The 57,671-nt window shown below is 65.1% G+C and carries 36 protein-coding genes (2 of these 36 cut by a window edge); 22 read left to right on the top strand and 14 right to left on the bottom strand.

Annotation, left to right across the window (positions count from 1 at the left end; translation table 11 throughout):
* The 3 genes from CH294_RS01085 to CH294_RS01075 all read left to right on the top strand — a co-directional run.
* A protein-coding gene (locus CH294_RS01085; RefSeq protein WP_094736746.1) for a non-ribosomal peptide synthetase crosses the window boundary here: on the top strand, positions 1–12,154 show its 3' portion. The gene continues 9,617 nt to the left of window position 1, outside the view; only the last 12,154 of its 21,771 coding nucleotides appear in the window; its start codon lies beyond the left edge, outside the window; it ends in the stop codon at positions 12,152–12,154.
* Positions 12,155–12,271: 117 nt separating this feature from the next.
* Positions 12,272–18,127 (top strand): non-ribosomal peptide synthetase, encoded by a 5,856-nt coding sequence (locus tag CH294_RS01080; protein WP_249304966.1) that lies wholly within the window; start codon positions 12,272–12,274, stop codon positions 18,125–18,127.
* A 197-nt stretch (positions 18,128–18,324) separates the two neighbouring features.
* A complete protein-coding gene (locus CH294_RS01075; RefSeq protein ID WP_094736745.1) occupies positions 18,325–32,043 on the top strand; it encodes a non-ribosomal peptide synthetase in 13,719 nt (4,572 codons plus the stop codon).
* A gap of 88 nt (positions 32,044–32,131) precedes the next feature.
* On the opposite strand, the gene CH294_RS01070 is transcribed toward CH294_RS01075, so the two are convergent.
* The 8 genes from CH294_RS01070 to CH294_RS01035 form a co-directional block, all read right to left on the bottom strand.
* Complete coding sequence (locus tag CH294_RS01070) at positions 32,132–33,049, bottom strand: alpha/beta fold hydrolase (RefSeq protein WP_094736744.1); 918 nt, start codon at positions 33,047–33,049, stop codon at positions 32,132–32,134.
* 170 nt (positions 33,050–33,219) lie between these two features.
* Complete coding sequence (locus CH294_RS01065) at positions 33,220–34,104, bottom strand: glycosyltransferase (protein WP_094736743.1); 885 nt, start codon at positions 34,102–34,104, stop codon at positions 33,220–33,222.
* Between the two features lie 72 nt (positions 34,105–34,176).
* The gene (locus CH294_RS01060) at positions 34,177–35,031 is read right to left on the bottom strand and encodes an ABC transporter permease (protein WP_052057948.1); all 855 of its coding nucleotides are present in this window, start codon (positions 35,029–35,031) and stop codon (positions 34,177–34,179) included.
* 10 nt (positions 35,032–35,041) lie between these two features.
* Positions 35,042–35,899 carry an ABC transporter permease gene (locus tag CH294_RS01055; RefSeq protein ID WP_094736742.1) on the bottom strand — a complete coding sequence of 286 codons (858 nt, stop codon included), beginning with the start codon at positions 35,897–35,899 and terminating at the stop codon, positions 35,042–35,044.
* Positions 35,896–36,867: a daunorubicin resistance protein DrrA family ABC transporter ATP-binding protein gene (locus tag CH294_RS01050; RefSeq protein WP_032376628.1), complete on the bottom strand. Its 972-nt coding sequence runs from the start codon at positions 36,865–36,867 to the stop codon at positions 35,896–35,898. Before CH294_RS01050 ends, CH294_RS01055 begins: the two co-directional genes overlap by 4 nt.
* 121 nt (positions 36,868–36,988) lie before the next feature.
* Positions 36,989–37,942, bottom strand: coding sequence for a diiron oxygenase (locus CH294_RS01045; RefSeq protein ID WP_032404659.1), 954 nt, complete (start codon positions 37,940–37,942; stop codon positions 36,989–36,991).
* Positions 37,943–37,974: 32 nt separating this feature from the next.
* Positions 37,975–38,880, bottom strand: coding sequence for a prephenate dehydrogenase dimerization domain-containing protein (locus tag CH294_RS01040; protein WP_032404660.1), 906 nt, complete (start codon positions 38,878–38,880; stop codon positions 37,975–37,977).
* A 12-nt stretch (positions 38,881–38,892) separates the two neighbouring features.
* On the bottom strand, positions 38,893–39,387 hold the full coding sequence (locus CH294_RS01035) for a hotdog fold domain-containing protein (protein ID WP_094736741.1): 495 nt from the start codon (positions 39,385–39,387) through the stop codon (positions 38,893–38,895).
* A 490-nt stretch (positions 39,388–39,877) separates the two neighbouring features.
* Between CH294_RS01035 and rpsJ the strand changes: the two genes are divergently transcribed.
* From rpsJ to CH294_RS00975, 12 genes are all read left to right on the top strand, one after another.
* Entirely contained in the window at positions 39,878–40,183 is a 306-nt protein-coding gene (gene rpsJ / locus CH294_RS01030) for a 30S ribosomal protein S10 (RefSeq protein WP_003938093.1), read from the top strand.
* A gap of 14 nt (positions 40,184–40,197) precedes the next feature.
* Positions 40,198–40,863: a 50S ribosomal protein L3 gene (gene rplC / locus CH294_RS01025; RefSeq protein ID WP_027496309.1), complete on the top strand. Its 666-nt coding sequence runs from the start codon at positions 40,198–40,200 to the stop codon at positions 40,861–40,863.
* Positions 40,860–41,537 (top strand): 50S ribosomal protein L4, encoded by a 678-nt coding sequence (gene rplD, locus CH294_RS01020; RefSeq protein WP_032404662.1) that lies wholly within the window; start codon positions 40,860–40,862, stop codon positions 41,535–41,537. Before rplC ends, rplD begins: the two co-directional genes overlap by 4 nt.
* Positions 41,534–41,839: a 50S ribosomal protein L23 gene (rplW, locus tag CH294_RS01015; protein ID WP_008718314.1), complete on the top strand. Its 306-nt coding sequence runs from the start codon at positions 41,534–41,536 to the stop codon at positions 41,837–41,839. Before rplD ends, rplW begins: the two co-directional genes overlap by 4 nt.
* A gap of 39 nt (positions 41,840–41,878) precedes the next feature.
* Positions 41,879–42,715: a 50S ribosomal protein L2 gene (gene rplB / locus CH294_RS01010; RefSeq protein WP_008718311.1), complete on the top strand. Its 837-nt coding sequence runs from the start codon at positions 41,879–41,881 to the stop codon at positions 42,713–42,715.
* A gap of 13 nt (positions 42,716–42,728) precedes the next feature.
* Positions 42,729–43,010, top strand: a complete 282-nt coding sequence (rpsS, locus tag CH294_RS01005; RefSeq protein WP_008718309.1) for a 30S ribosomal protein S19 — start codon at positions 42,729–42,731, stop codon at positions 43,008–43,010.
* Positions 43,007–43,429 carry a 50S ribosomal protein L22 gene (gene rplV / locus CH294_RS01000; protein WP_027496311.1) on the top strand — a complete coding sequence of 141 codons (423 nt, stop codon included), beginning with the start codon at positions 43,007–43,009 and terminating at the stop codon, positions 43,427–43,429. The genes rpsS and rplV overlap by 4 nt, the downstream gene beginning before the upstream one ends.
* Positions 43,429–44,238 (top strand): 30S ribosomal protein S3, encoded by an 810-nt coding sequence (rpsC, locus tag CH294_RS00995; RefSeq protein ID WP_027496312.1) that lies wholly within the window; start codon positions 43,429–43,431, stop codon positions 44,236–44,238. The genes rplV and rpsC overlap by 1 nt, the downstream gene beginning before the upstream one ends.
* Positions 44,239–44,241: 3 nt before the next feature.
* Complete coding sequence (rplP, locus tag CH294_RS00990) at positions 44,242–44,658, top strand: 50S ribosomal protein L16 (protein WP_027496313.1); 417 nt, start codon at positions 44,242–44,244, stop codon at positions 44,656–44,658.
* Positions 44,658–44,903: a 50S ribosomal protein L29 gene (gene rpmC / locus CH294_RS00985; protein ID WP_032376634.1), complete on the top strand. Its 246-nt coding sequence runs from the start codon at positions 44,658–44,660 to the stop codon at positions 44,901–44,903. The genes rplP and rpmC overlap by 1 nt, the downstream gene beginning before the upstream one ends.
* Complete coding sequence (gene rpsQ / locus CH294_RS00980) at positions 44,900–45,178, top strand: 30S ribosomal protein S17 (RefSeq protein WP_032376635.1); 279 nt, start codon at positions 44,900–44,902, stop codon at positions 45,176–45,178. The genes rpmC and rpsQ overlap by 4 nt, the downstream gene beginning before the upstream one ends.
* Positions 45,179–45,262: 84 nt before the next feature.
* Entirely contained in the window at positions 45,263–46,150 is an 888-nt protein-coding gene (locus tag CH294_RS00975; RefSeq protein WP_094736740.1) for a glycosyltransferase, read from the top strand.
* 7 nt (positions 46,151–46,157) lie between these two features.
* Here the strand turns inward: CH294_RS00975 and CH294_RS00970 are convergent, their stop codons facing one another.
* Genes CH294_RS00970 through CH294_RS00955 form a run of 4 tightly spaced genes read right to left on the bottom strand, consistent with a single transcriptional unit; the run spans position 46,158 to position 52,353 of the window.
* Positions 46,158–47,492: an AIM24 family protein gene (locus CH294_RS00970; RefSeq protein ID WP_094736739.1), complete on the bottom strand. Its 1,335-nt coding sequence runs from the start codon at positions 47,490–47,492 to the stop codon at positions 46,158–46,160.
* A gap of 24 nt (positions 47,493–47,516) precedes the next feature.
* Positions 47,517–50,639, bottom strand: coding sequence for an ATP-binding protein (locus CH294_RS00965; RefSeq protein WP_094736811.1), 3,123 nt, complete (start codon positions 50,637–50,639; stop codon positions 47,517–47,519).
* 17 nt (positions 50,640–50,656) lie between these two features.
* Positions 50,657–51,319, bottom strand: a complete 663-nt coding sequence (locus CH294_RS00960; protein WP_094736738.1) for a hypothetical protein — start codon at positions 51,317–51,319, stop codon at positions 50,657–50,659.
* Positions 51,316–52,353 carry a DUF559 domain-containing protein gene (locus CH294_RS00955; protein WP_094736737.1) on the bottom strand — a complete coding sequence of 346 codons (1,038 nt, stop codon included), beginning with the start codon at positions 52,351–52,353 and terminating at the stop codon, positions 51,316–51,318. Before CH294_RS00955 ends, CH294_RS00960 begins: the two co-directional genes overlap by 4 nt.
* Before the next feature lie 238 nt (positions 52,354–52,591).
* Here CH294_RS00955 and rplN point away from each other — a divergent pair, with 238 nt between their 5' ends.
* From rplN to CH294_RS00935, 4 genes are read left to right on the top strand one after another with little or no spacing between them, the layout of a single operon-like run.
* The gene (gene rplN, locus CH294_RS00950; protein WP_008718280.1) at positions 52,592–52,960 is read left to right on the top strand and encodes a 50S ribosomal protein L14; all 369 of its coding nucleotides are present in this window, start codon (positions 52,592–52,594) and stop codon (positions 52,958–52,960) included.
* A complete protein-coding gene (gene rplX, locus CH294_RS00945) occupies positions 52,961–53,278 on the top strand; it encodes a 50S ribosomal protein L24 (protein ID WP_008718278.1) in 318 nt (105 codons plus the stop codon).
* 1 nt (position 53,279) lies between these two features.
* Positions 53,280–53,852: a 50S ribosomal protein L5 gene (gene rplE, locus CH294_RS00940; RefSeq protein ID WP_094736736.1), complete on the top strand. Its 573-nt coding sequence runs from the start codon at positions 53,280–53,282 to the stop codon at positions 53,850–53,852.
* Positions 53,853–53,856: 4 nt separating this feature from the next.
* On the top strand, positions 53,857–54,042 hold the full coding sequence (locus tag CH294_RS00935; protein ID WP_008718273.1) for a type Z 30S ribosomal protein S14: 186 nt from the start codon (positions 53,857–53,859) through the stop codon (positions 54,040–54,042).
* Between the two features lie 91 nt (positions 54,043–54,133).
* Here CH294_RS00935 and CH294_RS00930 read toward each other — a convergent pair whose 3' ends face one another.
* Together CH294_RS00930 and CH294_RS00925 are read right to left on the bottom strand one after the other, a co-directional pair.
* A complete protein-coding gene (locus CH294_RS00930) occupies positions 54,134–54,832 on the bottom strand; it encodes a hypothetical protein (RefSeq protein WP_094736735.1) in 699 nt (232 codons plus the stop codon).
* 1 nt (position 54,833) lies between these two features.
* On the bottom strand, positions 54,834–56,201 hold the full coding sequence (locus CH294_RS00925) for a glutamine synthetase family protein (RefSeq protein ID WP_052057949.1): 1,368 nt from the start codon (positions 56,199–56,201) through the stop codon (positions 54,834–54,836).
* Between the two features lie 394 nt (positions 56,202–56,595).
* On the opposite strand from CH294_RS00925, the gene rpsH reads away from it, so the two are divergent.
* The 3 genes in view from rpsH to rplR are tightly spaced (at most 14 nt apart) and all read left to right on the top strand, a layout consistent with a single transcriptional unit that may run on beyond the window.
* On the top strand, positions 56,596–56,994 hold the full coding sequence (gene rpsH, locus CH294_RS00920) for a 30S ribosomal protein S8 (RefSeq protein ID WP_008718266.1): 399 nt from the start codon (positions 56,596–56,598) through the stop codon (positions 56,992–56,994).
* A 14-nt stretch (positions 56,995–57,008) separates the two neighbouring features.
* Positions 57,009–57,548 carry a 50S ribosomal protein L6 gene (gene rplF, locus CH294_RS00915; RefSeq protein ID WP_032376650.1) on the top strand — a complete coding sequence of 180 codons (540 nt, stop codon included), beginning with the start codon at positions 57,009–57,011 and terminating at the stop codon, positions 57,546–57,548.
* Position 57,549: 1 nt separating this feature from the next.
* Positions 57,550–57,671: the 5' end (the start) of a 50S ribosomal protein L18 gene (gene rplR / locus CH294_RS00910; RefSeq protein ID WP_032365631.1), read on the top strand. The gene runs 295 nt beyond the window's last position; the window shows 122 of its 417 coding nt (coding positions 1–122); it begins with the start codon at positions 57,550–57,552; its stop codon lies beyond the right edge, outside the window.

Here is a 57,671-nt window from a genome sequence, read left to right as displayed (position 1 = left end):
CGCCGAGTCGACCCTCGCCAAGACCGACCTCCAACTGACGGTGTCCGATCGCTACGCCGCCGACGGCACGCCTGCGGACATGGACGCCGAATTCACCTTCGCCACCGACCTGTTCGACAGATCGACGGTCGAGGCCTTCGCTCGTAGATTCGTCGCGGTGCTGGCCGCGGTGGCTGCAGACCCGAGTGCAGTCGTCGGAGATCTGGACCTGCTCGACGAGGCAGAGCGAACGACGATCCTGGACACGTGGAACGACACCGATCACGATGTCGATCTGTCGCAGACCCTGGTGTCGCTGTTCGACGCTCAGGTCGACGCCCGTCCCGACGCTCCGGCGCTCAGGTACGCCGGCCGGACGCTGACCTATCGCGAGTTCGACAGTCGGATCAACCGTCTGGCGCGGCGGTTGATCGCCGCTGGAGTGGCCCCGCAGGTGACGGTGGCGCTCGCGCTCGGGCGTTCGGTCGAATTGCTCGTCGCGATGTACGCGGTGAGCAAGGCAGGCGGAATCTATGTGCCGCTCGATCCGGATCAGCCGGCTGCCCGCATCGCCGACATCGTCGACGACGCATCGCCACTGTTGATCCTGAGCTCGACTCGTGACGGGTTCTCGGCTCCCGAGGGCAACGGTCGGTCCGTGCCCGTCGTGATGGTCGACGCGGATTCGGACGAGTACGCACACATCTCGGATGCACCGATCACGGACGACGAACGACGTGCGCCGCTGCGTGCCGCGAACACGGCATACGTGATCTTCACGTCGGGCTCGACCGGTCGACCCAAGGGTGTCGCCGTCAGCCATCGCGCCATTGTCAACCAGTTGCTCTGGGCGCGTGCGGAATACGGCATCGGCGTCGACGACGCGGTGCTGCTCAAGACCGCGGCGACCTTCGATCTGTCGGTATGGGAATTCTGGACGGCGTCGATCGCCGGCGGTTGCACCGTGGTCGCCGAGGCCGGTGGACACCGCGACCCGAGCTACCTGCTGGACCTGATGACCGAGGCGAACGTGACGACGCTGCACACGGTGCCGTCGATGCTCGACGCATTGATCGCGGCGTCAGGCGGCACGCTGCCGTCCGGCCTGCGTCGAATCCTGGCCATCGGCGAAACACTGCCGCCTACCACCGCTCAGCGTGCGCTCCGCGCTACGCGGGCACGCCTGGACAATCTGTACGGCCCCACCGAGGCAGCGGTGTCGGTCACCGCGCACCGGGTGCACGACTCCGGGACGGGGCCGGTTCCCATCGGTGCTCCGGAATGGAACACCCGTGTCTACGTGCTGGATTCACGTCTGTCGCCGGTCCCGGTCGGTGTCACGGGAGAGCTCTATCTCGCGGGCACGCAGTTGGCCGACGGTTATGTCGGGAGGCCGGATCTCACCGCGGAGCGGTTCGTGGCCAACCCGTTCTCGCCGGGCCGACGGCTCTATCGCACAGGCGATCTCGCAGCATGGCGTAGCGACGGTGAACTGGAGTACGTGGGTCGTTCGGACTTCCAGGTCAAGATCCGGGGCTTCCGCATCGAGCTCGGCGACATCGACGCCGCGCTGCGCTCGATCGAATCGGTACGCGATGCGGCCGTGGTCGCCTCGAACGACGAACGCCTCGGGGATCGACTGGTCGCCTACGTGGTGCCCGTCGACGGTGTAACGGTCGATTCCGAGTCCCTGCGCGCGTCGATGGCGTCGTCGGTGCCGTCCTACATGGTGCCGTCCGCCTTCGTGATCCTCGATGTCCTGCCACTCAACGCCAACGGCAAGCTGGACCGAAAGGCCCTGCCGGAACCGGTGTTCGAGGCCGCGGAGTTCCGGGCCCCCACCGATCTCGTCGAGGTGACGGTTGCCGGTGTGTTCGCGGACATCCTCGGTGTCGAGCGCGTGGGTCTGTTCGACGACTTCTTCGCACTCGGCGGAAACTCGCTGATCGCCACCCAGGTGGTCTCACGTCTGGGCTCCGCACTCGACACCGTGGTTCCGGTGCGAGCGATCTTCGAGTCGCCGACGGTGCTCGGACTTGCCCGCGCCATCGAATCCACCGTCGGTGCCGGTGCGCGCCGTGCTCTGGTGCAGCGCAGGCGGCCCGAGCAGGTTCCGCTGTCGCTGGCACAGCAGCGGATGTGGTTCCTGAGCCAGTTCGATCCCACCTCGGCGGTGAACAACATTCCGGTGGCGATCCGACTGTCCGGCGATCTCGACGTGCCCGCACTGGTGCGAGCGGTGACGGATGTGGTCTCGCGGCACGAGATTCTGCGCACCGTGTACCCCGAGGTCGACGGGCGAGGCAGTCAGGTCGTCCTCGGCCTGGCCGAGGGCGCACCGTCCGTCCACGTCATCGACACGGCAGCCGCCGATGTGCCAGAGACGTTGCGGCGGTTCGTGTCCGAGGGCTTCGACGTCACCAGCGCTGTTCCGGTGCGGGTGACGATCCTGCGTATCGACGAGCGCGAGCACGTCCTGGCTTTCGTGGCCCACCACATCGCCGCGGACGGGTTCTCCATGGGACCGTTGACCCGCGACATCATGGTCGCCTACACCGCCCGTGCGGCGGGCGAGGATCCGCAGTGGGCACCGCTGCCCGTCCAGTACGCAGATTTCACGCTGTGGCAGCACGAGTTGCTCGGCACCGAGGGTGATCCCGAATCGCCCATGGCTCAGCAGCTCGGCTATTGGCGTTCGGTACTGCGCGGCGCGCCTGCACAACTCGATCTGGCGACCGATCGACCGCGGCCGGCGGTGGCGACGAACAGAGGAGCGGCGTACAACTTCTCGCTCGACGCCGAACTGCACGAGAGCATCGCCCGGGCGTCTCGGGAGAACAACGCGACGGTGTTCATGACCGCGCACACCGCTCTCGCGGTGCTGTTGGCTGCGCTGGCGGGAACCGACGACGTGGTGATCGGGACGCCGGTGGCCGGACGCGGAGATTCCAACCTCGACGACCTCGTGGGTATGTTCGTCAACACCCTCGCACTGCGCACGTCCGTCGAGCCGGGCACGACATTGCGCGATCAGCTCGCCCTGGTGCGAGAGGTGGACCTCGGGGCGTTCTCGCACTCCGACATACCGTTCGAGCGACTCGTCGACGCGATCGCGCCGGAACGGTCGCAGGCCAGGCACCCGATCTTCCAGGTGATGCTCACGTTCCAGAACCTCACCGAACAGTCGTTCGCGCTTCCCGGTCTCGACATCGACGGTGTCGATCTGTCGAGTGCGATCGCGAAGTTCGATCTGCAGGTGACACTGTGGGAGAAGTTCGACTCCGCAGGCGCGCCCAATGGCGTCGACGTCCAATTCGACTACGCCACAGATCTGTTCGACGAATCGTCGATGGCAGCCTTCGCACGCAGGCTCGTCCGGGTTCTCGAGTCGATGACGGCCGAGATCGACCGGCCCGTCGGCGACGTCGATCTCCTCGAGCCTGCCGAGCGCACCGCCGTCCTCGAACAGTGGAACGCGACCGACCACGAGATCGACAATCGGCACACCCTGGTCTCCCTGTTCGCCGAGCGGGTAGCAGCAGCACCGAACAACGTGGCCCTGGGCTTCGGCGACGAGCAGATCGACTACGCGGAGTTCTCCGGACGGGTGAATTCGCTTGCCCGAGTACTCATCGGGGAGGGCGTAGGACCCGAGACCGTGGTCGCGATCGCGATGCGCCGTTCGCCGGACATGCTCGTCGGCATCTACGCAGTCCTCGCTGCAGGCGGTGCCTATGTGCCGGTCGACCCGGACCAGCCGTCCGATCGGATCGAGTACATCCTCGAGACGGCAGCACCGGTCGCGGTGCTGACCACCACTCGCGACGGCGGCGTCGCCGGTTCGTCCGTTCCGCAGATCCGGTTGGACACCGTGGACACCGATGCGTCCGCGACCCGACCGGTCGAGGATTCGGAGCGACTGGCACCGCTGAGGCCGTCGGACACCGCCTACGTCATCTTCACCTCGGGCTCGACGGGCAAGCCCAAGGGTGTGGCCGTCACGCACGCCGCCATCGTCAACCGTCTGCTGTGGATGCAGCACGAGTACGGTCTGACCGTCGACGATGTGGTGCTGCAGAAGACGCCTGTGACGTTCGACGTCTCGGTGTGGGAGTTGTTCTGGCCGTTGCAGATCGGTGCCCAGCTCTACATCGCCGAGCCGGACGGTCATCGGGACCCCGAATATCTGGTGGAGACGATCGAACGCCGTGGTGTCACCACCGCACACTTCGTTCCTTCCTTGCTCGCCGTGTTCGGTGCCACCGACGGCATCGAGCGATGCAGCGCTCTGCGGATGCTGTTCGCATCGGGTGAGGCCCTACCGGTTTCGGTAGCCGCAGGCATCCGCCGGGCACTGCCCGCCGTGGAACTGCACAACCTGTACGGGCCGACCGAGGCCGCCGTGGACGTGACGTTCCATCGGGTCACCGACGCAGACACCGTGTCGGTGCCGATCGGCGTGCCGGTCTGGAACACCCGGGTCACCGTGCTGGATGCTCGGCTGCACCCGGTGCCGATCGGCGTGCCGGGCGAGCTGTACCTGGCCGGAACCCAGCTGGCCCGTGGCTATCTGGGACGACCCGACCTGACGGCAGACCGATTCGTCGCAGATCCGTACGGGCGAGCGGGGAGCCGGATGTACCGCACCGGTGACCTCGTACGCTGGAACACCGGGGGAGAGCTGGAGTACCTGGGGCGCACCGACTTCCAGGTCAAGCTCCGCGGCCTTCGCATCGAGCTCGGTGAGATCGAGTCGGCGCTCATCGCCGACCCGACCGTCGATCAGGCCGTCGTGCTCGTGCGGCAGACGCCGTCGTCGGGCGAAATTCTGGTGGGCTACGTGGTACCCGCCTCCGGCGCGGTCGTCGATCCGGCGGCCCTGACGGCGGTCGCGGCGCGGACGGTGCCCGAATACATGGTTCCGGCGTCGGTGGTGGTTCTCGAGTCACTTCCGCTCGGACCGAACGGCAAGCTGGACCGACGGGGACTACCGGATCCCGAGTTCGGTAGCGATGCCGAGTTCCGCACTGCGAGCACCGATACCGAGCGCATCATCGCCGATGTGTTCGCCGACGTCCTGGGACTCGAGACGGTGGGCGTCGACGACTCCTTCTTCGCGCTCGGTGGCGACAGCATCGTGTCCATTCAGTTGGTCTCGCGCGCCAAGGCGAGAGGAATCCAGTTCGGCCCACGAGATGTGTTCGAACGCAAGACCGTTGCCGGGCTGGCCGAGGTGGCCGTCGTCGTCGGCGAGGGTGCGGACACGGTCGTCCTCGACGAACTCGACGGCGGTGGGGTCGGCTGGCTGCCGCTGCCACCGTTCGGTGCGGCACTGCTGCAGCGCGGCGGTGGGTACCGTCGCTTCCATCAGGCGCTCACACTCGAGCTCCCGGCAGGCATCGACCGCGACGGTGTCGTGGCCACGCTCACTGCTGTCGTCGACCACCACGACGTTCTTCGGTCCACCCTCGTGCACGACGATCGTGGCTGGGGCCTCGAGGTGGGCGAGTCCGGTTCGGTGGACGTCGACGAGCTGCTGACGACCGCGTCGTCGGACGGTGGAGCCGCCGCGGTGGATGCGGCGGTCGGATCGCTCGATCCGGAGAACGGGCGCATGCTCGCGTTCGTGTGGGTCGAGAGCGTGCCGAACACATTGACCGTCGTCGCACATCACCTCGTCGTCGACGGCGTGTCGTGGCGAATCCTGGTGCCGGACTTCGTGTCCGCGTGGGCGCAGATCGCCGGCGGTGCCGACCCGGTGCTGCCGGATGTGGGTACGTCGATGCGGCGCTGGACACACGCACTCGTGGAGGAAGCGGCGCGCCGGACGGACGAGTTGCCGCAGTGGCGCAGCATCGCTCGGACCCCGGACCCGGTCCTGGGGGAGCGGGCCTTCGAGCCGGCCGTCGACGTGGTGGACACCCTCGAGCGAGTCGAGATGTCCCTGTCGTCGGATGCGACGCGCACGTTGCTGACCACGGTTCCCGAGATCTACCACGGCGGAGTCGCGGACGGACTGCTCGCCGCACTCGCGCTGGCAGTCACTGCCCTGCGCAAGGAACAGGGGATCGATGCCCCCGCAACACTGCTTCAGCTCGAGGGCCACGGCCGCGAGGAGGCCGTGGTCCCCGGAGCAGATCTGGGCCGGACCGTGGGCTGGTTCACCAGCCTCTTCCCGGTTCGGCTCGACCTGACCGGAATCGACGTCGACGACGCCCTCGGCGGCGGCTCTGCCCTCGGCGACGCCGTGAAGGCCGTCAAGGAGCAGATGCTGGCGTTGCCCGACCGAGGAATGGGGTGGGGGCTGCTGCGCTACCTCGATCCCACGAGCGAGACGGAGCTGGCGGCGCTGTCCACCGGGCAGATCAGCTTCAACTATCTCGGTCGGGTCAGTACCGGTGAGGTACCGGAGGACATGAAGTCTCTCGGCTGGTTGCCTGCCGAGGACACCGCAGGTCTGGCTGCAGCCGGTGATCCGGACATGGCCGCGAACAAGACGATCGACATCAACGCCATCGTGGTCGACACCGACGACGGCAGCGCCCTGAGTGCTTCGCTGGCGTTCCCGCGGGGCGCGATCTCCGAGGCGACCGTGGCGCGTCTGGCACAACTGTGGTCGGAGCTGCTCGACTCGCTCGCGGCCCACGCACGTACCCCCGGTGCCGGTGGCCTCACTCCGTCGGACCTTCCGTTGGCGCGCGTGAGTCAGGCCGACATTCTCGGCTTCGAGCAGCGTTATCCGGCACTGACCGACGTGTGGCCGCTGGCACCGTTGCAGCAGGGCTTGCTGTTCCATGCCCTGTTCGCCGATACCTCGCTGGACGTCTACACGATGCAGGTCGTTCTCGACCTGGCAGGCGAGGTCGATGAGGAGCGTCTGCGCGATGCCGCGCAGGCCCTACTGGATCGGTACGAGAACCTACGCGCCGTGTTCGCGGTGACCGCGGACGGCGACAGTGTGCAGATAGTTCAGCAGGGCGTGCGGTTGCCTTGGCGCAGTGTCGATCTCAGCGGTGTCGAGGAGAACGCGCGCGCCGCCGCGGTCGCGGCTGCACTGGACGAGGATCAGCGGGAGCATTTCGACATCACAACCGCCCCGTTGTTGCGGTTCTTGCTGATTCGCCTCGGGCCCACGACGTACCGACTGGCGATGACCAACCATCACGTGCTGCTGGACGGCTGGTCGCTGCCGCTGGTGATGAAGGAGCTGCTCTACCTCTACGCCGTCCGCAGCGACACCTCGTCGATGCCGCGTCCGCGCTCGTATCGCTCGTTCCTGCAGTGGCTCGGTCAGCGCGACCCGGAGACCTCCCGGCAGGCGTGGGCCCGTTCGCTCGACGGCGTCGACGAACCGACACTGCTGACTCCACCGACCCTGGGCCGCGAGATCTCCACCCGATCGGCGGAGACCGAGGTGCGGATCCACGCAGAGGCCACCGCAGCGTTGATCGCGCTCGGTGGACGCCTCGGCGTCACCGTGAACACGTTGGTACAGGCCGCGTACGGAATGCTGCTGGCTCAGATGACGGGCCGCGACGACGTGGTCTTCGGGGCCACGGTGTCGGGTCGTCCCGCGGACCTGCCCGGAGTCGAATCGATGATCGGTTTGTTCATCAACACCATTCCGGTGCGAGTTCGCCTCGATGCTCACGACACAGTGGAGCAGTACCTCACGCGGCTCCAGGGTGAGCAGGCCGATCTGCTCGATCACCACCACGTGGGATTGGCGGACATCCAGCGGGATGCGGTGCTGGGCAACCTGTTCGACACGTTGACGGTGTTCGAGTCGTACCCGGTGAACGAGGCGGAGTTGGCGCAGCAGGCCGCATCGATCGACGGCATGACCGTCGAGGGTGTCGGCTCCAACGACAACACCCACTACCCGCTGACCCTGCTCGTGGTGGCGAACGAGGAAGTGACGCTGACGGCGAAGTACATCAGCGACCTCTTCGACACCCGTGCGGTCGAGTCGATCCTGGCGCGCATCGTCTCGCTGCTCGCTACGTTCGCGGCGGACCCCACGCGCCGGGTTCTCGACATCGACCTGCTCGACACCGCGGAGCGCACACGGATACTCGACGAGTGGAACGACACTGCCCGCGAGATCGACTCCGCGGCAACGCTCGTGTCGATGTTCGAGGAGCGGGTGACGCAGTCCCCGGACCGGATCGCGGTCTCCTTCGAGGGCGATCGAGTGACGTACTCGGAGTTCGCGGGTCGAGTGAACGCGCTTGCGCGACTGCTGATCCGCGAGGGCGTCGGCCCGGAAACGATGGTCGCGATCGCGATGCGCAGATCGATGGACATGCTCGTCGGTGTCTACGCGGTGCTGACCGCGGGTGGGGCATACGTCCCGATCGATCCCGACCAGCCGGCCGAACGCGTCGAGTACATCCTGGCGACGGCCGATCCCGTTGCGATTCTGACCACGGAGGCGGATTCGTCTGCAGTGGAATCGGTCTCGTCCGTCGCGCCGCGGATCGAGGTCGATTCCGTCGACCTCGCCGGATTCGCCACCGATGCGGTTCGCGCCGACGAGCGGCGCGCCGCGCTGCTCTCCGACGACGTCGCGTACGTGATCTTCACCTCGGGCTCGACGGGCAAGCCCAAGGGTGTCGCCGTGACGCACGCCGCCATCGTCAACCGGCTCGTGTGGATGCAGGACGAGTACGGTCTGACCGTCGACGATGTGGTGCTGCAGAAGACGCCGGTGACGTTCGACGTGTCGGTGTGGGAGCTGTTCTGGCCGTTGCAGATCGGTGCAGAACTGGCGATAGCGAAGCCGGACGGGCATCGCGACCCGGCCTACCTGGTCGAGATCGTCACCGAGCGGTCGGTCACCGTCGCACACTTCGTGCCGTCGATGCTGGCCGTGTTCGCGACAGCGGACGGAGTCTCGCGGTGTTCGAGCCTGCGCATGCTCTTCGCGTCGGGTGAGGCGCTGCCGGTGTCGGTCGCCTCGGCAATCGGTACGGCACTGCCGAACACGAACCTGCACAACCTGTACGGACCCACCGAGGCCGCGGTGGACGTGACCTACCACCGCGTCACCGCCGCCGATGTCGCCGGCGTACCGATCGGTGTGCCGGTGGCCAACACTCGGGTGACCGTGCTCGACGCACGGCTGCGGCCGGTCCCGGTCGGCGTCGCGGGTGAGCTCTACCTCGCGGGAGTCCAGTTGGCCCGCGGCTACCTCGGGCGAGTGGATCTGACCGCAGACCGGTTCGTTGCCGATCCGTACGGTGCACCGGGTACTCGGATGTACCGGACCGGCGACCTGGTCCGGTGGAACGTCGACGGCGAACTCGACTACATCGGCCGCACCGACTTCCAGGTGAAACTGCGCGGCCTGCGCATCGAGCTCGGTGAGATCGAGGCGGCGTTGACCGCTCACCCCGACATCGACCGGTCGACCGTACTGGTGACGTCGACGGTATCGGGCGAAATCCTGGTCGGCTACGTCGTTCCTCGTACCGGTGCGTCGGTGGACGTGAGCGAGCTGACCTCGTTCGCAGGCAGCCGACTCCCCGGCTACATGGTGCCGACCCAGATCATGGTGCTCGCCGAGTTCCCGCTGAACGCCAGTGGCAAGCTCGACCGAAAAGCATTGCCGGAGCCGGTGTTCGAGGCGCGTGAGTTCCGTGCACCGGTGACCGCGACCGAGATCGCCATCGCCGACGTGTTCGCCGACGTGCTCGGTGTCGATCGGGTGGGATCGGACGACGACTTCTTCGCCCTCGGTGGAAATTCGCTCGCGGCCACCCGTGCAGCGGCGCGCATCACCGCTGGTCTGGGCAAGCAAGTGGGTGTTCGCGAGCTGTTCGAGAACTCGACGGTCGCAGCGCTCGCAGCGCGCACGGATCTCCAGGGAGCAGTGCATCGCGTGCCGCTTCGACCCAGGACCGGCGGCGAGCGGGTACCGCTCTCGCTCGCTCAGCAGCGGATGTGGGTGCTGAATCGACTCGACCCTGGTTCGGGCGCGTACAACATGCCGCTCGCCCTGCGGCTCACCGGTGACTTGGACGTGGCCGCATTGCAGGCGGCCGCGACGTGGGCGATCGAGCGGCACGAGACCTTGCGAACCCGCTATCCAGAGGATGCCGACGGCACTGCGTTCCAGGAGGTGCTCGACGCCCGGGCCACCACTCTCGACCTCGATCCGATCGACGCCACGGGTGAAGCCGACATCGCCGACCGGGTGCGTCGACTGGTGTACGACGGCTTCGATGTCACCGCCGCGCCTCCGGTGCGTGGTGCACTGTTCCGACTCGCCGGAACGGACGACGGCGACATCCAGTACGTGTTCGTCATCGTGATGCACCACATCAGCGGCGACGGAGCGTCGATGGCGCCGCTGGCTCGCGACGTGATGACTGCGTATCTCGCCGCGACAGCCGGCACGGTTCCGTCGGTCGCACCGCTGTCCATCCAGTACGCCGATTACACGCTGTGGCAGCGTGAGGTGCTGGGTTCGACGAACGACCCGGGTTCCGCAGCGAATCGGCAGGTCGACTTCTGGCGCACCGAGCTGAGCGGTATCACCCCGGTCATCGCCCTGCCGTGGGATCGGCCGAGACCGGCGGAGCCCTCGCTGCAGGGTGGAAGTGTCCGCGCACATCTCGACGCGCAGACCCACGAGGCGTTCGTCGGCATCGCACGATCGAACAACGCGACTCTGTTCATGGTGTTGCACAGCGTCCTCGCGGTACTGCTCGCGAGAACCAGCGGTGCACGGGACTTCGCCGTCGGAACTCCGATTGCCGGCAGGGGAGACGAACAACTCGACGACATCGTCGGAATGTTCGTCAATACGCTGGCGCTTCGGACCAGCGTCGATCCGGACGCGACGTTCGAGGATCTCGTGCGCAGCATTCGGGAGAGCGACCTGCGGGCATTCGGCAACGCGGACGTACCGTTCGAGCACGTCGTCGACGTCATCGGGCAGGACCGAACCCCCGGAATCAGCCCGCTGTTCCAGACCGTGCTGTCCGTCGAACCATTGGGCGAGGCTCGCTTCGAACTGCCTGCCCTGACCGTCGAGCCCGTCGAAGGATTCGAGCCGACCGCCAAGTTCGATCTCCAGGTGACGGTGCAGACTCGGCCCGTCGTCGGTGCCGATGGCGAACCAGACCTGGCGGTCGAATTCGCCTACGCCGCAGACCTGTTCGACGAGACGACCGTTTCGGCGATGGTCGAGCGTTTCGTCCGGATCGCCGACGCCGTCGCGGCGGCCCCGGGTATCAAGGTCGGTGCGATCGACGATCTCGGTGACGACGAGCGGGCCGCGTTGACCGCATCCCCGACACCGGTCGCCGACGCCGTGGGTGCAGTGGCCGGTCGAACGTTGCCACAACTGCTCGCTGCGACCGTGGAAGCGGATCCCGAGGCACCGGCGTTGTCCTCCGCAGGTGAGGAAACCACGTACCTCGAGCTGGACCGACGTTCGTCACGCCTGGCGCGCGAACTGATCGACCGCAACGTCGGTCCCGACGTCACGGTTGCCGTCGTCGTCGACGACGCGGTCGAATCCGTCGTGGCCCGGTGGGCGGTGGTCAAGGCGGGCGGCGCTCTGGCCCTGGTGGACCACATCGACAGTGCCGTCGGGGTGGGCGCGAGCGTAGTGGTCATCGATACCGGTGAGGCGCAGGACTGGGATCGAGTGTCCACGGTCGTCGATCTCGGTGACGAGGCGACCTCGAGGTCGGTGACTGCCCGATCGGCTCGTCCGATCACGTACACCGACCGCGTCGCTGTGCTCTCCGCAGACAGCCCGGCTCTTGTGGTGGACGAGTCGACCGGCGCTACGGTGAGCCATGGTGCCCTTGCTGCCATGGCCGTTCGTGCGGTCGGGGAGTACGGGATCGACTACGAGTCGCGACTGGGCGTGCCCACGGCGATCACCTCTCCGTCAGCGTGGTTCGCCGGTGTGATGGCTGCTTCGGTCGGTGCTGTGCTGGTGGTCGATCGGGCCGAATCACCCGAGGATTCGGCCGATCTCGTCGTCGCCGAATGGATGACGCACGCGTTCGTGACTGCGGCGGAAGCCGCGGCGGTCGCCGAATTGGAGTCGGAGGATCTCGAGGACCTGGTGGCTCTGGTGATCGTGGCCGGTGATGAGGAGGCGGCCGAACGACCGGTCGGTGTGTCGGTACACGGCGCGCCGGAGTTCGGCTGAACCGATCGGGTCGATAGACTTCGGCCCTGAACAACAACCGTCCGTAGAGACGGTGAGCGTTCTCGGCACGCGTCACTGAGGCGGTTGTGTGGGAGCGCCGCCGATGAGGAGTGTTCAGTGAGTTCGGAGTGGTCGGGGACCGGTACGTCCGGTAAGGCAGCGCGACCGAAGGGACGTGTCAGGCGTCCGAAACCGGGCCGTAGCCGACCCGCACGGGTTCCTACCTTGCCGGCATTGCTCTCGGCAGCGGTAGAGAAGAATCCGACGGGTACCGCGCTCGTTTTCGGCGAAACGTCGGTTACGTACGAAGAACTCGACGGGCAGTCGTCGAAGTTGGCTCGGCTGTTGATCTCTCACGGCGTCGGACCGGACCACCTGGTGGCGATCGCACTCGATCGATCCATCGAATCGGTGGCCTCGGTATGGGCGGTCGCGAAGTCCGGCGGAGCCTTCCTGCCGATCGATCTGCGGTATCCACCCGGGCGGATCGAGCACATGGTGACCGACTCCGGTGTTCGATGGGGACTGACGACGTCCGACCGGGTGGCCGAGCTGCCCGACGGAGTGTCCTGGATCGCACTGGACGGGACCGACGAAATGCGGCAACTCGAGCAGTTGTCGGCAGAGCCGATCGCACCGCAGGACCGTCTGGCTCAGCCGGTTCCCGCCAATCTGGCCTACGTGATCTACACGTCCGGGTCGACCGGAAGGCCGAAAGGGGTCGCGGTCACGCACGCCGGACTCGCCCCGCTCGCCGCCACCGTCAACGACACGTTCGAGACCTCCGGTGACTCTCGCACAATGCATTTCGCCTCACCCAGTTTCGACGCCTCCGTGTTGGAACTGCTGATCTCCATCGTGAACGGGTCGATGATGGTGATCGTTCCGTCGGGTGTCTACGGCGGAACGGAATTGACCGAGATCATGGCGAATCATCGAGTCACTCACGCGATCATCACGCCTGCCGCGCTGACGACCATGGATTCCGGCGACCTTCCCGACCTTCGTGCCCTTGCCGTCGGAGGGGAAACCTTCACCGCGGAGCTGATGGGACGATGGGCCCGTGGTCGGCAGTTCCACAACGCCTACGGCCCCACCGAAACGACCGTCATCTGCAGCCTGTCCGCCCCGCTCGTCTCCGGCGGAGCCGTCGACATCGGCTCGCCCACACAGAGTATGGCCAGTCATGTGCTCGACGACCGCCTCCGGCCGGTTCCGGTGGGCGTGGTGGGGGAGTTGTACATGAGTGGGCCGGGACTGGCCCGCGGCTATCTCGAGCGTACGGGGCTCACGGCGCAACGGTTCATAGCCAATCCCTTTGCGGTAGAGGGCGATCCGTCGCACTCGCGGATGTACCGAACCGGCGACCTGGTTCGGTGGCGACAGGGCGACAGCGGACCTGTGGTGGAGTACGTCGGTCGCAACGACGCGCAGATTCAGCTGCGAGGCTTTCGCATCGAACTCGGGGAGATCGACGCGGTGCTCGCGGGCGTGGACGGGGTCGACTTCGCCGTGACCGTAGGACACCGACGCGATTCCGGTGCAACCGAACTGGTCGGCTACGTCCTGCCGAACACGGGAGTGGATCTCGGCGTCGATGAGGTTCTGGACGCAGCGAAGAGATACTTGCCTGCGCACATGGTCCCGACGACGCTGACGATACTCGAGTCGATTCCACTGACACCGGCAGGCAAGCTCGATCGAAGTGCCCTACCGGAACCGGTGTTCGCGGTGCGCGAGTTCCGAGCTCCGACGACTCCGACCGAGATCGTCGTGGCCGACGTCTTCGCCGACTTGCTCGGTGTGGACGAGGTGGGGTCCGACGACGAGTTCTTCTCGCTGGGTGGCAACTCGCTCCTTGCGACGCAGGCCGCTGCGCGCATCGGCGCAGCGCTCGGGCGCCGAGTGCGACCGCGGGCACTGTTCGACAATGCCACCGTCGAGTCGTTGGCCGCGTCGATCGATGCGGCCGAGGCCGACGCGCTGACCGTTCTGGACTCGTCCAGGCCTCGCCCGCAACATGTTCCGCTTTCTCCGGCGCAGCAGCGCATGTGGTTCCTCAACCGGTTCGACACCGCATCGGCGATGAACAACGTGCCGGTGGCTCTGGCTCTGACCGGCGCGCTCGACGTCGATGCAATGCGCGCGGCGATAGACGATGTGATCGCTCGGCACGAGTCGCTGCGCACCGTGTACCCCGAACTCGACGGAACGGGGTTCCAGCAGATTCTCGACGTGTCCGGTGTCGACGTCACCATGGAGGTCGTTCCGGCGTCACGCGAGTCGGCACCCGAGGCGGTGGGTGAGTTCCTGTCGAGGGGATTCGACGTGACGACGGAGATTCCGTTTCGGGTACGGCTGTTCGAGATCACGGACCCGGACGGATCCGAGCCGGAGTTCGTGTTGGCTTTCGTCGCTCATCACATCTCCGCCGACGGGTTGTCCATGGGGCCGCTGTCGCGAGATGTGATGACTGCCTACGTGGCTCGTGCGGCTGGAGACGCACCGAACTGGCCTCCGCTGGCTGTGCAGTACGCCGACTACACACTGTGGCAGCGCGAGATGCTCGGTTCCGAGGACGATCCGAATTCGTTGGTGTCCAAACAGATCGCCTTCTGGGAAGCTGCATTGGCAGGCACCCAGGAACAACTGCAGTTGCCGTGGAATCGACCACGTCCTCGGGTGGCGTCCGGGCGAGGTGGACTGACGCAGTTCGCCGTCGAGCCCGAGACGTACGCGCGCATCGTCGAACTCGCGCACAGGCATGACGCGACACCGTTCATGGTGGTACACGCGGCGTTGGCGGTTGTGCTTGCGAGGCTGTCCGGTTCTCCCGACGTCGCCGTCGGTGCGCCGGTCGGTGGTCGCGGCGATGCCGGTCTCGACGATCTGGTCGGCATGTTCGTCAATACGGTGATCCTGCGGACGCGGGTCGACGGCGATCGATCGATTGCGCAACTTCTCGACCAGGTGCGAATCTCCGACATGGATGCCTTCGAGAACGCAGAGGTGCCGTTCGAGCGTCTGGTCGAGGTGCTCGATCCGGTGCGATCGCAGAGCCGACATCCGCTGGTGCAGGTTGCACTATTCTTTCAGAATTTCTCCGAGGGAACGTTCGAGCTTCCCGGGTTGACGGTCTCGCGGTTCGGGGCCGCAGCGTTCTCGGCCAAGTTCGATCTGCAGGTCACGGTCACGGAATCGGCGGGTGGACTCGCCGGCGAACTGCTCTATGCGACCGACCTGTTCGACGAGGGCACCGTTGTCGCCTTCGGGGAACGGCTGGTTGCGTTGCTCGATGCTGTCACCGAGAATCCCGAGGCTCCGATCGGCGACCACGAGATACTGCCGGAGAACGAGCGATACCGAATCCTGCAGCAGTGGAACGACACCGATCACGCGGATGTACCCGATGACGAGCTATTGCTCGACGGATTCGATCGACAGGTCGCCGCGACTCCGGATGCCGTAGCCATTGTCTTCGGAGACGATGTGCTCACCTACGCCCAGTTCTCGGCTCGGGTGGATGCCGTAGCGCAGCGGTTGCATCAGGACGGCTCCGGTCCCGGCGCTCTCGTCGGGTTGGCCATGAAACGGTCCATCGAACTGGTCGTCGGGATGTACGCGGTGTTGCGCGCCGGTGCGGCCTACGTTCCCCTCGATCCCGATCAACCGATCGAGCGAAACGATCACATTCTGTCCACGGCAGATCCGATGGTCGTACTGTCCACCAGCAGAGACGAATTCGCGACGACCAGTGAAGTCCCGGTCCTGCTGATCGACGGGGTGGAGCGGATCGATGCTGTGCCCACGTTCGGACGTCCCCACTCCGCCGATCTCGCGTACGTCCTGTTCACCTCGGGTTCGACGGGCAGGCCCAAAGGTGTCGCGGTCGAGCATCGGGCCATCGTCAACCAGATGGTCTGGATGGCCGAGGAGTACGGACTCGACGAATCGGACGTGTATCTACAGAAAACGGCGACGACGTTCGACGTGTCACTGTGGGGCTTCTTTCTTCCCCTACGGACCGGCGGGCAGTTGATCATCGCGCCGCCGGGTGCGCAGCGCGAGGTCGATGTCGTCGGCGACTTGATCTCCCGACATCGAGTGACTGTGACCGATTTTGTACCGTCGATGTTGACCGTATTCGCGGAATCCGTTGCTGCGGAAGCGATATCTACACTACGGCACGTATTCGTCATCGGAGAGGCTCTACCCTCTCGGACGGTGGCGGCCTGCCGCGGCGTGTCGAACGCACGAGTGCACAATCTCTACGGTCCCACCGAGGCGGCCGTGTCGGTGACCTATCGTGATGTCTCCGATGACGCAGCCGACCTCGTTGCCGCGTCCGGCGACGGTTCGGTGTCGATCGGTGTTCCGGAATGGAACACCGCTGTGCGAGTTCTGGATTCGCGACTGCATCCGGTTCCTGCCGGGGTGCCCGGTGAGCTGTATCTGGCGGGTGTGCAATTAGCCCGCGGTTATGTCGCACGACCGGATCTGACGTCCGAACGGTTCGTGGCCGATCCGTTCGGCAGCGCCGGTGACCGCATGTACCGAACGGGCGACCTGGTGCGATGGTCGATGCTCGGCGACGGCCGAATCGAGTACATCGGACGTACCGACTTCCAGGTCAAGTTCCGCGGTCAGCGCATCGAGCTCGGGGAGATCGAAACCGCTCTGACATCGTTGCCCGGAGTCGGTCAGGCGGTGGTCGTGGTCTCCGGCTCGGTCGCCGGTGACCTTCTGGCTGCGTACCTCGTACCGGTAGCCGATGCGGTTCTCGACACCGAGGATATTCGCACCAGGCTCGGCTCGCTGGTTCCGTCGTACATGGTGCCGTCGGCTTTTGTTGTCCTGCAGTCACTTCCGCTGAATCCGGCGGGCAAGCTCGATCGCCGAGCGTTGCCGGATCCAGTGTTCGAGGCGCGCGAATTCCGTTCTCCTGCCACCGCGGTGGAGGAGGCAGTGGCGTCGGTGTTCGCGGATGTACTGGGCGTCGAGCGAGTCGGGTCGGACGACGATTTCTTTTCGCTGGGCGGAAACTCGCTGTCGGCAATGAAGCTCGTGTCCCGGTTGGGTCGCTCCCTCGAAGGCGTGACGGTGCCGGTGTCGTGGTTGTTCTCCGATTCCTCGGTCGCAGCATTGGCGTCGCGGATCGATGCGGCGCGTCGTTCCGATACTCCGATCGCCGAAGAGACCGGACTGGACACCGTCGTCGAACTGCGTGGGGGAAGCGGCACGCCACTGTTCTGTGTACATCCGATCGTGGGACTGTCCTGGGCGTTCGGCGGATTGGCGCCGTACGTCGACAGCACCCGGCCCCTCTACGGTCTGCAATCTCCGGTGCTGGCCGGCGACCCGATGCCCGCCTCGATCGACGAGTGGGCATCGATCTTCGTCGATCGCATCCGCGAGATTCAGCCCAGCGGGCCCTACCACCTGCTGGGGTGGTCGATGGGCGGCGTCATCGCTCATGCGGTCGCCGTGCAGTTGCGAGGGCTCGGGGAGACGGTGTCGACGCTGGCAATGATGGATTCGTTCGTGCTGTCCCGAACCACACATCTCGTAGAACGGACGGTGACTGCGGGGGAGGTGCTCGGCGGGTTGGGCATCGACTCCGAACACGACTCGGACGTGTCCGAACTAACCGTCGATTCCGCCATGGCGCTACTCCGCACCATGCCCGCTCCGTTCGATGCGTTGTCCAGAGAGCGGGTGCAGGGCATCGTCGACGGAATCGAACGGTCGGCCGCGATGCTGCAGGCCCATGAGCCGGAGCGGTTCGACGGTGAGCTGCTCTATTTCGCGTCCGTCGTCGACGACCCGACAGGTGTTGCCGGTGCATCGACGTGGACCGAGTTCATCGACGGGAAACCGACCGTGACGCAAGTTCATTCGACGCACTGGCAGATGGCGTCGGCGTCGGCTCTCGCCGAGATCGGACCTGTGCTCGACGAATGGATATCTCGCTGACGGAGAGCGGCACCGCATGAAGTCGTATCGCTGGGCAGCTCACATCTGAACGCAACGTCAGTTCGAGGGTAACGAATCCAGCAAAGTACCCGATATCTCGAGTGATGCGTACCGTCGGACGTCAATAGTCCGCCGGGCTGGATCGGGCGAGCGGCGGACGCCCGAGTGCCGTTCGAGTGTGAGGAGCACGACAGTTCATGGGTACCGAGACGTCGGGGACAGCAGGAACGACCGGCGGCGGTAACCCGGTGGAGAACGGTTCGCGAGAGCGGGGCCGGGAAACACGAACCAGGGAGCGGCCGGCACGACGTGAGCGTCCCGTGCGCCGTCGACGCCCCCGCACGCTTCTTCTGCCTCAGCTGCTGGCCTCGGCAGTCGAACTCGGACCCGACTCGGATGCCCTCGTGTTCGACAGCCGAATCTGGACCTACGCCGAGCTCGATGCTCGATCGGCTGCTCTGGCCCGCGTGCTGATCGCGCGTGGCGTCGGTCCCGAGGACTTCGTCGCACTGTCGATTCCGCGCTCCGACCTGTCCGTCATGGCGCTGTGGGCGGTGGCCAAGACCGGCGCGGCATTCGTGCCGATCGATCCGACCTACCCGGCCGACCGGGTGCGGCACATGGTGTCCGACTCCGGCGTGCTGCTGGGGTTGTCCGTCGGCGCGGTGCGCGACGATCTGCCCGCGGAGGTCGAGTGGCTGGTGATCGACGACAGTGACATGACTCGGCGTCTCGACGAACTGTCCAGCGAGCCCGTCACCGCGGAGGATCGGGTGCGGGCCCTGGAGCCGACGCATCCGGCATACATGATCTACACCTCCGGATCGACCGGTCTGCCGAAGGGCGTCGTCGTCACCCACGCCGGACTGAGCAACTTCTGCGAGGAGCAGATCGATCGCTACTCGCTCACCGAGCAGTCGCGAGTGCTGCACTTCGCATCACCGAGCTTCGACGCGTCCGTACTCGAACTCCTGATGAGCATCGGCCGGGGTTCGACCATGGTCGTCGCCTCTCCGAAGATTCTCGGTGGCGACGATCTGGCTGCGCTCATCCGCGCGCAGAACGTGACTCACGCCTTCATCACCCCAGCAGCATTGGCGTCGGTGAATCCGGCCGACACGGACACCCTGCACACCGTCGTCGTCGGCGGCGAGGCCTGCCCGCCCGAGCTGGCGAACCGATGGGCACCGGGCCGCCGTTTCTTCAACGGGTACGGGCCGACCGAGACGACGATCATGACCAACATCGGCGGGCCGATCGCCGAGAACGAGCGCGTGACGATCGGCGGGCCCATCCGCGGCGTCAGCGCGTATGTGCTCGACGCATCCCTGAACCCGGTTCCCGACGGGGTGGCAGGAGAGCTGTACCTGGCCGGGCCGGAACTTGCCCGCGGCTATCACCAGCGACGTGGACTGACCTCGGATCGCTTCCTCGCCTGTCCGTTCGGCGAGGACGGTGCGCGGATGTACCGCACCGGAGACGTCGTGCGCTGGCGGGTGGTCGAGGGCGAGCGAGTGGTCGAATACATCGGCCGCAACGACTTTCAGGTCAAAATTCGCGGCTTCCGCGTCGAACTCGGTGAGATCGATGCCGTTCTGTCAGCCGACGAGAGCGTCGAATTCGCCGTGACGGTCGGCCGCGAGACACCGTCGAAGTCCACCGCCCTCGTCTCGTACGTACTGCCCGAGGCGACGTCGGAGTTCGACGAGCGAGCACTTCTTTCGGTTGCGGCACAACATCTTCCGCGACACATGGTTCCGTCGATGATCATCGCACTCGACTCGATCCCGTTGACGCCGGTCGGAAAGCTGGATCGGGCCGCGTTGCCCGCTCCGGTCTTCGCCGCGGCAGAGTTCCGTTCCCCGTCGACGCCCTCCGAAATCACCGTCGCGCAGATCTTCGGCGAGCTGCTCGGCATGGACCGAGTCGGTGCCGACGACGACTTCTTCGAGCTCGGCGGAAACTCCCTGATCGCAACGCAATTGGCCGCACGTCTCGGAGCTGCGACCGGAACCCGAGTGCCGGCACGCACCGTCTTCGAGTTCTCGACGGTGCAATCCCTCGCCGCCCGCGTGGAGAATGCCTCGTCCGATGGCGACAACGCCGCGAGCCGACCGCAGCCGGTGCTGGCGACGAGGGAGCGGCCCGAGCGGATCCCACTGTCGCTGGCTCAGCGGCGGATGTGGTTCCTCAACCGCTTCGATACCGCGTCGGGAGCGAACAACATCCCGGCCGCCATCGAACTGCAAGGAATTCTCGACGTCCCGGCGCTGTCCTCCGCGATCGACGATGTCGTCGATCGTCACGAATCTCTGCGCACGTACTACCCCGAGGTCGACGGGATCGGGTACCAGATGGTGCGGGACGCGGTCGAGAGTGGAGTCACGCTCGAGATCGAAACGATCGGGGCCGATGCGGTCGCGCGTCGGGTTCAGGAGCTGGCTTTCGCGGGCTTCGATGTGACCCAGCAGGTCCCGGTGCGGTTGCGCCTGTTGCATCTGGGCACCGATCACTACGTCTTCGTGCTGGTGGCCCACCACATCACCGCCGATGGCTCGTCCGTCGCACCGATGGTGCGAGACATCATGACCGCCTACGCCGCTCGCAGCGCGGGGACTGCACCCGGCTGGGAACCACTGGCAGTGCAGTATGCCGATTACACGCTGTGGCAGCACGAGGTGCTCGGATCCGACGACGATCCCGACTCCGTTGCGCACCAGCAGATTTCGTTCTGGAAGGACAACCTCGAGGGGTTGCCGGATCAGCTCGACCTGCCGACCGACCGTAGCCGTCCACTCGATCCGTCCGGAGTCGGTCGGGTACTCGGATTCGACATCGACGCGGCGTCGACGGCGGCGATCGGGCGTCTGGCTCGCGAGCACGGGGCCACCCCGTTCATGGTGGTACACGCCGCTTTCGCGGTGCTCCTCGCCCGCTTGTCCGATTCCCCAGACGTCGTCGTCGGATCGCCGATCGCCGGTCGAGGTGAGCAGGCGCTCGACGACGTGATCGGAATGTTCGTCAACACCCTCGTTCTGCGCACCGCGGTCGACGCGTCCCGCACATTCTCGGACCTGCTTTCCCAGGTTCGCGAAGCCGATCTACAGGCATTCGCGCACGCCGACCTTCCGTTCGAGCGTTTGGTCGAGGTGCTCGACCCCGTTCGCTCCGGCGACCGCCACCCGCTGTTCCAGGTGGCTCTGTTCTTCCAGAACCAGCCCACAGGCACACTCGAGCTGCCGGAGCTGACGGTCTCCCCGCTGGACTTCGGTGAGGTGGTCGCGAAGTTCGACCTGCAACTGGTCCTGGAGGATCGCGCCGCAGGTACCGAGGAGCACGCGCTCGCGGGCACGTTCACCTATGCGGCGGATCTGTTCGACGAGGCGACGGTACGTGGAATCGCACACCGCTTCGTCCTGCTGCTCGCTCGACTCGTCGATGCGCCGACACTTCCGGTCGGCGATGTGGATCTGCTCGACGCCGCCGAGCGGGCACTGTCCACCGAACATGCTGCCGTCGATGCAGTCGCGGTGCCGGACCGATCGATCCTGGACGCCTACGTGCGACAGGTATCCGTAACACCCGATTCGCCGGCGGTGACGTTCGAGGACGTCACCCTGACCTACGCGGAGTTCGACCACCGAGTCAATGCGCTTGCGCGGCATCTGATCTCGCGCGGTGTCGGCCCCGAGGTGCTCGTCGCCGTGTCCATCAGGCGCTCGATCGACCTGCTCGTGGCGATCTACGCCGTAGTTCGAGCGGGCGGCGCCTACGTGCCGATCGATCCTGATCTCCCGAGCGAACGCCGAGCCCACATCCTCGGCACGGCGGCGCCGTTGTGTCTGCTCACCAGCGCCGCCGACATCGAACCCGACGAGACCAGCGGGCACGAGACGGTGCCGGAGTCCATCGCGATCGACACCCTCGACCCGGCGCTCGACGGTTCTCCTCTGCGCGCGAACGAGTTGCGCCCCCTGCACACAGCCAGTCCCGCCTATGTCATCTTCACCTCCGGCTCGACCGGAAACCCCAAGGGCGTCGCGGTGTCCCACCACGCGGTCGAGAACCAGCTGGCGTGGATGACGGCACAGTACGAAGTGGCGGACACCGACGTCTATTTCCAGAAGACCGCAACCACCTTCGACGTGTCGGTGTGGGGCTTCTTCTTGCCGCTGCGTACCGGGGGCCGCATCGTTCTCGCGACGCCGGACGGGCATCGCGATCCCGAGTACATCTCGGCCTCGATCGCCCGGCACGGGGTGACACTCACGGACTTCGTGCCGTCCATGCTCACCGTGTTCGCTGCGCACGCACGCACCGCCGAATGCGCCACACTGCGCGACATCTTCGTCATCGGTGAGGCGTTGCCGCCGGAGACCGTGACCGATTTCGGTCGCGTCAGCACTGCTCGCGTCCACAATCTCTACGGGCCTACCGAGGCCGCGGTGTCGGTGACTCAGCATCGCGCGGAGCCGGATTCGCGTGGTTCGATACCCATCGGTGTCGCCGAATGGAACGTCGGTGCACTGGTACTCGACCGACGCCTTCACCCTGTGCCGGCAGGTGTGCAGGGCGAGCTGTATCTGGTCGGCGACCAACTCGCTCGGGGCTACGTCGCCCGTCCGGATCTGACATCGGACCGGTTCGTCGCCGACGTGAGCGGTTCCGGCACTCGGATGTATCGAACCGGCGACCTGGTTCGCCGTCGACCCGACGGCGTGCTCGACTACATCGGGCGCAGCGATTTCCAGGTCAAGTTCCGCGGCCAGCGCATCGAACTCGGCGACATCGAATCTGCGCTGCTCACCTCTGCCGATGTCAGCCAGGCCGTCGTGCTGGTGGTGCCGACGGCCACCGGTGATCAGCTCGTGGCCTACGTGGTGCCGACGGTCGGTGCCGCACCCGATCGTGCATCTGTGACCGAGTTCGCCAAGAACTTGTTGCCCGCGTACATGATTCCGAGTGCCGTCGTTGTCCTCGGCGAACTGCCGTTGAACTCGAGCGGCAAGTTGGACCGTCGCGCACTACCGTCCCCGTCGATCGATACCCGGCAGTACCGGGCACCGTCGACACCGGTGGAGGAGATCGTCGCGGCTTCGTTCGGCGATGTTCTGGGTGTCGAGCGCGTCGGACTCGACGACGATTTCTTCGATCTGGGCGGGAACTCTCTCATCGCCACCCGCCTCGTCGCACGAGTGGGGGTTGCCGCCGGATGGCGCGTTCCGGTTCGAGCGCTGTTCGAGGCCTCCACTGTCGCCGCCTTCGCTGCGGCGGTCTCGGCGTTGTCGTCCGAGCGATCCGTTCCGAAGCTCGAGCCGGTCGAGCGTCCGGCGGAGATCCCGCTGTCGTACGCACAGCAGCGGATGTGGTTCCTCAACCAGTTCGACACCACCTCGGCCGCCGACAATCTGCCGTTGGCGATTTCGCTGACCGGTGATCTGGATGTGGCTGCGCTACAGGGTGCGGTATCCGACATCGTGCATCGACACGAGTCGCTGCGGACGCTGTATCCCGAAACCGACGGTCGGGCACGGCAATCGGTGGTGACCGACGGCATCGAGGTGCCCGACCTCACGCCCATTGCAGTCCGGCCGGACGAACTCGTCGCGGTTCTGACCGACGCCATGAGCATGCCGTTCGATGTGACGATCCAGGTACCGCTGAGAGCGTGGCTCTACCGGCTGGGTGAGCGCGAGCACGTACTGGCCGTGGTGGTGCACCACATCAGCGGTGACGCATTCTCGATGGGGCCGCTCGCGCGGGATCTTGCGGTGGCGTATTCGGCTCGCACGGCGGGATCCGCCCCGGGCTGGTCGGATCTGGCTGTGCAGTATGCGGACTACACCCTGTGGCAGCGTCGCGTACTGGGCGAGGAGACCGACCCGGAGTCGGTGCTCTCGAAGCAGTTGGACTTCTGGACTCGGACGCTGGCAGGAATTCCCGATCGAGTGGATCTACCCACGGACCGACCTCGTCCACCGGTGATCAGCAACAGGGGAGCGGCGGCTCGTTTCGAGATCGACGCCTCGCTGCACGCCTCCCTCGGCCGGGTCGCACGCGAGAGTGGTTCGACGCTGTTCATGGTGGTCCACGCAGCGCTCGCCGTGCTGTTGGCACGATTGGCGGCCACCGACGACGTCGTGATCGGTACGCCGATCGCAGGCCGTGGGGACGCCGCCCTGGACGACCTCGTCGGGATGTTCGTCAACACGCTCGTGCTGCGGACCGACGTGCAGCCGAGCAGCCGGTTCGCGACCGTTCTGAACACCGTGCGGCACGCGGACCTCGAGGCCTTCGCGCATGCCGATGTGCCGTTCGAGCGTCTGGTGGAACAGCTGAACCCCGAACGTTCGCAGTCTCGGCACCCCCTGTTCCAGATTGCGCTCTCGTTCCAGAACCCGGCTACGAGTTCTCTGACGCTGCCCGATCTGACGATCGCCGGTGTCGACATCGAGGACACGAGCGCAAAGTTCGACATGCAGTTCACGCTGTCCGAACAAGCCCGGCCCGACGGCACCGCCGACGGCATGGCAGGCGTGATCACCTACGCCACAGACTTGTTCGATGCCGACACCGTCGACGAGATCTCGGCGCGGCTCGTACGGGTGCTGGCCGCCGTTGCGGCCGATCCCGAGACGGTGGTGGGCGATATCGAGTTGTCGGCACCCAGCGAGGTGCAGGATCTGCTGCACGGGCCGGTGGGAACCGTCGCCCCACGAACCCTTGCGGATCTGATGGCCGATGCCGTCGCGGCGAACCCGGACGGAACTGCACTGGCGCAGGGCAGCAACCAGGTGACCTATCGCGAGCTCGACGAGACGTCCGCCGCCATCGCGGAGATTCTGCGGGGTCGCGGTGTCGGACCCGGCACCGCAGTGGCTGTCGCCACCCGCCGCGGCATCTCGTCGGTGACCGCAGTGTGGGCTGTGACTACATCCGGCGCGGCCTTCGTGCCCGTCGATCCCGACTACCCGGACGATCGAGTTCGCTTCATGCTCAGCGACTCCGGCGTACGGATCGGGCTCACGACATCGGATGTCGTCGACTCACTGCCGACCGAGGTGGACTGGATCGTCGTCGACGCACTCGCGCAGTCGAACACCTCAGTGGTGCAGCCTGATTCGGTCGACCGTGCGCAGACCGACGACGCCGCGTACGTCATCTACACCTCCGGCTCCACCGGAAAGCCCAAGGGCGTGGTGGTCACGCATCGCGGCCTGGCCAACTTCGCGGCCGAGCAGAGAGAGCGATACAGGCTGACCGAGCAATCCCGCGCGCTTCACTTCGCGTCGCCCAGTTTCGACGCGTCGGTTCTCGAACTGCTTCTCGCGGTTGCCTCCGCGTCCACCCTGGTGATCGCGCCACCGCGCACATACGGCGGCGGCGAGCTGGAGGCGCTGATCACGCGGGAGTCGGTAACGCACACGTTCCTGACTCCGACGGTTCTGGCCTCGATCGATCCCGACGCGGTGACCGGTCTCGAGGTCGTGATCGCCGGCGGCGAGCAGTGCTCGCCGGAGCTGGTGCAGCGCTGGTCCACTCACGTTCGGTTCTTCAACGGCTACGGCCCGACCGAGACCACCATCATGACCAACATCAGCGACGCTCTGAGCCCCGGCGACCTGATGTCCATCGGCGGGCCCATCCGGGGAATGGCATCGTACGTCCTGGATTCACGCCTGCGCCCGGTACCGCTCGGCGTCACCGGCGAGCTCTACCTCGCCGGTGTGCAGCTCTCCCGGGGATATCTCCGGCGGCACGGGCTGACGGCCGAGCGTTTCGTCGCGAATCCGTTCGGCGACGCCGGAGACCGGATGTACCGAACGGGTGACGTCGTACGCTGGCGAAAGAGCAACGGCAGTAACGTGATCGAGTACGTGGGCCGCTCGGACTTCCAGGTCAAGATCCGCGGATTCCGCATCGAGCTCGGTGAGATCGACTCCGTCGTCGCCACCTACCCGGGCGTCGACTTCGTGGCCACCCTCGGGCGGACGCTTGCCTCCGGCGGCACCGCCCTCGTGTCCTACGTGCGCTTGCAGCCGGGAGCTCACATCGACGCCGCCGACGTTCGTGAGCACGTCGGTGAATCTCTTCCTGCACACATGGTGCCCTCGGCCGTCGTCGTGGTGGACGAAGTGCCGCTGACCCCGGTGGGCAAACTCGACCGAAACGCGTTGCCGGAACCGGTGTTCGAGACCACTGCAGGTCGCGAACCGACCACCGACACCGAGCGCGCCCTGAGCGAGGTGTTCGCGGAGGTACTCGGTGTCGACACCGTGGGCGTGGACGACTCGTTCTTCGCCCTCGGCGGTGACAGCATCGTGTCCATCCAGCTGGTCTCGCGCGCTCGCGCTCGCGGCCTGAACTTCGGACCGCGGGACGTGTTCGAGCTCAGAACCGTTGCCGCACTGGCCGAGATCGTGGAATCCGGTGCCGCCGAGGTACTCGAGGAACTTACCGGCGGCGGAGTGGGGACGATTCCGCTGACCCCGGCCGTCGGCTTCATGGTCGAGCGCGCCGGTGGCTTCGATCGGTTCACCCAGAACCTCGCTCTCGAGCTTCCTGCCGGCATCACCGAGAGCCAGATAGTCGCCACCCTCACCGCCGTGATCGATCGCCACGACATGTTGCGCGCGGTACTGCAACGCGACGTCGACGGTGCGTGGGTGTTGCGCACGCGCGAGCACGGCAGTGTCGATGTCGCAGCGGCCGTCACGCGCACGGCCGTCGATCCGGCCCTCGATGACGATGGTCGTCTGACCCTCGCTGCGTCGGCACTCGAGGGTGCGCTGAGTCGGCTGGACCCGGCGGCCGGACGAGTCGTCGAGTTCGCGTGGCTCGATCCGACGTCACCCTCCGGAGAACGAACCGACGACACGGGCAGGCTCATCGTCGCTGCCCACCACCTCGTCGTCGACGGCGTGTCCTGGCGCATCATCGTTCCCGATCTGATTTCTGCCTGGCTGCAGGTGTCCGCGGGGTCGGTACCGACACTCGATGCGGTCGGCACGTCGTTCCGGCGGTGGGCGCACGCATTGGTCGACAATGCGGGTTCCGACAATCGTCGAGCCGAATTGCCCTACTGGACTTCGGTTCTGGACCGGATCGAGGTGCCCGTCGGTACGCGCCCCTTCGACCCCGCGGTGGACTTGGCATCGACTGTGCGCAAGGTGCACATCGAGGTGGACGAGGCCACGACCGAGGCCGTGACGACGGCGATCCCCACTGCCTTCAACGCCGGTGTCGACGATGTTCTCCTCGCCGCACTCTCGCTCGCCGTGGCCCGCTGGCGTGACGAGCGGGGCACGGGGTCCTCGTCGGTTCTGATCAGACTCGAGGGTCACGGTCGCGAGGAGTCGCTGGCCCCAGGGGCCGATCTGTCCCGTACGGTCGGCTGGTTCACCGGCATCTACCCCGTTCGACTCGAACTCGAGACCATCGACGTGGGCGACGCCTACTCGGGTGGCATCGCTGCCGGTGCCGTCGTGAAGTCGGTCAAGGAGCAGTTGCGATCGATTCCGGACAAGGGGCTGGGCTACGGATTGCTGCGGTACATGGGCGACCCGGCGTTCGCACCACCCTCGGCAGCGCACGCGCAGATCAGCTTCAACTACCTGGGCCGAGTGTCGGCGGCCGACATACCCGAGGGCATGGAGAAGGTCGGGTGGATTCCGGCCGGCGACCTCGGTGACCTCACCGGGACGCCCGACGTGGACGCCCCCGCCATGGCTCCGATCGACATCAACGCCGTTGTGGTCGGTGGACGCCTCACCGCAGACTTCGGCTTCCCGACGACCCTGTTGTCGGAGTCCGACGTTCACGCCTTGGCCGAGCACTGGCGAGATGCGCTGACGTCCATCGTCGAGCACGGCCGACACGACGGTGCCGGAGGTCTGACCCCGTCGGATCTGCCGCTCGTGCAGCTGACTCAGCGCGACATCGAGCGGGTAGAGGCGCAGCTGCCGTCGGTCCGCGACATCTGGCCGCTGTCGCCGCTGCAGAACGGACTGCTGTTCCACGCGTCGATCTCCGAGGCCACGACCGACGTGTACACCACGCAGATCCAGCTGCACCTCGGCGGCGACGTCGACGCGGAGCGGCTGCACCTAGCGGCGGATCGGATTCTCGAACGGTATTCCAACCTGCGCACCGCATACCTGCGCGACGAGACCGGCAATGCCGTACAGGTCGTCGTCGAGTCGGTTCGCGTGCCGTGGCGAACAATCGATCTCACTGTTGCCGAACATGATTCGACGTCTGCGGACGAGTTGCTGAGTGCTGAACAAGCGCTCGGATTCGATATGACCGCGCCGCCGCTGATCAGGTTCTTGTTGATCCGCACGGCCGCCGATCGGTGGACGCTCGGCGTGACCAGCCACCACATTCTGCTCGACGGCTGGTCGATGCCCATCTTGATGAAGGATCTGCTGGTCCTGTACGCGACCCGCGGCGAGACATCCGTTCTGCCGAGGGTCCGTCCTTACCGCAATTTCCTCGCGTGGCTGTCCACGCGTGACCTCGACGACTCGCTGGACGCGTGGCGACGGGCGTTCGCGGGACTGGACGACCCGACGCTGATCTCGCAGCACGGCTCCGCGGATTCCGGCTCTCCTGCTGTAGCCGAGAAGAGATTCGTCCTCAGCGGTGCGGACGCCGCTCGGTTGTCGGACCGCGCGTCGGAACTGGGCGTCACGATGAACACTCTGGTTCAGGTGGCGTGGGGAGTTCTGCTCTCGCGCTTGCTGACTCGCGCCGATGTCGTGTTCGGAACCACGGTGTCCGGTCGTCCGGCTGAGCTCGACGGCATCGAATCGATGGTCGGGCTGTTCATCAACACCGTTCCGGTCCGCTTCACCCAGGACGCGAACTCGAGCATCGAGGATCTGGTGCACCGCACGCAGAGGGAGCAGGCGGAACTTCTCGATCATCATTACGTGGGTCTGACCGATATCCAGCAGGCGGTCGGCTCGGGAGCAGTGTTCGACACCCTGGTGGTGTTCGAGTCGTACCCGATCGACAAGTCCGGTTTGTCCGCGGCGAGCTCGATCGACGGGATGAGCGTCGTCGGTGTCGACACCAAGGACGCAACTCACTACCCGTTGACCCTGGTGGTCGTAGCCGACGCCGAGATCACCTTCACGCTGAAGTATCGAGCCGATCTGGTCGACGCCGACGCCGCGGAATCGATGACGACGAGATTTGCCCGGGTACTGGACTCCGTCGCCGACGGATCGAACGGAGCCGACAAGGCCGGTTCCATCGACATTCTCGACGGTGCCGAGCGGACGGAGGTGCTGCAGACCTGGAACGGTGTGACGGAAACCGTTTCAGCCGAGCTCGATTCCGAGGCGGGGGACGAGTCGCTGATCTCCCTGTTCGAGAAGCAGGTACTGGCCGCACCCGACGCTGTCGCCGTGGTCTTCGGTGACGAACGCGTGACCTACCGCGAGCTCGACGTACGAGCCGAGAAGCTGGTCGGCACGCTCGTCGACGCCGGTGCGGGACGGGAAACCTTGGTTGCCATAGCGCTTCCCCGCGGTATCGAGCTGATCGTCGGCTTGCTGGCCGTACTGAAGTCCGGTGCCGGCTACCTCCCCGTCGACACGTCGCTGCCGCTCGACCGGGCGCGCTTCATGATCGAGGATGCACGTCCGACGTGTGTACTGACGGACCGCGACGGCGGGGCGTCGTACGCCGAATTCGGTGTGCCGGTCATCGCGTGGGAGGGTGCGGGTGCGACCGAGCAGGCTTCGGTGACCCGACCCGATACGGCGCGCAGTGGTGCCGATCTCGCGTACGTCATCTACACCTCCGGGTCCACCGGCACGCCGAAAGGCGTTGCGATACCCAACGAGAACGTCGTACGGCTGTTCCGCAACACCGATCGGACATTCGACTTCGGACCGAGTGACGTGTGGACGATGTTCCACTCGTTCGCGTTCGACTTCTCCGTGTGGGAGATCTGGGGACCGTTGTTGCACGGCGGCACTCTGGTGGTGGTGGATCATGCCACGTCCCGGTCGCCTCGGGAGTTCGTCGAGCTCGTGGCGCGCGAGGGCGTGACGATGCTCAGCCAGACGCCATCGGCGTTCTATCAGTTCGTCGATGCCGAGCGGGCCGCGTCGTCGTCTCCGACGTCGTTGCGGCACATCGTGTTCGGCGGCGAGGCCCTTGACCCGAGCAAGCTCACCGGATGGTTCGACGCGCACGGAGTCGATGCGCCGCTTCTGAGCAACATGTACGGGATCACCGAGACCACGGTGCACGTGACACATCATGAGGTCCGTGGTGTCGACGAGAACGTCCGACACCCGATCGGGACCGCGATCGACGGCCTCGGAACCTACGTCCTCGATCAGGGTCTGCGTCCAGTGCCGGTCGGAGTGGTGGGCGAGGTCTATGTCTTCGGAGTGCAGCTCGCGCGTGGGTACCTCGGACGTGCAGGACTGACGGTAGGACGATTCGTCGCGAATCCGTTCCAGGGCGTCGGCGCGCGTATGTACCGCACCGGCGATCTGGCGCAGTGGACGCCGCAGGGCACCCTCGACTATGTCGGTCGGGCGGACTCGCAGGTGCAATTGCGTGGCTTCAGGATCGAGCTCGGCGAGGTCGAAGCAGCGCTTCGGTCCGCACCCGGTGTGGCGCAGGCTGTCGCCATCGTCCGCGAGGACGAGCACCTCGGATCCCGACTCGTCGGATACGTGGTGCCCGACGACGGGTCCGTGGATCTCGATCATGTGCGCGGGCACGCCGCGCAGAGCCTGGCGTCGTACATGGTTCCCGACGCCCTGATGGTCCTCGAGTCGTTGCCGTTGACGGTCAACGGCAAGCTCGATCGTCGCGCACTACCGGACCCGCAGGTGCGCCGGATCGAGTTTCGCGCGCCGACCACAGATCTCGAAGCGGATGTGGCTGCCTCGGTGGCCGACGTGCTCGGGCTCGACGACGTCGGGCTCGACGACAGATTCTTCGAGCTGGGCGGTAATTCGTTGCTCGCTGCGAAGCTCGCGGCTCGGATCCGATCGCGGTGCGGGTCGGCGGTGCAGGTGCAGTGGGTCTTGACCGAGCCCACCGTCGAGCTGCTCGCGCGTCGGATCCACGAGGCGGCGGGTTCGGCAGCGGGCGGTGCTGCCGCAGATCCGCTGGCGGCGATACTTCCCATCCGAGCCGGTGGCGACCGTCCGGCGTTGTTCTGTATTCATCCGATGATCGGGCTGGCGTGGAACTATGCCGCGTTGGCCGAGACCACTGCACCGGGACGCCCCATCTACGGCGTGCAGCTTCCGCAGTTGCGCGACGCATCGGACTCGATGCGCACCATGGTGGAGCAGGCCGAGTTGTACGCACGGGAGATCGTTCGCGTGCAGCCGACCGGACCCATCCATCTTCTGGGGTGGTCCTTCGGTGGCGTCCTTGCTCACGCGGTAGCTGTTGCACTGCGAGCTGCCGGTCACGAAGTCGGCGTCGTAGCGATGCTCGACAGTCTCCCCACCGTCGACGAGGCGGTGTTCGCCGAAGAGTTCGCGGACAATCTGCGCGCGCTCGGGATCGGTGGGGCGGGGGAGCTCACCGACTTGCGCAGCGAGGCCACTCGCCGGCAGGTCGTCGATCTCGTGCTGGCCGAACTGGACATGTTCGACGAGCTACAGGTGTCGACGCTGTACGAGGACGCTCTCGCGAGTGCGACGAAGATCAACGGCTACTCGCCGGTGGCACTCGAGGGAGATCTGCTGTTCTTCTCAGCAGTCCGAGATCACCCGTCCGCAGGCGACGCGGCGCTGCTCTGGTCGCCGTATGTGGGCGGCACCATCGAGAACGTCGATGTCGAGGCCACGCACGCGAACATGACTTCAGCAGAGTCGCTGGTGGTGGTCGGACGGGCACTCGACACAGCGATGGACGCCGCCGAGCGGTGAATGTCGGTCGAGCCGGAGGCCGTGATGGGCGGCCCCGGAGTCGACTTGCGCCGTAGGACCGTGGGGTCCGAGCGACCGGACCGTCAGGTCAGCAGGGTGCGGTGTGAGTCGAGGCGTATTCGGGATCGAGTGCGGAGAGCACCATGTAATTCGGTGCCGGATCCGTGACGAGCCCGACGTGAGTAGTGGTTGCGGCAGGGCAAACGTCCTGGACCCATACGTTGTGCACCGACTCCGTGTCACCGGTACGAAGAAAGGTCTGCTCCGGGGGCGTCGAGATCGTGTCGTCCCGAGTGGCGATCACCGTGTAGTCGACGCCGGGAAGGGCGTCACCGCCGGCATTGAGATTGACCAGTACCGGCGAACCCACCAATTGCTGGGCTCCGGCCATGTTCCAGGTCAACGGTGTGATCGCGTCACCGGGAAGTCCCAATGAGGCGACCAGCTTCGCCAATTCCTGCAGTCCGCCGAAGGTCGTGCCGTGGTTGGTGGCACCCAGGGTGACGAGGCTGTGGACCTTGTTTCGTGAGGGGTCGGCGGGATCGGTACCACCGTCGAACTTCATGTACTGCCGAGCTACGATTCCGCCCTGCGAGTGTCCGACGATGTCGACCTGTGAGGCACCGGTCCCGGTGAGAACTCGATCGATGAAACCGCCGATCTCACGCGCCGATTCGGGAATGTCGCCCGAGCCCCACACGACCTTGCCGGGCTCGAACAGCAGGCCGACTGCACCGTAATTGGGTGCGAACACGCAGTAGTCCTGTTCGATGAGCTGCGGAGCCAGAACGGTCCACGTCGTGGCATCCATCTTGGTGCCGTGGATCAACACGACAGGTCGTGGATGTTCGGGGCTGGGAACGCAGCCGAAGTCGTTGGTCCCCTCCACGGTAGGAAACTGCGTGGGGGCAGGATCGGCGGAGGCGATGGCTTGTCCGGAGAGGGTCACGGCGAAGATTGCCGCGAGCGCACAGAGAATTCGCGCGGCTCGTGTTGTAATCGCCATGGCCTCTTTCGGGTTCAGCTCACCGCGTCGGGCGACGTCGGCGATAGCATGTGGGTGACACAACCGTAACATTCATAGTGCGAGTAACCTTTTGGGCAATTGCAGAACTACTGGTCCGCGAGTTGTGCTCGATCCCCATTGTGACGATGCTCACAAATAAGGCCGATTTGCTACCAGCTGAACGCTCGGTGTTCGATACCGGCGCGCAGTTCCCCGACGCGGATGTACAGGGCACGCAACCAGTGCCCTCGCGACAGTTTCGTCAGCGATGTGGGGAACAGTGGATTGCGCAGGATCAACACACCCCACCTGAGTAGTACGGTCCGAATGCTCAGTGGAGGGCAACCGAGTGGGCGGTACACACCGATGAGCTTCGTGGTGCCGTAACCGGCCCGGTACGACTGGCGCAGAAGCGGTCGGAGTCGGTCGCGAAGCCGGTAGGAGACCTTCGGCTCCGCATCGAAGCAAAAACTGTGACCCGCCAGCTGTGCGCGCCAACTGAACTCCACGTCCTGGCTGGCTGCGAACTGGTTGTCCATGCCGCCGAGAGCACGATAGACCTCCGCGCGGCACGCCATGCTGGCACCGATCGCGAAGGGGCGAAACGAAGTTCGACCTTGTTGTTCCGGAGCAGGGCCGGTCGTCCACGACAACGCCCGTTCGTCGTTGAGCGTCGACGTCTCGACTGCGGTACCGACCACATCGTAATTCGTCGCCAGCCGGGCGAGGCTGTTCAACCAGTCGGGATGCACCACGTCGTCGGCGTCGCAAAAGGCGAGCAGCTCACCGGTCGCCGCTTCGGCTCCACGATTGCGAGCATGCGCGGCCCCCGTCGCCTGGGATGCGTCGACGTACAGGATCGACACGCCCTCACGGACTTCGCATGTTTCGAGGTACTTCCGGAGCTCGGCGCAGTCGGAATTGTCTGCAATGACGACCTGGAACTCATTCGAAAAATCCTGCGTTGCGAGAGCCCTCAGCTGTGCCTCGAGATGCCGATCGAACGAGCCGACAGGAATGATCACCGATACGGTGGGCACGCTCGAAGAGGTCACGGCGGTTCACGGTACGCAAGGACGTGGCCCGAGCGGAAGGGGCCGGTCCGAATGCGGTCGTGCGTCTGTTCGTCAGCCGTCCGAAGATGCCTTCTTGTAACCGCGGATTGCCGGTATCAGAAACACGACTGCCATTCCGAGCGACCACGCCAGAGTTTGCAACACCGGGGTCAGGACGGGACCACCCATAGCCAAATTCCGCATTGCGTTGACTGCAACGGACATAGGTTGCGCCGCAACCACCGGTTGGAGCCAGAGCGGATAGGCGAGCACGGGGACGAATCCCGCGTTGAAGAACATCAACAGGGTGCAGAAGATCGATACCAGTTCGACCAGTGGTGCGTCTCCGGCGACCGTGGCCAGGAATGTCACCATCACCGCGAACCCGATACCGAACACAACCGGAATCAGGATCAACAAGATGCCGGCCTGAATTCCCTGGGTGAATCTGAACCCCATCGCGACACCGGCACAGACGATGACGCAGGTGGTGACGAGCACTCGAACTGCTTCGGCGATCATTCTGCCCAGCAGGCCGGCGGCGCGGTGAGTGGGTGTCGTCCAGAACCTGGACAACAAGCCTGATTTCCGCTCGCCCTTGAGACCGACAGCGCTGACGATGGACCCGAACATGGCTCCGACCAGAGCGATCATCGGCACCTGACCGTAGATCGCCGGCGCTCCGGTGGCCGCGGAAATCGAGTTGCCGAGTACGACACGGAACATGACCAACATCAACGCGGGGTACAGCAACGCTTGAATCATCGTCGACGGATCGCGCATCCATCGCATCAACAGTCGCTTGGCCTGGATCAGACTGTGGGTCCAGAGTGCACGAACAGACCTTTCGCCCAGGACCATGTTGGGTTCGGGGAAGGTCAGGCTGGACACGCGGGTTGTGTTCACCGACGCTTCGGACATTGTCATCTCGGCCTCGTCACTCTGGCCTGGAGCTCGCCCAGATGGCGAGCGGTACGAAGAACACGATCAAGCCGGCCACCCATGCGAGCGACGGCCACAACACGGGGAAGCTGACTCCGCCTTCGGCCATATCGCGCATTGCGAAGGAGAACTGCGAGATCGGCTGGTTGCGTACGAACGGTCGGATGAGTTCTGGGAAGCCACTTTCCGGAACGAACCCGCACGAGGCCATACCGAGAATGAGCTGGGGGAGGGTCAATACCTGGCTGGTGGCTTCCGGACTCTTCGACAGCGTGCCGATCGCATCGGCACCGATCGACAACGTGGTGCTGATCAACATGGCGAGTGCACAGAACAACAGGGCCTGACCGAATCCTGCAGTGAAGCGAAAACCGATGACGTAACCGAAACCGAGGGCCGATACCAACGACACCAACGAACGGACCACACCGCTCGAGATCCGTGCCACCAGTGGGACACCACGTACGACGGGCATCGTCTTCAAACGAGAATTGAGTCCGCTCATCGCCTCCGTCGAGGCTCTCTGGGCGGCGGAAATTGCGGTGAAGGCCATAGCCTGCAGCACGATGATCGGCATCAGGAACTGCGCGTAGTTGATGCCCTGTAGGCCCATCACGAACTTCAACGGCAGGTAGAAGCCGATGGTGAAGATCAGCGGAGCGATGACCGCGATCAGCAACTCGCCCTTGGTGAGCATCGTCCACAGAGCACGTCCGGTCAGCGCCTGCCACTGGACGAATCCGGACGGCCGCGTTCGTGACCGCCGCTTCGGCTGCTGTGTGGTGGAGCCGGCACCGGTCCGCTCGACAAACCTCGAGTGTGTTTTGGGTAAGCCCCGCGTCGTGGCCGTCATGAGCTCGAGCTCGTCTGCGAGTGCCCGGTGAGCGTGAGGAACACGTCGTCCAGCGAGGGTCGTCGCAGTGCGATGTCGGCCAACACGATTCCCTCCGCGTCGACGCGGCGCAGGATCTCGGACAGTGTCGCTGCGCCGTCGGGTGCAGGCACCGAGAGCCGGTCGGATGTAGCGGTGATCTCGGCGTGTACCGCAGCAGGAACCATGTCGCCCAATGCCTGCGCGGCCGCTCGGAGCTGACCGGGATCGAGCGGCACCACTTCGCAGTAGCTGCCACCGGTCATGGCCTTGAGCTGATCGGACGTGCCCTCCGCGATCACGGTGCCCTTGTCGATGACGATGATGTTGTCGCTGAGGACGTCCGCTTCTTCGAGGTACTGCGTCGTCAACAGCACGGTGATGCCCTGTGCTTTGAGTGCTTCGACCAGTGACCACACGCCCTGGCGGCTGCGCGGGTCGAGTCCGGTGGTCGGCTCGTCCAGGAACACGACCTCCGGCCGCACGACCAATCCGCACGCGATGTCGATGCGGCGACGCATGCCGCCGGAGTACCCACGGACGGGCCGCTTGCCGGTATCCGAGAGGTCGAATTCGTCGAGCAGAGCCTTGGCGCGCGCCTTGGCGGCCTTCTTGTCCAGACCCATCAGGCGGCCGAACAACTCGATGTTCTCGCGGCCCGACAGGGTGTCGTCGAGAGCCGCATACTGTCCGGTCATCATGATCGAGCGTCGTACTGCAGGGGCGTCCGCGGCAACGTCGTGTCCCGCGACGAAAGCTCTGCCTCTGTCCGGTGCGATCAGGGTCGACAGCACCTTGACGGTGGTCGTCTTTCCGGCACCGTTGGGACCGAGAATGCCCAGGACGGTCCCGCGCTCGGCGGAGAAGCTGATGCCGCGCAGCGCATGCACATCACCGAAGGACTTGTGTACGTCCTCCACGTGTACGGCTGCGTGTTGAGCTGACGACATCGAATCTCCGAGCTGTCGGGGTGAATGGTGGGGCAGGACCCCGTGGAGTCGAGGGCCACTACTTGATACCGGAATTCCCCGAGAATGTTACCTGCGGGTCGACGCCGGGTGACCTCCGCAGTCAGCCCCAATCGATATCGATACTGTCCTCGACGTCGAGCTTCCGGCACAGAGACCGAAGCCCGCTGTAGTCCTGAACCAGAGCGCGGCGACTCTTGTCCTGCTCGACGTCCGCCAGCATCTCGTCGGCACCGCGGATGCCCTCGAGCTCGAGAATGCGTCGCCAGGTGGAGAAATCGCTGCTCGAGAACGCATCCATGCCGTCGACGAGACCGTCGAGGAACTTCTGTCGGTCGTTGGCTCCGAGTCGATCGAAGACGATCGCGGCCATGTCGTCGGCGATCGACGCATGGCAGTACTCGTCGCGATTGTGCAGTTTCACGGTCGCCCGATTAATGGGCTGGATGACGTCGTCGTCCTCGATCAGGTCCAAGTAGGACGTGATGGAGATCTCCGCAACCGTCATGAATGCCAGTGAGCTGATCGCAGCGGACCACGAGTCGTCGCTGGTTGCCTGCGCAGTACGTTGCCGACGCACCGTCGAGCTGAAGGGCAGGGAACGCTCCGACAGCGCCCACCCACGCCCTCGCCGCGTGGCTGCGCTCGCGTTCAGGTGCATCAGCGTGTGGTACTGCTCGTCCACCATCGCCTGGGTCACCGCGACCGCGAGGGTGTCGCCCATTCCGGTCTCGAACACGTCCTGCGCCAGAAGCGCGAAACCTGGGTGGACGACGTGCTGCTCGACATCCATCACGTTCTTGTTGAACGCGATCCAACCCCAGGCTCGGAGGCGATCCTTCTGCTCGGGGGTGGCACCGGTGAAGGTGTCGTGCTCGCCGAAGGGTATGAGGGCGTCGGGAAAATCCTGTTTGGACGTGTCGAACAGGTCGTCGAGCTCGGGTTCGGGCTTCTTCACTGTCGCGCGCTGCGCCCAGTTCTTGGCCAACCGCGAGACGACCGCACTCTCCACGACATCGTCGGAGTCGAACTCCGGCAACGACGGCTGTTCCAGCATTGCGTGCCTCGCCTCCGCGCTGTTACCAGCGGTCATCGGTTCCTACTACTGCCTCGAACGATACCGAACATCTCCGCACACACTGCTCGATAGTGATCGCCGCTTCCGCCCAGCGCGGACTCTGCCTCGGTCAACAGTCGCGCGAACTGGGTCTCGGAACCGGAATCGACCGCCTCGTTCAGTGTTTGCGTGGCGCGGCGCAGTGCCGCTCTGGCCTCGGCGGCATGCGGATTGCCTGCTTGTACGTCCCAATAGACCTCGGGTTCGCCGCCCGTGATGCGAGCGAGCACCGCCAGCATCGTTGCGTGTGGGGGAGGTGCAACGGCAGCGATGTCCCCGAACGGCAGGTCGAGTTCGGCCAGGGCCAACCCGAACGCCAGCACACTGGCGTGCGTCAGAGCCTGCGTCGCGGCGGCGAGGCGATCGTGGCGTGCGGCGTCGAGAAGAACGACTCGGCCACCCCACCGTGCGACCCTGTCGAGAAAGGCGTCCGCGGATGGGCCTTCGCGGTGCACGACGGCGGCCACCGGGCGGCCGGCCATTCCCAGCGACGGGGCGAACATCGGATTGATTCCGACGGTGGGACCGAGGCGGTCGGTGGCATCCACGTGGCGCGCGAATCCGGATTTCACCGACAAGGTCTCCACCACCAGTGCTTCGGGCTGCACGGCCGAGAGGTCTGCTGCCAACGCCACGGATTCGGGCACCGCCAGAATCACCGTCGCAGCACGTGTCAGTACCGAAGTGAGCCGGTCGTCGGGCGCGATGATGTTTCCGACCGTGACCGGCGAGGCTGCGTCGGAGCTCTCGTGCACGTCGACGACCGTCACGGGTACGCCATCGCCGCGCATCAGGTCGACGATCAGGCGGCCGACGGCCCCTGACCCGCCGACCACGACCACCGAGTCATCGGACTTTGACTGCCGAACCGTGTTCATCGTTCGAGTATGTCAACGGGCCGTGGCGGACACCCAGATCGTGATGTCTGCGTGCACCACCTCGACGCCGGCGGTGTCTCTGATCGAGACCGGCACGACGACTTCGAGTCCGTCGGTCACGGCGGAGAAGTCGGGAATCGGATCGAGTTGTGCGACCGCACGGAGTGAGGTGGTTGCCTTCGTCAGGTATCGGACGTTCATCGATTTGGGGATCCAACGGTGCGAGGTCGGCACCGTCGCCTCGGCGAGCATGCCCATCGCAACCTCGGCGAGGTTGCATGCGGCGATGGCGTGGAAGGTGCCCAGGTGGTTCCGAATTCCGAACCATTTCGGAGCCGTCACCTCGCAGCGACCCGGTTCGAGGGCCACCACCCGCGGCAGCACGGAAGCGAAGTAGGGGACCCGGAGACACATGCCGACGGAGAACACGGCGGACCCGATAGTGTTGTTGGGAAGCTTCGACCAGGCGCGATAGGTTGCGCCCGTGGTGCTCTGGACTGAGGTCATGGCGCTACCTTACTGCTCGGTAAGGTAGCGCGACGACGATCGACGGACCCCGAGTTGATCTGTCGCCCGGACTGCGGCATACTGGTCGGGTTGCCTGGACACGGGACGCGCTTGCGTGCGGCCTGAACCAGGTGAGTCGGCTGCAGAGCCGGCTGAGCAAGACATGAGACCAGCGCTCCACGTGAGCGCGTCCGGAACACCAGCTCGATCGGTGCGGGTTTCGTTCGGTACGGATGGTTGAAGCGAAAGTTTCAGCGCAGACGAATGAGCGGAATCACGACACGCCCGACCGCGTGGACCGGAGAACCATGACAGATGAAGAGCGGCAACGGATGCAGGCCACGCCTGGGTCGTCAACGTTTTTCACTGTCGTGTGTGCACGAAGGCAGTTCGGGTCGGTGGGTTCCACCGGCTCGGGGACTGTGCAGACGAGGTGGAGCAGGCCGAACGGCCGGTTCTACGACCAAGCGGCAAGAAAAGGACACTAAGCGTGGCGGGACAAAAGATCCGCATCAGGCTCAAGGCCTACGACCATGAGGCGATCGACGCGTCAGCGCGCAAGATCGTCGAAACGGTCACCCGTACGGGTGCCCGCGTCGTCGGACCGGTGCCGTTGCCGACAGAAAAGAACGTGTACTGCGTCATCCGTTCGCCGCACAAGTACAAGGACTCGCGCGAACACTTCGAGATGCGTACTCACAAGCGGCTCATTGACATCCTCGACCCGACACCGAAGACGGTGGACGCGCTCATGCGCATCGACCTCCCGGCCAGTGTCGACGTCAACATCCAGTGAGCGCGGAGACAACGATGACTGATAACAAGAACCGGCCTGCGACAGGAATTCTGGGCACCAAGCTCGGAATGACCCAGGTCTTCGACGAGAACAACCGCGTCGTTCCGGTGACCGTGATCAAGGCAGGCCCCAATGTGGTCACCCAGATCCGCACCCAGGAACGTGACGGCTACAGCGCCGTCCAGGTCGCATTCGGTGCGATCGATCCGCGCAAGGTGAACAAGCCCACCACCGGCCAGTTCGAGAAGGCAGGTGTCACGCCGCGTCGCCACATCGTGGAGATCCGCGTTGCCGACGCCTCGCAGTTCGAGGTCGGCCAGGAGCTCACCGCTGCAGTGTTCGAGGACGGCGCATACGTCGACGTCACCGGCACCAGCAAGGGCAAGGGCTTCGCCGGAACCATGAAGCGTCACGGCTTCAAGGGTCAGGGCGCGAGCCACGGTGCACAGGCTGTGCACCGTCGCCCCGGATCCATCGGTGGCTGCGCAACTCCGGGCCGCGTGTTCAAGGGAATGCGCATGTCCGGACGTATGGGTGGCGATCGCGTAACCACGCAGAACCTCTCGGTCCACAAGGTGGACAGCGAAAACGGTCTGCTGCTGATCAAGGGAGCTATCCCGGGCCGTCGCGGCAACGTCGTGATCGTCAAGTCTGCATTGAAGGGTGGTGCACGGGCATGACCAGCCTCGACAAGAAGACCGAAACCAACTTGACGCTGGACGTCAAAGAGGTCGGTGGCAAGACCAACGGAACCGTCGATCTGCCGTCGGCGATCTTCGACGCACCCGCGAACATCGCGCTCCTCCACCAGGTCGTCATTGCGCAGCTCGCAGCGGCACGCCAAGGAACGCACTCCACGAAGACTCGTGGCGAGGTTCGCGGCGGTGGCAAGAAGCCGTACCGCCAGAAGGGAACCGGCCGCGCCCGTCAGGGTTCGACCCGCGCTCCTCAGTTCGTCGGCGGTGGCACGGTCCACGGACCGCAGCCGCGCGACTACAGCCAGCGGACTCCCAAGAAGATGAAGGCAGCCGCATTGCGCGGTGCCCTCTCCGATCGGGCTCGCAGCGAGCGGATCCACGTGATCACCGAACTGGTTGCCGGACAGATTCCATCCACCAAGGGTGCGAAGACGTTCCTCGCCGAGCTCTCGGACCGCAAGAAGGTCCTGCTCGTCGTCGGACGCGAAGACACCGCAGCGTGGAAGAGCGTCCAGAACCTGGACGGCGTGCACCCCATCGCACCCGACCAGCTCAACACGTACGACGTGCTCAACGCCGATGACGTCATTTTCAGCGTGGAAGCGCTGAACACCTTCATCGCTGGGCCTGCAAAGAACGAGGAGGCAAGCAAGTGACCACGATCGCCGATCCCCGCGACATCTTGCTGGCACCGGTCATCTCCGAGAAGTCCTACGGACTGATCGAAGACGGCACGTACACGTTCCTGGTGCACCCGGACTCGAACAAGACGCAGATCAAGATTGCCGTCGAGAAGATCTTCGACGTCACCGTGACCAGCGTCAACACGATGAACCGTCAGGGCAAGCGTAAGCGGACCCGGTTCGGTTACGGCAAGCGCAAGGACACCAAGCGCGCGCTCGTAACGCTCTCCGCCGACAGCAAGCCCATCGAGATCTTCGGAGGTCCGGTCGCGTAAGCGACTGGGACTCTTCGGATATAGAGGACGAGAAGACTCATGGCAATCCGTAAATACAAGCCGACAACCCCGGGCCGTCGTGGCTCCAGCGTTTCCGATTTCGCTGAGATCACGCGTTCGACCCCCGAGAAGTCGCTGATCCGCCCGCTGCACGGTCGCGGTGGACGTAACGCACACGGTCGCATCACCACCCGGCACAAGGGTGGCGGTCACAAGCGTGCGTACCGTCTCATCGATTTCCGTCGCAACGACAAGGACGGCGTGCCGGCCAAGGTCGCTCACATCGAGTACGACCCCAACCGCACCGCGAACATCGCACTGCTGCACTTCGCAGACGGCGAGAAGCGCTACATCGTCGCACCCAAGGGCATCGCCCAGGGATCGCCGATCGAGCAGGGTGCCAATGCCGACATCAAGCCCGGCAACAACCTGCCCCTGCGCAACATCCCGACGGGTACGACCATCCACGCGGTCGAACTCCGTCCGGGTGGTGGCGCAAAGATGGCCCGCTCCGCTGGAGCGAGCATTCAGCTGCTCGGCAAGGAAGGCCCCTACGCCACGCTGCGTATGCCGTCCGGTGAGATCCGTCGCGTCGACGTGCGCTGCCGCGCAACCGTCGGCGAGGTCGGCAACGCCGAGCAGTCGAACATCAACTGGGGCAAGGCCGGCCGCATGCGCTGGAAGGGCAAGCGCCCGACCGTTCGTGGTGTCGTGATGAACCCGGTCGACCACCCGCACGGTGGCGGCGAGGGCAAGACCTCCGGTGGACGCCACCCGGTCAGCCCGTGGGGACAGCCGGAAGGCCGTACCCGCAAGAACAAGGCGAGCGACAAGCTGATTGTCCGTCGTCGTCGTACCGGCAAGAACAAGCGCTAGGAGGGAGTTCAGAATGCCACGCAGCCTGAAGAAAGGCCCGTTCGTAGACGATCACCTCCTCGCGAAGGTTGACGTCCAGAACGACAAGGGAACCAAGCAGGTCATCAAGACCTGGTCCCGTCGATCGACAATCCTGCCCGACTTCATCGGTCACACTTTCGCCGTCCACGACGGTCGCAAGCACGTACCGGTGTTCGTGTCCGACTCCATGGTCGGCCACAAGCTCGGGGAGTTCGCACCGACCCGCACGTTCAAGGGTCACATCAAGGACGACCGGAAGGCGAAGAGGCGATGACCAACTTCACCCCCACCGCCAATCCGACTGCCAAGGCCGTAGCGAAGCACGTTCGCGTCACGCCGATGAAGGCACGTCGCGTCGTGGATCTGGTTCGTGGGCGCTCCGTCGAGGACGCGCTCAACATCCTCAAGTTCGCGCCGCAGGCAGCGAGCGAGCCGGTCGCCAAGGTGATCGCGTCCGCAGCCGCCAACGCCGAGAACAACCTGGATCTCGATCCCAGCACGCTGATCGTCGCCACTGCATTCGTCGACGAGGGCACCACCCTCAAGCGATTCCAGCCGCGCGCTCAGGGCCGGGCATTCCGGATCCGCAAGCGCACCAGCCACATCACGGTGATCGTCGAAAGCCTGCCCAAGACCGGCGGAACGTCTCGCAACCGTCGTAAGGGCCAGGCGTCCAAGGAAGGGGCTCAGTAGTGGGTCAGAAAATCAACCCGCACGGCTTCCGCTTGGGTATCACCACTGACTGGAAGTCGCGCTGGTACGCAGACAAGCAGTACTCGGAGTACGTCAAGGAAGACGTCGAGATCCGCAAGCTTCTTGCCACCGGCATGGAGCGCGCGGGTATCGCCAAGGTCGAGATCGAGCGCACCCGCGACCGTGTTCGCGTGGACATCCACACGGCACGTCCCGGCATCGTCATCGGTCGTCGTGGTGCCGAGGCCGACCGCATCCGCGGAGCTCTCGAGAAGCTGACCGGCAAGCAGGTCCAGCTCAACATCCTCGAGGTCAAGAACGCCGAGTCCGAGGCTCAGCTCGTGGCCCAGGGTGTTGCCGAGCAGCTCAGCAACCGCGTCGCATTCCGTCGCGCAATGCGTAAGGCCATCCAGTCGGCCATGCGTCAGCCGAACGTCAAGGGCATTCGTGTTCAGTGCTCCGGCCGTCTCGGTGGCGCAGAAATGTCTCGCTCGGAGTTCTACCGCGAGGGACGCGTTCCCCTGCACACGCTCCGTGCCGACATCGACTACGGGCTGTACGAGGCCAAGACCACCTTCGGCCGCATCGGCGTGAAGGTCTGGATCTACAAGGGCGACATCGTCGGCGGACGGCGTGAACTCGCTGCCGCTGCGGCTCCGGCCGCCGGTGCAGACCGTCCCCGTCGTGAGCGTCCCACTCGTCCGCGTCGCAGCGGTGCCTCGGGCACCACGGCGACCAGCACCGAGGCCGGCCGCGCGGCATCCGCAACCGAGGCTCCGGCCTCGACCGAGCCCACTCAGGAGGGCTGACGCATGTTGATCCCCCGCCGGGTCAAGCACCGCAAGCAGCACCACCCGAAGCGTTCGGGTGCCGCCAAGGGCGGAACTCAGGTGACATTCGGTGACTACGGCATCCAGGCTCTCGAGCCCGCCTACATCACCAACCGTCAGATCGAGTCCGCTCGTATCGCGATCACTCGCCACATCAAGCGTGGCGGCAAGGTCTGGATCAACATCTTCCCGGACCGTCCGCTCACCAAGAAGCCTGCCGAGACCCGCATGGGTTCCGGTAAGGGTTCGCCCGAGTGGTGGATCGCGAACGTCAAGCCGGGCCGGGTGCTCTTCGAGCTGTCGTACCCCGACGAGACCATCGCGCGTGAGGCACTGACTCGCGCCATCCACAAGCTGCCCATCAAGGCACGCATCATCACCAGGGAGGAGCAGTTCTGATGGCTACCGGAACCCCAGCCGCAGAGCTCCGCGAGCTCACCGGTGAAGAGCTGGTCACCAAGCTGCGTGAGTCGAAGGAAGAGCTGTTCAACCTTCGTTTCCAGATGGCTACCGGCCAGTTGGACAACAACCGTCGACTGCGCGTGGTGCGCCACGAGATCGCGCGTATCTACACGGTGCTCCGCGAACGTGAGCTCGGCTTGGCCTCTGGTCCTTCCGAGGACACAGCAGGTGACGCAGCATGAGCGAGGAAAACACTGTGACTGAAGAGCGCAACAACCGTAAGGTCCGGATCGGCTACGTCGTATCCGACAAGATGGAAAAGACGATCGTGGTCGAGCTCGAGGACAGGGTCAAGCACCCCCTCTACAGCAAGATCATCCGTCGTACCACCAAGGTCAAGGCACATGACGAGAAGGGCGACGCCGGCGTAGGCGATCGCGTTCAGCTCATGGAGACCCGTCCGTTGTCCGCAACGAAGCACTGGCGACTGGTCGAGGTTCTCGAAAAGGCCAAGTAAGCACCGAGTGCTGGAAGAGCCCATTCCCGGGTCAACCGGGGATGGGCTCTTCTGTGTTCTCACCCGAGGTAGGAAGAGCGTTCGATGGACGAGAACCGACGCAAGGGCGTGACTGTCGTCATCCCCGTCCGCAATGCGGTCGCGACCCTGAGAGCCCAACTGGACGCCTTGGCGGTACAGGATCACGGCATCGACTTCGAGGTGATCATCAGCGACAACGGGTCGACCGATGGGCTGCGGGAGTTTCTCGACATGCGCCCTGACGACTACGGAATATGCGTTCGGTACGTCGATGCTTCCGGTTCTGCAGGCACATCGCACGCACGTAACGTGGGGGCATCGGCAGCTCGAACCGAGTTGCTGGCGTTCTGCGACGGCGATGACGTCGTCCGGCCCCAGTGGTTGAGCGAACTGGTGGCTGCCGCATCGACGGCGGATCTGGTGAGTGGCTCGGTGGACACATCGAGGGTGAATTCTCCTACGGTGTGCCGTCGCCGCCCGATGACCCCCTCGAGCGCGGGATTCGACACCGACTTTCTCCCGTACGTCCCAGGCTGCAACTTCGCGGTATGGGCCGATGTCTTTCATGCAGTGCACGGTTTCGACGAGACCTTGACCGAGGCAGGCGAGGACCTCGACTTCTCCTGGCGTGTACAACTGGCCGGGTTCCGCATGGCTCATGCAGGAGCCGCGACCGTCGACTACCGCCTCAGACCGACGATGCGCGAGTTCTGGTCACAGGTGCGGCGATACGCGGTCGGCGACGTTCAGCTGTATGTGGCGTATCGCGACTACGGGTTCGCCGGTCTGTCGGTCAGGGTCTTCTCGCAGCATGTGCTGCGACTGCTGGTGACCAATCCACTGGTGCCGCAGAGCTTGTCGCGGGTGCCCCGAGAACGCTGGATCGCAGCTGCGGCTGTGGTCGTCGGTCACGTCCAGGGATCGATCCGGTACCGCACGCTGTTCCTGTGATCGAGGGTCACCTGCCCAGCAGGCCACCGAGCGCCCCACCGACGCCGGCTTGTTCCCCGCTGCCGGCACCACCGATCAATCCGCCCGGCGGCTGTTCCGACGGCTGTACGACGACGAATCCCTGACCCGCGAACTCGAGGGTGAATCGCTCACCGGTCGAACGGCCGATCAGGGTCCCGAGTCCGAACGAATCGTTCTTCTTCACCCGTGTCTGCAAGGACGACGACCACGCGACCGCAGCTTGCGGATCTGCGAACGTCGGCTGATCGACGTTCAGCACCACCGGCACGCCGTCGGTCGTGATGGCGATCCGCCCGCGTCCGGTGAACACACAATTGAAGAAGCCCGCGTTTCCACCTGCCGCCGCGCCCTGGACTCGCTTGACGTCGTAACTCAGCGAGGACTCGAAGGCCAGCACGTTGGCACCGTTGATGGTCAGTCCATCCGTGCCGTCCAGGTCGATCAGATGGACATCCTGCGCAGCGTTGGCGAGGAAGAGGTCACCCTGACCCGATACCTTCATCAGCGGCACACCCTCCCCGGAGAGCGCCTGCTTCAGTGCCCGACCCAAACCGCCCGAGCCCTGCGCCTCGAATTTCAGGTTGCCCTGATAGGCGACCATCGAGCCCGCCCGGGCCATCAGCTCGCCGCTCAGACCCACCCGGCACATCTTGCTGCCCTGCTTCTGAATGCCGGATCCGGGAACCTCGGCGTGTACGGGCGCGAACAGTTCGCTTCTCATGGCCAGAACTCCTTGTTGGACAGGTGAATTCACGGGTGATTCGGTGTTCTGCGACGGGGTTGTCGTCGATGCCTCGGGCGGCGGCTGCTCGTCGTCTTCGATACTGATCCCGAAAGCGGTGGCCAGCCCGGCCAACCCGTCCGCGTACCCCTGGCCGACCGCGCGGATCTTCCACTGCTCGGCGCGCCGGTAGAACTCCAGGCACACCAGAGCGCTTTCGTCCCCGAGAGCATCGGCTGCGAACCCGACCAGCGCAGTACCCGACGCGTCGGAGACCGTCACCGACGTAGGGCCAGCGGCGGCGAACGTTGCCGGACCGCTTCCGTCCAGCGAGGCTGCGATGGCGACCGTCTCGATGTCGGGAGGAATCGCGGACGGATCCACCCGGACCAGATGGCCGGAAGACGTCCGCCGGTACTCCACACCCGCGCCCGCCGGCTGGTTGTAGAACACCAGATCTGCGTCCGAACGCACACGTCCGTCCCGCCCCAACAGCAATGCGGATACATCGACGGAGGTCGAGCTGGCCAACGTCACTGTCAGGGGGCCGGACGGAGCGGGGCAGTTCTCCCCGCGAGCGAGGCTTTTCACCGGATCCAGTGTGCCAGTGTCGGACGCCTGCTGTCAGGAACGTGCGAGTTCGATGACTTCTTCCTCGGTCGGTGGACTCTTGGGGTGGTACGACAGGCACAGGGGAGTGGCCGTGCGTCGGAACTCGGCACCTTCCACGGCTGCATAGAACTGACCGGCGGGCAGACGCCCGACGTCGGGAACCGAACCGCCCTTGACTCGCGCCATCTCCTTGGCCGCATCGACCTGCGACGGGCTGTTCAACAGACCGTAGAACTGAGTCGACGCATTGCCGGCAATACGGTTGTGCAGACCCTTCGGAGCTTGGGTGGCGAACACCAGACCGAGCCCGTACTTACGTGCCTGCGACGCCAGAGCCAGGGTGCTGTGTGTCGCCGCGGTCGTCCTGTCCGACGGCGCGAAGTTCTGCGCCTCGTCCATGACGAACAGACCGCCCAGCGGCCGGTCGCCCGCAGGATTCTTCTTTATCCAGGCGAACAACCCCATCTGCAGCTGGTTGACGAAACTCTGCTTCTGCTCGTCGGTGGTCAGACCGGCCAGGTTGATCACCGACACCCTGGCCTTCTTGCCCTCGACCGGCGTCAGCAGAACAGCCGGATCGACCGGCGTACCTGCTCCGGCGAACATCGGATCGTTCGCGGCGGCGGCTTTGAGATTCTCGGCCAGACCGGCAGCGATGCGGACAGCGTCGCGCATCTCGCTGGCGTCCTCGGGGAATTCCTCGAGCAAGTCGATGAAGTCTGTGAGATTGCCACCGTGCGGCCGTCGACCGAACAGATCGAGTGCCGACTTCAGCACGGCTCGACCGTGTTTGGCCTTCTGCGAGGTACCGAGAACGCCGGCGGCCGGTTCGAGCGAGGCCAGTGCGGACTCGACGGAGGCATCGAACTCGTCGGCGTCACCGAGGACGCTGACGAAATCGGGAAGTGGCTGGAAGCTGAGTGGGCGACCCGCAGACTTACGCGGCGTCCAGACCACGACGTCGGTGTCGCGCAGGTACGCCGATGCTTTGGCTTCGTCCCCTGGTGGCCAGGTGCGTTCGTCCTCCGGCCATGCGGTGCCGAGCCGAGCCAGGTCGTTGTTGACGTCAAGTACGATTGCCGAAACACCCTGCAGCGCACACTCTTCCACGAGGCGGCGGATCAGCACCGTCTTGCCCGAGCCGGAGCCGGCAAAGATCGCGGTGTGCTTGCGCAGCGCTTCGAGGGGAACGGCGACATCGGCGCCGGTGCTCAATTCGGCACCCACCACGATGGACGGCCGACGCGATGCGGCCGGTGCGGCCGCGGTGATCGGGGTCTCGGGTTCGATGAGCGCCGTGTCGTCGTCGACGACGCTCACGGCAGGCAACACGGCCCCGAACAGTTCGACGTCGTGTGCCGGCTTGCGTGCGAGCAGCCAGGAGGTGAGCGCGGGGGAGTTCTCGCTCAGCAGGATCGACAATGCTGCCAATGCCCGACGGTCCTCGTCGCTCAAGGGCACCACGACGCCTCCGGCGCGACGCAGAGCTGCGATGGTCTGCTCGGTCTTCGCTCCGTTGGGCCACGGGTCGTTCCTGATCAGAATCAGCCGCCGTTTGGGCATGTCGACGCGGAGACCCGCTGTGGTCACTGCGCGCTCCACTCGGGCCAGCGCGGCCCGAGCATTGCCGGACGTCACCGCACGGAAGCACCAGTGCTCCTCGTCGTCGGTGTCGGTGTCGACGGTATGGCGGAGCCGGGCGTGCAGGGCAGGCTTGCCGCTCGGGGGCGGATCCTGGGCCAGGCTGTCGTCGGACGACTGGTGTTCGTGAATCCAGGCCGTCAGACCCGCGGACAACAGTGCGGGAACGATCGAGTCCTCGCTGTCGGGTCGCAGCGGAACGGAGACGTCCACCTGTTCGCGAAGTTGCCGGTAGCGATCGTCGAGTGTGTCGAGTTCGTTGACCCGCGCGGTGGGAAGTTCCGGCGCATCTGCCGGGCCGGACCGGTCGGTGAAGCTCGTCAGCTCCGACGCGATGCCGGTGTCGAGGCAGTGCCGGATGTGGCGATCGACGGCAATGAGCAGCTGGCGCGGAGTGAAGTCCGGGGCTTGCTCGAACGCGTCGGGGGCCACCGGCCACGTCGGGTGCGGCGGAATGAAGCCGGCTTCGAGGAAGCACGCTGCCAGGCGGCGTCCGAGCAGCAGCCGACCGATGTCCGACGACGGAATCGGCTTGAGCGACTGAGTGACTCGGAAGCGGTCTCGCATAGGAGCAACTCCGCGGGCAGCGATCAGTTCCCACGCACTCGACAGAGCCGACAGCACCGAGGCGGTGCGGGGGAGTGTCTCGCGTAGAGACATCAGCCCGTGCGCCAGCTGTTCGACGACCTTGTCCTCCTGCGCGTCGGCGAACTCCTGATCGGATCCGGTGCGCGACTGGGCGACGAGAGTGTCGATCTGGTCGATCGCGAGAATCGTCGGGCCGGTGATCGCGAGCAGTCGCGAAATGTTCTCGGCGATGCCCTGATGGCCGAGCTCGGCGCGGCGAATTCCCCACCCCGAGAACTCCTCGGGATCGACGTCGTCGATGGACTGCAGGTATGCGTCGCCCAGGTCCTGGACCGCAGAGTCCGGGGCAATGGACAGCACCAGTGCGCGCAGTGTGTGCTGCGACGTCCGGCGATGGCGGGGGTGCACCTTGTACACCGCGGTGACGAAGGCATCGAGCGTCTCGGCGTCGATCATGTTCTCGCCCATGATCTTTGCGCGCTCATCCTCGGACGCGTCGCCGATCTCGCACAGGCGTCGAAGCAGCAAACCGAGCTGACTGTCGGATCCGCGACCGGACGGGCGCATCAGATCGTCGAGCATTCCCATCAGCGTCGAGCGCCAGAATCCGGCGGCGTCGAGGAGCCGGATCAGGAAGAAGTAACCCCCCTTGAGCTGTACTTCCTCGCGCACCTGGCCCAGTAGGTGCGTCTTGCCCGAGCCGGCAGGCCCACGCACGACGACGCCGAGAGGGCTGGCGTCATCGGACACATCGGCATCGTCGTACGCATTCATCACTTCGAGGAACACCCGCTCGTGCATCCCCGGCACATGCACGTTCGACTGCGAACGCCACACGTCGTCGGGTGTCGGTGCCCAGCTCAGCCGCACCGATTCGAGGGCTCGGATCTGCTCGCTGTCCGTCATCGTCGACTCAACGCCCATCATGCTTCGATCGAGAGAAGGTGGTTCTGCTGATTACCGACGACGACGGCGGCAGCACGTTCCTCGTCCGTCAGTGTCTTCTGATTCTCTTCGGGGATCAACGAAACGTCCGAAGCTCGTCGCAGGCGTGCGAGAGCGTCGTCGAGGTCGCTTCTCGGTATGTCGTGCAACTCGTTTCGCAGTCGCGAGAGTCGAACCGTGCTGCCGGGTTCACGTGCGAGCCGCGCGTAAGCCGTGCGAATCGAGGCTTCGATCTCGACCGTCTCGTCGGACTTCTCGGACTTCTCGGACCTGTCGGCGGGTGCGGGTTCGTCCTCGCGGGGCGAGAACACATCCGCCGGACGGCTGTCGGTGCGATCGAGCCATCGCCGCAACCCGGCCAACACGGTGAACATCGCCTTACCGGCTCCGGTCGATCGAGCCGGGGGTTCACCGCCGATGAGTTCACCGCAGGTACGCCACCCCTTGTCGGTCAGTTCGAGAGTCATCGGGCGTACCGAGGAGTTCACCTCGATCAGACCTGCGTTCTTCAGCTTGTCGCGAGAAGGCTTGGCCAATTCGGGGCCCATCGTTCTGAGTTCGGAATTCTTGACCGGACTCGCTTCGGCCATCAGGACCAGTAGCACTGCTGCCTCGGTCCCGTTCAGGTCTTCGGTACTCATCGAGGATCCCCCTTCGATCGTCTTCTCGATACTGCCTCGCGGATGGTAGCGACAGCGCGGTGCGGGTCGTCCATCACCTGAGCGTTGGTGAACCGCAACACCATGTAACCGTGTGTCTGCAGATGGTTGTCGCGCACGCGGTCCTCGGCGAAACGCTCGGGTGCACGGTGTTCGTTCCCGTCGATTTCCACGACGACTCTCTCGGTGCGCCACAGTACGTCGACTGTGAACGGTCGGCTGAGCTCGCCGAGCCGGATCGAGCGATTGTGTTCCCGTCCGGTGGCCCACTCGTGCACGTCCAGCGCTCGATACAAGCGCTTCTCCGGATCACTGGCCGGGTGCGGATGTCCGGCGATCGGTGGATAGCTCAGTGGGCGAAACCGATCGAGGACGGTGCTGACGCCGGTGGGCACTGCGGGCGCACGAACCGACACCGACGGGAACCGATCCATGCCCGACGCCCCGTCTCCGATGACCCACACCGCCATCCCGGCGTGCGTGCACAGCCATTCCGCCGCAGTTGCGGCGACACCGGCATCGATGCCCGTGGGTACGACCAGCACGAGCGCGGCGGAACGGCGACGTTGAGCAACTGCGAGTATCCGCGCCGAACCCGCAGCCCGGGTTTCCACGGTGAACGCCGCTCGACGCGGTGACCGCCCGGCGACGGCCGCGTCGGCGAGAGCTCCGACGTAGGGGCCGAAGTGCACGGTATCGGCGGCCAGCCGCACAGCTGTCGTGCGCGCCGCGCGCCGATCCAACGTGGACGTGCCTGCCTGGTGGTCGAATTCCGGAAGCCAGAGCTCAACCGAGTTCGCCGCCGCATTCTCCAGCTCGTCGACCACGGCATCCACGAGGTCGACAGTCCGTTTCGCAGACGTAGGCTCGAGTGCGAAGAAAACGATTGCAGGCGCAGCGGTGGGCAGCGGGTTCACCGAATCGGCGAGCTCGCGTTCGGTGGCACCGTGCACTCGAACGACTCGATGCATGGGTAAGCCCGACCACCAGCCCACGGTAATGTCGTTCGACGTCATCGCCCTGCCACGACGATCCGAAGATGTTCCATCCCCGAAACCGTACCGAGAGTCCTGGGTCCGTTGGCAACGGCTGGAGAGCGGGCGATCACGATTTGGATCCACGGGGGCCGTTCCCCTACACTTGACCGGTTGCCTGTGGCAGCGGTGTGCCTTCGTGCGCCCGTACCCGGCAGCCGACCGCGCGTGTCGGGACGGAAATCCGGCACGTACGTACATCCAGGTCAAGGAGAAGTGAGTGATTCAGCAGGAGTCGCGAGTACGCGTCGCTGATAACACGGGCGCAAAGGAAATCCTTTGCATCCGCGTTCTCGGTGGCTCGTCACGTCGCTACGCCGGAATCGGCGACATCATCGTAGCTACGGTGAAAGACGCCATCCCCGGTGGAAACATCAAGAAGGGTGAGGTCGTCAAGGCCGTCATCGTCCGCACCGTCAAGGAGCGCCGTCGTCCGGATGGCTCGTACATCCGCTTCGACGAGAACGCTGCTGTGCTGATCAAGCCGGACAACGATCCCCGTGGAACCCGTATCTTCGGCCCGGTCGGCCGCGAGCTGCGTGAGAAGAAGTTCATGAAGATCGTCTCGCTCGCCCCGGAGGTGCTGTAAATGAAGGTGCACAAGGGCGACACCGTTCTCGTGATCGCAGGCAAGGACAAGGGCGCCAAGGGCAAGGTCATTCAGGCCTACCCCGCTGACTCCAAGGTTCTGGTCGAGGGCGTGAACCGCATCAAGAAGCACACCGCGGTCTCCGCCAACCAGCGCGGCGCATCCTCGGGTGGCATCGTCACTCAGGAAGCCCCGATCCACGTATCGAACGTTGCAGTGGTCGACTCGGACGGAAACCCCACTCGCGTGGGCTACCGGACCGATGAGGAATCCGGCAAGCGCGTTCGAGTTTCCCGGAAGAACGGGAAGGACATCTGAGATGACTACCACCGAAAACATCGCGGGCGAACAGCCCCGCCTCAAGGCGCGCTACCGCGCCGAGATCAAAGACGCCCTGAACACCGAATTTGCATACGAGAACGTCATGCGGATCCCCGGCATCGTCAAGGTCGTCGTCAACATGGGTGTCGGCGACGCCGCCCGTGACGCCAAGCTGATCAACGGTGCAGTTGCCGACCTCGCTGCCATCACCGGCCAGAAGCCGGAGATCCGCAAGGCTCGCAAGTCCATCGCACAGTTCAAGCTGCGCGAAGGAATGCCCATCGGCGCACGCGTCACCCTCCGTGGCGACCGCATGTGGGAGTTCCTCGACCGTCTGGTCTCCATTGCCCTTCCCCGAATCAGGGACTTCCGCGGCCTCTCGGGCACGCAGTTCGACGGCAACGGAAACTACACGTTCGGCCTCAACGAGCAGTCGATGTTCCACGAGATCGACGTGGACAAGATCGACCGTCCGCGCGGCATGGACATCACCGTAGTAACCACCGCAACCAACAACGAAGAAGGCCGCGCGCTGCTCAAGCACCTCGGCTTCCCGTTCAAGGAGAACTGAGTCCATGGCGAAGAAGGCATTGGTCAACAAGGCCAACAAGAAGCCGAAGTTCGCGGTGCGTGCATACACTCGCTGCAACCGCTGCGGCCGTCCCCATTCCGTGTTCCGCAAGTTCGGCCTCTGCCGTATCTGCGTGCGCGAAATGGCACACGCCGGAGAGCTTCCCGGAGTTCGCAAGAGCTCCTGGTGATCTGAAGCCTCCGGGCTTCACCACACCACGCTGATGGGCGTGGGTTCCGAAAGGAACCCACGCCCATTTTGTGTTGCTCGAATCCTGATTTTCACACAGTCCACACGTCGTGTCGTAGCTCCAGTGAGCGGACCAGGCCGACCGCCGCATGATGATCATGGCTGTCGATGATCAGCAGCAGGCCACGCTCGGACATCGCCGACGCGAAGGCGTCGATGGAGACGGTTCTACACCCGGGCGGCATATCCGGGTCTCCGAGTTCACGATAGGTGTCGGCGATCGCTACTGCCTCCTCATCCGGGTCGAATCCCCAGACGGTCACGAAATGTCCTACATTCCAATCGAATTCGGTCAGTTCCGCGGTGTGAACATTCGCCACCAGGCCGAATCGGAAGTGCGCGTCGGCAAGGCGGACAAGTAGCAGGCGTAGCCGCTCGGCACCGGGCCCCATGATCGGAACGACGGCAACGCGGTGGTCGGTTGCCGTCTCGATGCCCTCTGCGAGACCTGCCGCTGTGGTCCCGGCTGCGTCGATCGATGCGGCCCTCGGCAGTGCGTCCCACCCGTCGGTGATTCGAGGGGTTCCGGGAGGACCGGTCGACTCGACCTCGACCGGCCAGATCGCGGACCCTGATGCGACCGCAAGTGCCGCCACGCCCGGTGCATCGTCGCCCATGACGGCCGTCAGCGCAACCGATGCCGAGAACGGTCCGCAGAGTTGATCCGGTTGCGGCAGAACGCGATCGAGCTCCGAGGCAATAGTGCTTGCCCTGGGGAACCGGCGCAGCATCTCAGTAGATCCAGCGCAACGATTCGAGCAGTTCGTCCTCGGTATGGCTCTCCGCCCACGCGGCGTCGGCGTCCCGGCAGGCAACGAATGCGCCCAGAAGTTCCTCGCCCAACACGTCTCGGACCAGTGCTGACGACAGTAGGTCTTCGCGCTGCTGCGCGTGGGTGGTCGCGAGTGCGGAGATCCCCGCGGTCTCGCGGCGCGCGTCGTCCCAACCTCCCACGTCCTCCTGGATCGGTGACGGCAACTGCGCCGAATCCGCCACTCCCGACAGGCCGGCCGCGATCGTGACGGCCAGTGCCATATACGGATTGGCGGACGCGTCGCATGCCTTCAACTCGACGTTGGTGTGTTCCGGGCCGAGAAGTGGCGTGGCCGGTACGAGTCGCACTGCAGCCTCACGGTTTTCGACGCCCCAGAACCCGAAGGCGCCTGCCCAGTAGCCCGGTCGACGACGCAGCAGCGACCCCGAACTCGGTGCCGTGATGGCAGTGAGTCCCGAAAGTTCTCGAACGAGGCCCGCGATGTACGCCCGCCCGGTGTCGGACAGTCCGTACTCTCCGTCCCCGGTCAATGCGTTGTGACCGTCACGAACCAGTGACGTGTGCAGGTGCCACCCGTTACCTGCACTGCTCGATGAGGGCAGGGGAGCGAAGCTTGCCCGCAGGCCGTGAGCTTTCGCCGCTGAGTGGATGGTCTGCCGCGCGAGAACTTGCGCATCGGCTGCAGCAAGTGGATCGAGTGGACTCAATGCGATCTCCAGCTGGGAGCCGCCGTACTCGGCATGAATCTGACCGATGTCGAGGCCATTCGCAGTCAGCGCCTCGAGCAGCAGGACTACGAATTCGTCGACGTCGCGGAGTGCGTTCGCCGAGTAGGCAGGTCCGCGTTGAGCGGACAGCCCGTCCGATTCGCGAGTCAGGGCGAACTCGATCTCGAATCCGGCCCGCACCTCGAAACCCGCATCGGACGCCCTCTGAACCTGCCGCTCGAGAACAGCACGCTGATCGTAGGGCCACGGTGTGCCGTCCGCCGAGACCTGTCGTCCGTGTGCCCACGCCAGCCCCGGCTGTCCGGACAGGGCGACCACGCTCGACGCGCTCTCGATCACCGGAATCAACCGCACATCGCCGGACGGCGTCGACAGTCCCTCGTGGGCGAATGTGATCCCGTCGTGGGAATCGAATACCGCGAACACCGCGGTGACTCCCACTCCACGCCGTGCGACTGCAGTCAATTCTGCGGTGGGCACGGTGCGCGATCGGACGATGCCGTTGTTGTCGACCCAGCCGATAGTCACCCCGGCGATGTTGCGGTCACGCAGAGTGTGGGTGAGGTGGTCGATGTCGACTGCCTTCGAGTCCGTCATGATCCGACGTTAGCGAAGAAGTGGGAGTCCGGGTGTCCGACTGGACCCGAGCCGCTGCGCAATGGTAGGGCGATTTGGTCTTCGGGTGCGTGATGCCTACACTAGAGCGGTTGCCCGGGCTTCGTCGTGCCTGCACGCGAGTCCTTGCAATACAGAACGCAACCTCGAGTTCTCCGCACGTCAGCATCGAATGCGGAAGCTCGTAACACCTGGCAGTGCAGCGATGCATTGCTTGGAGCGCAACCCCTGACCGGCAACAGTCGGTCAGGACATGTTCACTTCGCTGTAGGCCCACGATGTGACGAGCCAGGCCCGTCGGTTTTCCGAAACCCACAGGCACCAGCCCGCGCGTGCTGCATGGGAACCGCTGCGAGAAAGGTGCACAGGTCACACCATGACGATGACCGATCCAATTGCAGACTTCTTGACTCGTCTGCGCAACGCCAATTCGGCGTACCACGACGAGGTGAAGCTTCCCCACTCGAAGCTCAAGGCGAACATCGCCGAGATCCTCAAGCGCGAGGGCTACATCTCCGATTACCGCACGGAAGACGCCGAGGTGGGCAAGACCCTCATCGTCGATCTGAAGTACGGCCCGAGCCGTGAGCGCAGCCTCGCCGGCGTGCGACGCGTCTCCAAGCCCGGTCTCCGGGTGTACGCAAAATCCACCAATCTGCCCAAGGTTCTCGGCGGCCTGGGCGTGGCGATCATCTCCACGTCCACCGGTCTGCTCACGGAGCGTCAGGCTGCCAAGCAGGGTGTGGGCGGAGAAGTCCTCGCCTACGTCTGGTAGGGGAGGCCACCACCATGTCACGTATTGGAAAATTGCCGGTCCCAGTCCCCGCTGGCGTCGATATCACCATCGACGGCCAGGACGTAGCGGTCAAGGGCCCCAAGGGTGCCCTGAGCCTGACAGTCGCCGAGCCCATCAAGATCGCCCGCGCCGACGACGGCACCATCGCCGTCACCCGACCGGACGACGAGCGTAAGAGCCGCTCGCTGCATGGCCTCTCGCGCACACTCGTTGCGAACCTCATCACCGGTGTCACCAACGGTTACACCACCAAGATGGAGATTCACGGCGTCGGTTACCGCGTCGTACTCAAGGGCAAGGACCTCGAGTTCGCACTCGGTTACAGCCATCCCGTGCTGATCGAAGCACCCGAGGGCATCACGTTCACGGTCGAGTCGCCCACGCGATTCACCGTTGTCGGCATCGACAAGCAGAAGGTCGGTCAGATCTCTGCCAACATTCGTCGTCTGCGGCGTCCGGACCCGTACAAGGGCAAGGGCATCCGCTACGAGGGTGAAGTGATCCGCCGCAAGGTCGGAAAGACGGGTAAGTGATATGAGCCAGCAAACAGCAGACAAGGCGAACGTCGTCAAGCGCACACCGCGCGGCACCGACGTCTCGACGAAGCGTCGCCTGTCGAAGGCACGTCGTCACTTCCGCCTTCGCAAGAAGATCTC

This window comes from Rhodococcus sp. 14-2483-1-1 (assembly GCF_002259335.1).
Classification (GTDB): domain Bacteria; phylum Actinomycetota; class Actinomycetes; order Mycobacteriales; family Mycobacteriaceae; genus Rhodococcoides.
The sequence above is the reverse complement of the archived record's forward strand: the minus strand, read 5'-3'. Positions and strand labels throughout refer to the sequence as shown.

Bases quoted from the DNA above. Each gene is read 5' to 3' on its own strand.
- CH294_RS01075 (WP_094736745.1), top strand. From the start codon at position 18,325: ATGGGTACCGAGACGTCGGGGACAGCAGGAACGACCGGCGGCGGTAAC.
- CH294_RS01070 (WP_094736744.1), bottom strand. From the start codon at position 33,049: ATGGCGATTACAACACGAGCCGCGCGAATTCTCTGTGCGCTCGCGGCA.
- CH294_RS01060 (WP_052057948.1), bottom strand. From the start codon at position 35,031: ATGACAATGTCCGAAGCGTCGGTGAACACAACCCGCGTGTCCAGCCTG.
- CH294_RS01055 (WP_094736742.1), bottom strand. From the start codon at position 35,899: ATGACGGCCACGACGCGGGGCTTACCCAAAACACACTCGAGGTTTGTC.
- CH294_RS01050 (WP_032376628.1), bottom strand. From the start codon at position 36,867: ATGTCGTCAGCTCAACACGCAGCCGTACACGTGGAGGACGTACACAAG.
- CH294_RS01045 (WP_032404659.1), bottom strand. From the start codon at position 37,942: ATGCTGGAACAGCCGTCGTTGCCGGAGTTCGACTCCGACGATGTCGTG.
- CH294_RS01040 (WP_032404660.1), bottom strand. From the start codon at position 38,880: ATGAACACGGTTCGGCAGTCAAAGTCCGATGACTCGGTGGTCGTGGTC.
- CH294_RS01035 (WP_094736741.1), bottom strand. From the start codon at position 39,387: ATGACCTCAGTCCAGAGCACCACGGGCGCAACCTATCGCGCCTGGTCG.
- rplC (WP_027496309.1), top strand. From the start codon at position 40,198: ATGACTGATAACAAGAACCGGCCTGCGACAGGAATTCTGGGCACCAAG.
- rplD (WP_032404662.1), top strand. From the start codon at position 40,860: ATGACCAGCCTCGACAAGAAGACCGAAACCAACTTGACGCTGGACGTC.
- rplB (WP_008718311.1), top strand. From the start codon at position 41,879: ATGGCAATCCGTAAATACAAGCCGACAACCCCGGGCCGTCGTGGCTCC.
- rpsS (WP_008718309.1), top strand. From the start codon at position 42,729: ATGCCACGCAGCCTGAAGAAAGGCCCGTTCGTAGACGATCACCTCCTC.
- rplV (WP_027496311.1), top strand. From the start codon at position 43,007: ATGACCAACTTCACCCCCACCGCCAATCCGACTGCCAAGGCCGTAGCG.
- rplP (WP_027496313.1), top strand. From the start codon at position 44,242: ATGTTGATCCCCCGCCGGGTCAAGCACCGCAAGCAGCACCACCCGAAG.
- rpmC (WP_032376634.1), top strand. From the start codon at position 44,658: ATGGCTACCGGAACCCCAGCCGCAGAGCTCCGCGAGCTCACCGGTGAA.
- rpsQ (WP_032376635.1), top strand. From the start codon at position 44,900: ATGAGCGAGGAAAACACTGTGACTGAAGAGCGCAACAACCGTAAGGTC.
- CH294_RS00975 (WP_094736740.1), top strand. From the start codon at position 45,263: ATGGACGAGAACCGACGCAAGGGCGTGACTGTCGTCATCCCCGTCCGC.
- CH294_RS00965 (WP_094736811.1), bottom strand. From the start codon at position 50,639: ATGACGGACAGCGAGCAGATCCGAGCCCTCGAATCGGTGCGGCTGAGC.
- CH294_RS00960 (WP_094736738.1), bottom strand. From the start codon at position 51,319: ATGAGTACCGAAGACCTGAACGGGACCGAGGCAGCAGTGCTACTGGTC.
- CH294_RS00955 (WP_094736737.1), bottom strand. From the start codon at position 52,353: ATGACGTCGAACGACATTACCGTGGGCTGGTGGTCGGGCTTACCCATG.
- rplX (WP_008718278.1), top strand. From the start codon at position 52,961: ATGAAGGTGCACAAGGGCGACACCGTTCTCGTGATCGCAGGCAAGGAC.
- rplE (WP_094736736.1), top strand. From the start codon at position 53,280: ATGACTACCACCGAAAACATCGCGGGCGAACAGCCCCGCCTCAAGGCG.
- CH294_RS00935 (WP_008718273.1), top strand. From the start codon at position 53,857: ATGGCGAAGAAGGCATTGGTCAACAAGGCCAACAAGAAGCCGAAGTTC.
- CH294_RS00930 (WP_094736735.1), bottom strand. From the start codon at position 54,832: ATGCTGCGCCGGTTCCCCAGGGCAAGCACTATTGCCTCGGAGCTCGAT.
- CH294_RS00925 (WP_052057949.1), bottom strand. From the start codon at position 56,201: ATGACGGACTCGAAGGCAGTCGACATCGACCACCTCACCCACACTCTG.
- rpsH (WP_008718266.1), top strand. From the start codon at position 56,596: ATGACGATGACCGATCCAATTGCAGACTTCTTGACTCGTCTGCGCAAC.
- rplF (WP_032376650.1), top strand. From the start codon at position 57,009: ATGTCACGTATTGGAAAATTGCCGGTCCCAGTCCCCGCTGGCGTCGAT.